This is a genomic window from Polaromonas jejuensis NBRC 106434 (assembly GCF_001598235.1).
GTDB lineage: Bacteria > Pseudomonadota > Gammaproteobacteria > Burkholderiales > Burkholderiaceae_C > Polaromonas > Polaromonas jejuensis.
Window position 1 is genome coordinate 1 of the sequence record NZ_BCYO01000028.1, and the last position, 47,833, is coordinate 47,833.

Genomic DNA, 47,833 nt, shown 5'->3' on the forward strand with positions numbered 1-47,833 from the left:
CCGGCGGGCAGCAGCAGCGCGTGGCGATTGCCCGGGCGCTGGCGATGCAGCCGCGCATCATGCTGTTTGACGAGCCGACCTCGGCGCTGGACCCGGAGATGGTCGGCGAGGTGCTGAATGTCATGCAGGCGCTGGCCGAGGAAGGCATGACCATGGTGGTGGTGACCCACGAGATGGGCTTTGCGCGCCAGGTCGCCGACCGCGTGCTGTTCATCGACGAGGGCCTGGTGGTCGAGGAAGGCTCGCCCGCCGACATCTTTGACCGGCCCCGGGAGGAGCGCACGCGCAGGTTCCTGAGCAAGGTGCTGTAACTCGGCCATGGGCACAAGCCGCCCGGGCCGTGCATTCACGGTTTCGGGCGCGCGGCCTGCTTCCTGGCGCCAAGTCCCGGCGCTGGTCTTCAGCCCTTATTTGAAATAAAAATGGCTGCAGCCCAGTCAGGATGGGCGCAACCAGCTATCGTTAGCATAGCAACCGCGTTGCCGCCAGCGACGCAGCCCCCACAAAATCAGACGTGCAAGGACTAGCGCTTGCGCAGCGGCTCCAGCAGCGACGTCAGGCCGTTGTGATCGATCTCGTGCATCAGCGCCAGCAGGCGGCCGATCTCGCCCTTGGGAAAACCTTCGCGGGCAAACCAGTTCAGGTAGTTGCCGGGCAAGTCGGCAATGGGCCGCCCCTTGTATTTGCCGTAAGGCATTTCGCGGGTCAGCAAGAGCTGCAGGTCTTCCGGGTTCAATTTATCCTCCGGCCCGTTTCACGGCATAGCCCTGCTGGCCCAGCAGCTGCATCACCCGCTCGCAATGATCGCCCTGGACCTCCATCACGCCGTCTTTTGCCGTACCGCCGGAGCCGCATGCCGTCCTGAGCTGCTTGCCCAACCGGGCCAGCGCCGCCTCGTCAAGCGCCAGCCCGCGCACCACGGTCACGGTCTTGCCGCCGCGGCCCTTGGTTTCCCTGGAGACGCGCGCCGGGCCATCCGCTTTGGGAGGGGCCTTGAGCAATTTGCAGATGCAGTCGGCCACAGGCTTGCGGCAGCCGGGGCACATCCTTCCGGCCTCGGTGGAATACACCAGGCCGCCGCTTGCAGAATTTCGTTTCATCATGGTTTGGAGGAGATGGTCAGGCGCATCATGACGTATGCCCTGAACCCCATCTGGAAAAACAGCAAATCCGCAGGCCAGCGCTCACCGGCCCTTGAGAAAAAACTTCATCTCGGTGCCCGCCAGATTGAGTACATCGTGGTGGGCCAGGAGGACCGCCTCCGCCCCAAGACGCTGGCCATTGAGCGTGGGCGAGGTGCTGCCATCCATGTGGGCCACATAGTAGCCATCGCGCCTGTGCGAGATGGACACGACGGCCACACCCGGCTGGCCAAAAGTCGTCACCGCCTTGACCAGCGGCACCTCCAGCCCGGCAGAGCTCCCCGACAGCATCTGCAGCCTGGCCTGCAGCGCGCCGCTGGTACCCGGCAAGCCCAGCGCATCCAGCGACATCAGATTCGTCGGCTCACGGGTGTCCGGCTGCTCATCCGTGGATGACGCGAGAAACTGGATCCCGAAATTCCCGATGGTGATGATGTCCTTGTCCTGCAGCAGGTAGCGGGACTTGATCATGTGGCCGTTGATATAAGTACCGTTGGTACTGCCAAGGTCTTCGATGGTCACATCCGCCAGACCGCGAAGTTCAAACACGCAGTGCTCGCCGCTGACGAGCATGCTGTCAAACACAATGTCGTTGTAAGGCCTGCGGCCTAGCGTCGTCCTGTCCTTGAGCGGATAAACATGTTTGGCTTCAGCGCCTTCGACCGATGCAATGAGTTGCGGCATAAAGCCTCCGGGAGATATCGCCACAGCCGCCCCATCCGGTGGCGGGCCGTGGTGAAAATTCAATTTTAATGATTGGCCGCGCTGGCAGTCCGGCAAGTCGCCCCGGTCATCGGCCCGGGCGGATTGGGCGCCATCAGCTGTTCAATGCCTGGCCGAGACGCGCTATCCCTTCTTCAATCTTTGCCACGTCCGCCGTGGCAAAGCTCAAACGCAGCGTCGCCAGATCCGGGTTTTCGGCATAAAACGGTGCGCCGGGCACAAAGGCCACGCCTTTTTCGATCGCGCGCCTGGCCAATTCGCCGGCGTCCTTGATGCCGCCCTTCGCGCCCGTCAGGCGCACCCAGAAGAACAGGCCGCCGCGAGGGCGCTCAAAGGCAACCGCATCCCCCAGTTCGCGCTTGAGCGCATCGCCCATCGCCTTGGCGCGCTCGGCATACACCTGGCGCACATGGACCAAGGTAGAGGGCATGCGGCCGCATTTGAGGTATTGCGAGGCGGTGGCCTGGGCAAAGGTGCTGGTGTGGGCGTCGCTGAACTGCTTGCACATGACGGCATTGGCCAGCAGCGCAGGCTGGGCGATCAGCCAGCCTATGCGCAGGCCGGGTGACAGCACCTTGCTGAGCGTGCCGCAATGCGCCAGCAGGTCGCGACTGCCGGGCACGGTGTCTGTCAGGGCCAGCAACGAGGGGGGCGGTGGCGCGTCGAAGTAGAGGTCACCGTAGGGATCATCCTCCACGATCAGCGTGTCGTACTTGACGGCCAGCTCCAGCACTTTTTTGCGGCGCTCCAGGCTCAGCATGGCGCCGCTGGGGTTGCCAAAGGTGGGAATGAGGTAGACGAACTTCGGTTTGTGCTGGGCGATCAGCGTCTCCAGCTCGTCGGTTTTGACGCCGTGGGCATCGATGGGCGCGCTGATGAGTTCCGCCCCATAGAGCCGGAAGCACTGTATGGTGGCCAGAAAGGTCGGTCCTTCCACAATCACCTTGTCGCCGGGCGAGATCATGGTTTTTCCGATCAGATCGAGCGCCTGCTGGCTGCCGGTGGTCACGATCAGTTCATGCGGCGCCACCGTGGACCCCTTGGTCGCCATGAAGGTGCTGAGCTGGTCGCGCAGCGGCTGGTAGCCTTCGGTGGCGCCATACTGCAAGGCCGGACCGGGCTCTTCGTTGAGCACATTTCCGCTGGCTTCCTTGAGGCCTTCCACATCAAACATGGCGGGATCGGGGAAGCCGCCGGCAAAGCTGATGATGCCGGGCTTGCCCAGCAGCTTGAAGAGTTCGCGAATGGCGGAGGTTTCGACCTTGTTGAGTCGCTCGGCGAATTGGAGTGGCATGGGAGAATCGATCCATGAAGAAGGAATACATCGAGCCGTTCTTTGCCACTTTGAGGGCGGCCAATCCACAGCCCGTTACTGAATTAGAGTATACGAGCGTGTTTGAGCTGCTGACGGCCGTGCTGCTTTCGGCTCAGGCCACGGACGTGGGCGTGAACAAGGCCACGCGCCGGCTCTTCCCGGTGGCCAATACGCCGCAAGCCATCCTGGAGCTGGGACTGGAAGGCCTGGAGGGCTACATCAAGACCATAGGGCTGTACCGCACCAAAGCCAAAAACCTGCTGGCCACCTGCCGGATACTGGTCGAACAGCACGGCGGACAGGTGCCGCGCACCCGTGAAGCGCTCGAAGCCCTGCCCGGCGTGGGCCGCAAAACCGCCAACGTGGTGCTCAACTCCGCATTTGGCGAGGCCACCATGGCGGTCGACACGCACATCTTCCGCGTGAGCAACCGTACCGGGCTGGCGCCCGGAAAAAACCCGCAGCAGGTCGAGATGGGCCTGCTCAAACGGATTCCTGCAGACTACCTGGTGGATGCCCATCACTGGCTGATACTGCACGGGCGCTATGTGTGCATTGCACGCAAGCCGCTGTGCTGGCAGTGCGGTGTGGAGCGATTCTGCGACTTCCAGCCCAAGACCCCGCCGCCCTGAGCCGGCTCACCCGTGGGCGGGCTCCAGCGCTGGAGCCCGGCATGGGCGTTTGCCACGCACGCCGCTGACGATGTAGATCGCCCCCCAGGCAGCGGGTTTGCACGTCAAGACGCCCCAGCAGCGCGGCAAGCTTGTCCCAGGGGCTGGCCCATTGGAGTCCCGCGGCAACCACACGCGCCACGGTTTTGAGATGCGCGAGGACATTGGCGATGGCCTCGGGCGAGCGCAGGATGTCATGGGTGAAATGAAACAGTGCCGCATCGGCCTTGACCTCAATTGCAGCCGTCTGCACCTGCGCGCACAGCAGGGTCACGTTGGTCCATGCCTGTTGCCCAACCCGGCGCTGCGCCAGCTGCAGCATCTCGGGACACTGCTCGATGCCGACGATCCGTCCCGCCGGGCCGATATCCTCTTGCAGGCGCGCAAAGCTCAGGCCTGTACCGCAACCTGCGTCCAGCACCGTGTCGCCGCGGCGCAGCGCCAGCCGCGAAATGGCTTCCTGGCGAATGGGCTCGAACAGGACCAGCTCAAGGTCGTAAAAGCTGGCACGACCGCGGTGTTACGCCAGCGCGGCCTCAGGGTCCGGCCCTGCACCAGGCCACATCGCTGCAGCTTTCGTCAATCAATGGATGATGACCACCAGCACGCTGCAGGGCGCGTGCTCGATCAGGGCACCCGAGATGGAACCGCGCCACCAGCGCGCCGCCCAGCTGTCCAGATGCTTGTGGCCGACCACGATCAGATTGGCGTCGATCTGCTTGGCGTAGCGGGTGATTTCATCGACGGTTTCACCGACCATCACTTCACCGCTGGCCTTGTGCCCGGACCGCGAGAGCCGGCGCAGTCCGTCGTCCAGCACGGCCTGGTACTTTTTCTTCTCGCTTTCCTCGACCTCGCGACTATAGACGCCACCTTCCAGACCGACCAGGCTCATCGACAAAGGCATGACGGCGACCAGGAACAGCTCGGACTGGCTCCACTGCGCGAGGTCCTGGCAGTCCAGCAAGGCTTTCTGCCCGGAATCGGAACCGTCGTAAGCCAGCAAAATGCGCTTGTACATAAGTTACCTCCTGACTGAAAGTCACGCGGCTCTGGCCGCACCTCCAGCATAGACCTAATCAAGCCGCATGGGAATAAGCTCGACAACAGCGGCTCGGCCGGCCGCGGTGGCACCCTGGTGTGGAGCCCCTCGAAGACACCGCCAGCGCCTGAGCGCCTCCCTGAGAGAAGCCGCCTAGCGGGCGAAAGAACCGTCGGCGCGAATCATGGTCAGGTTGACGAAACGCGATCCAAGATTGCTCTGCTTGCTGTAGGTCAGGGCAAACCCGCCAAGGTCTTCGCTGGTGAACGACTCCAGCGTGCTGATGATCTTGGCGCGCGTCACCGGCCCGGATATCTTCTGCAGGGCACGGGCCACCAGTTTGGCGTTCAGAAAACCCTCCATGCTGTTGTAGCTGAACTTTTTGTCGCTGGTCGCCGAGATCATTGTCTGGTACTCGCGCACCACGGCGTTGCCCAGCTCGGTAAACGGATAAGGCACCACCTGAATCGCGATCACACCGGCGGCCGGCTCCTTGAGTTCTGCATACAGGCCCGAGGACACGCTCAATACGAAAAACTGCGGGTTGACCCCTTTCAGGCGAAGGCCCTTGATAAACGCCGCATTGGGCTTGGCCTGGCCAATCAGCACCACGGCCTGCGGCTGCGCCGCGGCGATCACATCGACGGCCTTGGCCACGTCCACCGTGCCGCGCGGCACCGGTGCCACGGCAACAGGCGCCGCGCCCCGCTTCTGCATGGAGGCATTCAGCGCCTCCAGGCCCTCCTTGCCGAAGGCGTCGTCCTGGTAAAGCACTGCGATCTTCTTGATGCCAATGGTCCACGCATGGTTGACGGCCGCCTCGATCTCGTCGGTCGTGCTGGCGCGCACATGGAACAGGTTGGGCACATACGGGTCGCGCAATGATTTGGCGCCGCTGGTGTTGCCGATCTGGGCAATGCCGGCGGCCTGGACGATGGGCACGATCTTCAGCATGTTGGCCGTGCCGCGGAAACCCACCAGCGCAAGGGCGTTGTGCGTTTCTATCAGCGCCTTGGTGTTCTCGGCGGTCTTGTCGGGGTTGAAGCCATCATCCAGGCTGACGAGCTTGATCTTCTCGCCGCGGATGCCGCCTTTCCTGTTGATGTCGTCGAAGTACGCGTTCATGCCGCGAACATAGTCGGTGGTCAGGGCCGCGGAGGTCCCCGACAAATCCCCGGAGTGCCCGAGGACGATATCTGCCAGCGCGCCGGAACTGGCGAGGCACAACACCAGCGCTGCCAGCAAGCGGCCCGCCTTTGGAAAATTAACGGTATTCATGAATGTCTCCCCCGCTAGGTATCAAACTTGTTATAAAAATCACCGGCAGCTTCACGAGCCGCCGCGGATAAACCTCACCCTGGCCTGACCCGATGCGCTATACGCCCTTCCATGCCGGGCTTCTTTTGGCGACAAATGCCTGCACACCCTCACGAAAGTCGTCGCTGCCGTAGCAAAGGCGTATCAGGTCTTCGTCTGGCGGCAAGCTCCTGCTGACCAGGCGACGCAAGCCCTCCTTGCTGACGCGTTGGGTCACCGGCGCGAGCGCGGCCAGGCGTTCGCAGAGGCTGGCCCCTAGCGCGTCCATCTCGCCGGGCTCGCAGAGCTGCAGCAAAAAGCCGCACGCCAACGCCTCGTCGGCGCCGATGATGTCGGCCAGCATCAGCATGCGTTTGACCCGGGGAACACCCCACACCGCGCCCAACCGTGCCAGATTGGCCACCGACAGGCAGTTGCCCAGCGTTTTGGCAATGGGCACGCCAAAGCGCGAGCCCCGCGTGGCAATGCGAAAATCGCAGGCCGTGGCAATCGCCAGTCCGCCGCCTATGGTCCAGCCCTCGATCACGGCCACGGTGGGCATGGGCAGCGATTCGAGCTTGTGGATGCACTGGTCGATCTGCCGCTCATAGGCGACGCCATCGTCGCCGCTTTGAAACGCCGTGAACTGCTCGATGTCGGTGCCGGCCACAAACGCCTGGCCGCCGGCTCCACGAAACGTGACGAGCCGCACCGAGGCATCGGTCCGCAGCTGGTCGCAGATATCCCCCAGCCCTTGGTACATGGCCCAGGTCATGGCGTTGCGCGCCTGCGGGCGGTCGAACAGCACCGAGGCGATGCCGTCCTGGACGGTCAGATGAACCGTGCCTGCGCTCATGCTGTAAACGCCCCCTGCGCTTCAAGCTTGGCGCGTTCGTCGGCGCCAATGCCCAGCTCGGCCAGCAGTTCGCCGGTGTGCTCGCCCAGCAGCGGCGGGTGGCGCCGCACCTGCTGCGGTGTGCCCGAGAGCTTGACCGCAAAGCCGATGTTGGGCACCTTGCCTTCGATCGGGTGATCAATCTCCATGCGCATGGCCCGTGCCTTGCCGTGCTCGCTCTCGAAGGCCTCCGGGTAGGTGAGGATGGGCCCGGCCGGAATGCCGGCCGCCAGCAGCGTGTCCACCCAGTAGGCCTTGGGATGCTGGTGGAAGCTGCGCTCCAGCTCCTCGACCAGTGCCGGCCGGTTGGCCAGCCGCAGCGATATGGTGAGAAAGCGCGGGTCCTCGGCCAGCCCCGGCCGGTCTATCAGCCCGCACAGCTTGAGCCAAAGCTTCTGGTTGTTGGCGCCCATCACGAAATAGCCATCGGCACAGGCCATGGCCTGGTAAGGCGCGGTCATCTTGTTGGCCGTGCCCAGCGGCTCGGGCGGCTTGCCCGTGCCCCAGTAGTCGCAGATGTCCCAGACCGAGAAGGCCATCGCCGAGTCGAACAGCGAGGCGTCGATGTACTGGCCCTGGCCGGTGGCCTTGGCGCCAATATAGGCCGCCAGTGTGCCGTAGACCGCGAACAGGGCGCAGCCGATGTCGGCCACCGGCACACCGGCCTTGACCGGCAGGCCGTCCGGGTAGCCGGTCACGCTCATCACGCCCGACATGGCCTGGGCCATCAGGTCGAAGCCGGGCCGGTCGGCCCAGGGGCCGGTCTGGCCGAAGCCCGAAATACTGGTGTAGACCAGCCGCGGGTTGAGCTCCTTGAGCACCTCGTAGCCCAGGCCCAGGCGCTTCATCGCGCCGGGGCGGTAGTTCTCGATCAGGATGTCCGCGTCCTTCACCATGCGCAGCAGCAGCTCGCGCCCGGCCCCGGATTTCAGGTTCAGCGCGATGCTGCGCTTGTTGCGGTTCATGTTGAGAAAGCCCATGGAGTCGGGCCCCTTCATCTTGAAACCCATGGCACCGCGCGTCTGGTCGCCGCCGCCCGGCGGCTCGACCTTGATCACATCGGCGCCCAGGTCGGCCAGCAGCATGCAGGCGTAGGGCCCGGCCATGACCTGGCTGACGTCCAGCACCCGCACACCCTCCAACGGAAGACGCGTCATTTCATCTGCTCCAGCATGGCTCGCGTGACTTTGCCAGCGGCCACCGCGGAACCGGCTCCGCCGGGCCGCTGGTGGCGCCCCCTGGAGGGGGAGGCGGCCGCAGGCCGCTTCGGGGGGGATTTGTCCATCATGCGTCTGCCTTCACACCGGCGTCTTTCACCACCTTGGCCCATTTTTTCGCTTCAACCTTGATGAAGTCACCGAACTTCTCGGAGGAACCTCCGCCATCCTCGGCGCCGTACTGCTCGAACTTTTCCGCGACGTCGGGCATCAGCAGCACCTTGTTGATGTCCTCGTTCATGCGCCTGGCCATCGCCTTGGGCAGCTGGCCGGGACCGACCAGGCCGTACCAGGTGGTGGCCTCGAAGCCCGGGAAGCCCGACTCGGCCATGGTCGGCACGTTGGGGTGGCCCTTGGCGCGCTTCTGGCGCGTCTGCGCCACCGCAATCGCCTTGCCGCTTTTCACATGCGGCGTGGCCGCGGTCATGGTGTCAAAGCTGTAGTTGATCTGCCCGCCTATCAGGTCGGTCAGCATGGGGCCGGACCCCTTGTAAGGCACGTGAATGGCATCGACCTTGGCCGCCAGCTTGAACATCTCCAGCGCCAGATGCTGGGCCGAGCCGTTGCCGGCGGAGCCGAAGCTGATCCGGCCCGGGTTCTTTTTGCAGAGTTCGACCAGGTCCTTGACGGTGCGTGCGGACTGCTGCTCGTTGCAGATCAGCAGATTCGGCGTGACGCCCACCAGCACGATCGGCGAAAAATCACGCTCCACGTTGTAGTTCACGTGTGACATCAGCGCCGGCGCGATGGCGTGGCTGTTGATGTGCGCCATCAGCAGCGTGTTGCCATCGCCGGGCTGCCTGGCCGCATACTCGGCGGCGATCATGCCGGCGGCACCGGCCTTGTTTTCCACCAGCACCGGGATGTTCCACATGACCCCCAGCTTTTGCGCGATGACCCGTGCCAGGATGTCCGTGCCGCCGCCCGGCGCGAAGCCGACGATGATGCGGATAGGCCCGCCCGGAAGGGTCTGGGCCCTGAGCATGGGCGCCGCCAGTGTGGCGGCCGTGGCCGTCGTCGCGCGGATGAAAGTCCTGCGTTGCATGGTTTTGTCTCCTTAGGTGAAAAATCGGCCGGTAGCCCGCACTCTTTTGGCGCAGTTTGCTATTTAATTGATAGCAAGTCGAATCCCGCGTCAGGCCGCCTTGCGTTGCGGCACGGCGGCCGCATGGCTGGAAAAATGGTCCATGGCGGCTTGCACGCCCGAGCCGGCGAGCTTGACGCCGGCGAGTTTCAGGCCCATTTCGCAACCGGCCAGGGCCGCCATCAACGTCAGGTCGTTGCAGTCGCCCAGGTGGCCAATGCGGAACATCCGGCCCTTGACCTTGCCCAGACCCGTGCCCAGCGAGCAGTCGAAGCGCTCGTAAATGACCTTGCGCACCGCATCGGCGTCCACGCCTTCCGGCATCATCACGCCGGTGAGAACGGGCGAATACACGGCCGGATCGGCACACTGGATCTGCAAGCCCCAGGCTTTGACCGCCGCCCGCACGCCATGGCCCCAGCGCTGGTGGCGCGCAAACACGGCCTCCAGCCCATGCTCGAGCAGCATGTCGCAGGCCTCGCTGAGCGCATACAGCAAGTTGGTGTTGGGCGTGGACGGCCAGTAGCCGGTCTTGTTCATCTCGATGATCTCGTCCCAGGCCCAGAAGGCCTTGGGCAGCGTGGCTTTCCTGCTGGCTTCCAGGGCCTTGGCCGACACCGCGTTGAAGCTGATGCCGGGCGGCAGCATCAGGCCTTTTTGCGAGCCGCTGATGCTCACGTCCACGCCCCACTCGTCGTGGCGGTAGTCGGCCGATGCCAGGCCGGAAATGGTGTCCACCAGGAGCAGCGCCGGGTGTTTGGCCGCATCGATGGCCTTGCGCACCGCCGCGATGTTGCTGGTCACGCCGGTGGAGGTTTCGTTGTGCACCACGCAGACCGCCTTGATGCTGTGCTGCGCATCGGCCTTCAGGCGCTCTTCGATCAGGCTGGCCTGCACGCCGTGGCGCCAGATGTCGGCGCCGGGATGGGAAAGCACTTCGGTTTTCAGGCCCAGCCGCGCGGCGAGTTTTTGCCACAGCGAGGCAAAGTGGCCGGTTTCGTACATCAGCACATGGTCGCCCGGGCTCATGGTGTTGGCCAGCGCCGCCTCCCAGGCCCCCGTGCCGGAGGCCGGATAGATGAGGACGGGCTGCCGGGTCTGGAAGATTTTCCGGATGTCGGCCAGCACCTTCAGGCCCAGCGCCGCAAACTCGGGGCCGCGGTGGTCAATGGTGGGCAGGCTCATGGCCCGAAGAATGCGATCCGGCACCGGCGAAGGACCGGGAATCTGCAAAAAGTGGCGGCCGGTGGGGTGAAAGTCAAGCGTCAGCATGTCTGGCGTGCTCCTGGGTTAATTTCGCCATTTTTTGCATACAAAATTCATTTGTCAACGAAATACAGCGTTAACTAGGGTTAACGATGGATTTGACAGTCATACTTTTTGCATACAAAATTTAAGCTATGTCAGCAGAAGTCATCACTATCCCGCGCGCCGCCCTGCACGAACAGGTGGCCCACCACCTGCGCCAGATGCTGGTCGAAAACCGCATTCCGCCCGGCGCCAAGCTCAATGAACGCGAGCTCAGCGAGGTGCTCAATGTCTCGCGCACGCCACTTCGCGAAGCCATCAAAATGCTCGCCGCCGAAGGGCTGGTCGAGCTGCTGCCCAACCGCGGCGCCATTGCGGTGGAGCTGACCGAGGCCGATGTGCTGAACACCTTCGAGGTCATGGCCGGGCTGGAAGCACAATCCGGCGAGCTGGCGGCGCAGCGCATCACCGACGCGGAACTGGTCGAAATCAAGGCCATGCACTTTGAAATGCTGGCGGCCTACACCCGCCGTGACCTGCCGACCTACTACCGGCTGAACGCGGCGATACACAGCGCCATCAATGCGGCCGCCAAAAACCCCGTACTCATCGCCACCTACAACCAGGTCAACGCACGCTTGCAGGCCTTGCGCTTTCGCTCCAACCAGGACGAGGAAAAATGGAAGGACGCCGTCAATGAGCATGAGCAGATGGTGGCCGCGCTGAGTGCCCGCGACCCCGCCGCCATGCGCGCTGTCATGTCCACGCACCTGGCCCACAAGCTCGATACGGTGGTGCAGCAACTGCGCGCAGCAGGTGCGGCAAGCCGCGCGTCCGCCAAGGCCTGAGTTTCATCGCCCGCCCCGGCAACCCGACATCAAGACCCACCAATGAATGCCCCTCTCCCCCTGAAAATCAGCCAGGACGCCGCAGCCCAGGCCTACGACGACGTGGCGCGCGTCAGCAACGAGGTCGCCGGCCGGCTGGCCGCACGGCTGGCGGCAGAAACCCGGGGCGAGGTGCTGTTTTCAGGCGCCGACAAGGGCCGTTACGCCACCGATGCGTCCATCTACCAGGCCATGCCGGTCGGGGTGTTTGTGCCGCGCACCGCGGACGATGTCAAAACCGCGCTGGATATTTGCCGCGATCTGCAGGTGCCCATCGTTCCGCGCGGCGGCGGCACCAGCCAGTGCGGCCAGACGGTGGGCGCGGGCCTGGTCATCGACCACGCCAAGCATGTGCGCAACATCCTGAATGTGGATGCCGAAGCGCGCACCGCCGAGGTCGAACCCGGCATCGTGCTCGACCACCTGAACGCCGCGCTGAAACCCCACGGCCTCTGGTACCCGGTGGATGTCTCCACCAGCGCGCAGGCCACGCTGGGCGGCATGGCCGGCAACAACTCCTGCGGCAGTCGCAGCATCGCCTACGGCAACATGGTGCACAACGTGCTGGGCGCCACCGCCTGGCGCTCCGACGGCAGCCTGCTGACGCTGGGCCGCTACGACAGCGCCAGCGGTGCCGCACGTGAATTGGGCGACTACGTGAAGGCGCTGTCTGACCAGCTCAGGCCCGAGATGGAAGCGCACTGGCCCAAGGTATTGCGGCGCGTGGCGGGCTACAACCTGGACATCTTCAACAACCAGAACGAAAGGCCTTACACGACTGACGGCTCGGTCAACCTGGCCCACCTGCTGATCGGCAGCGAAGGCACGCTGGCATTGACCCAATCGCTGAAGCTGCGCCTCTCGGAACTGCCGCGCACCAAGGTCTTGGGCGTGGTGAACTTCCCGACCTTTTACAAGGCGATGGATTCGGCCCAGCATATCGTCAAGCTCGGCGACGGCACGCTGACAGCAGTCGAACTGGTCGACCGCACGATGATCGAGCTCTCGCTGCAAAACCCGGCCTTTGCGCCCACGGTGCGTACCGCGCTGATCGGCCAGCCCGACGCCATCCTGCTGGTGGAGTTTTCAGGCAACTCCAAGGCCGAACTCACGCCCAAGATCAAACAGCTGGTGGAGCTGATGGGCGAGCTGGGCCTGCCCGGCTCGGTGGTGGAGATGATTGACGACGCGCCGCAGAAAAATCTCTGGGAAGTGCGCAAGGCGGGCCTGAACATCATGATGAGCCTCAAGGGCGACGGCAAGCCGGTGAGCTTTATTGAAGACTGCGCCGTGCCGCTGCAGCACCTGGCCGAGTACACCGATGCGCTCACGCAGGTGTTCCGCAAATACGGCAGCAAGGGCACCTGGTATGCCCACGCGTCCGTGGGCACGCTGCATGTGCGGCCCATACTCGACATGCGGCGTGATGGTGCTTCCAAAATGCGCGCCATCGCCGAAGAAGCCTCCGCCCTGGTGCGCCACTACAAGGGCGCCTACAGCGGCGAGCACGGCGACGGCCTGTGCCGCGGCGAATGGGTTCAGTGGCAGTTTGGGCCCATGATCAACGAGGCGTTTTCGCAGATCAAGACCTACCTCGATCCGCTGAACCTGCTCAGTCCCAAGCGCATCGTCAATCCACCCAGGATGGACGACACCCGGCTGATGCGCTTTCCGCCCAGCTACAAGGTCATTCCTATCCAGACCGCGCTCGACTGGAGCGCGTGGAATGTGCAGAACGACCCGGTGACCGAGCAGACCAGCGCACCCGGCACCGGCGGCGATGCCGCCCAGGGCTTTGCCAAGGCCGTGGAGATGTGCAACAACAACGGCCACTGCAGAAAGTTCGACGCCGGCACCATGTGCCCCAGCTACCGCGTGACGCGCGATGAAAAGCATTTGACGCGCGGCCGCGCCAACACGCTGCGCCTGGCACTGAGCGGGCAGCTTGAAGGATTAAAGGCAGAAGACGCTTTCACCAGCGACGCGGTACAGGAGGCGATGGACCTGTGCGTCGGCTGCAAGGGATGCAAGCGCGACTGCCCCACCGGCGTGGACATGGCCAGGATGAAGGTCGAGTTTTTGCACCACTACAAGGCCAAGCATGGCTACACGCTGAAAGACAAGCTGGTGGCCCGCCTGCCCGACTACGCGCACTGGGCCAGCCGTCTGGCGCCGCTGCTGAATCTGCGCGACAAAATTCCGGGCCTGGCCGCCCTGAGCGAAAGGCTGACCGGCTTTTCTGCCAGGCGCACCTTGCCGCAGTGGAAGACCCAGACTTTCTTCAACTCGGCCCCCGGGAACAAGGCCTATGGGGCCAGCCGCGAAGAAGTCCTGGCCGCCAGCAAGCCCGTGGTGCTGTTTGTCGATACCTTCAACGGCTATTTCGAGTCCGACAACGCACATGCTGCATTAAAAGTGCTGCGGGCCGGCGGATACACGGTGCATATAGCTACCAAAACCATAGCGGATGGCAAGAGCCTGTGCTGTGGCCGCACCTATCTCGCCAGCGGCATGGTCGATGAAGCCAAGGCCAAGGCGCGCGAACTGGTGGACGCCCTGCTGCCCTTTGCCGAGCAAGGCATCGCCATCGTCGGCCTGGAGCCGTCCTGCCTCTTGACCCTGCGCGACGAGATGCTGGTGATGGGCCTGGATGGATTGAATCAGGCGGCGCAGACCATCAGCCGCCATGCCCTGCTGCTGGAAGAGTTTCTGGCGCGCGAGGCGGCGGCGGGCCAGCTCGAAGCGCTCAAGGCCAGGCTCCAGCCCGCCAGCCAAGCCATCCTGCTGCACGGTCACTGCCACCAGAAGGCCTTTGGCGCGGTCAGTCCCATCCTCGATGTGCTCAAGCTGATTCCGGGCGCCCGACCCGAGCTGATTGAATCGAGCTGCTGCGGCATGGCGGGCAGCTTTGGCTACGAAGCCAGCCACTACGAGGTGTCCATGCAGATGGCCGAGCTCAGCCTGCTGCCCGCCGTGCGCAGGCAGCCCCATGCCATCGTGGTGGCCGACGGCACCAGCTGCCGCCACCAGATCCGTGATGGCGCGCGGCGCGAAGCGATTCATGTGGCGGTACTGCTGGCGCGGCAGTTGCAGGGCTGAGGGACGCCGGGGCGGTCAGCACAGGCAGCGCCGCGCCCAAGCCAGGCCCTGCCCCCTATTCAAGGAGAAAATCTGGCTCTGGCCCAGACAGGACAAGCATCAGAAGCTATTCTTTTTATAGCTGGCAGCACACCTTGGCCGGCAGCGCCAGTCCGGCCCGCATGCCCGGGCTTGATGCCCATCTGGAAAAATGGCGCGCAGCGGCGCAGAATGATGCTTCACCCACCTTTGAGGCGAGACCCCATGTTCAAGCACATCCTGATCGCTACCGACGGCTCCCCGACGTCCGAACACGCTGCGCAGCTGGCGGTAAGCCTGGCGCGCATCCACGGGGCAAAACTGACTGTCGTTTATGTGGCGGACCCTTATCCCTTCCTGTCCATCGGCGAGTCCAACCCGCTGGGCTTTCAGTCCTACATGGCAGCGGCCCAGGGGCACGCCGCGCAGGCCCATGCCACGGTGGAAGCGCTGTGCAACCAGGATGGCCCGGCGGTGACCCTGCAGGCGCGCATGGTTGAAAACGTGACCGCATCGGCCGGCATTGTCCAGATGGCCAAAGACGAAGGCGCCGACCTCATCGTCGTGGGATCACATGGCCGCAGCGGCATCATCAGGCTCATGCTGGGCAGCGTGGCCAGCAAGGTGGTGGCGGAATCGCCGGTGCCGGTGCTGGTGGCGCGCTGAAGAAGAAGCGATAAATGCACTGATCGCCCTGCACCCACCGCGCAAGCTGTGGGTGCAGCCTGTCGTTGAAGATGGAAAAACCGGAAGGGGGCAGCGCCCCCTTCCGTCACTCCTCCCTACTTGATGCTCCCTCCCTGGAGCACACGCCATCAGCCCCACCTTCAAAGCGCCTCAGTGCTTCTTATTGATCTCTATGCTGCGGGGTTGATTGGCTTGAGCTCTACTGTCGTCATCGTCACGACCTTGCTGACCGTTCTGCGCAACAGGCCCAACCGGCCCTCCCACATCGTTTGTCATGCACGCCCCCTTGGGCAAACCCTTGGCGCCGACTGGCGGCACGACGATGACAGCGTCCACGGCCTTGACATCGTTCTTGCGGGCCACAACGGTCTGCTCATTGCCCACATGCCCGTTAAATACGCGCAATTCCGGGTGATCGAACGGTGCTTTCTCGCAGGCGACGCGGCGGTCCGTCAGCGCGTTGCGCAAGAAGGCCACCAGGTCAGCCTTTTCGGCAGCGGTCAAGCCCAAGGGGCGAATGGAGGGGTGCACATTGGCTGTGCCGCCATTGGTCGCGCTCGGATCGATAAAGCCCGTGGTGTCGTTGCCGTCAGGCCCGCGCCGGTCACCACCGCGGTTGTAGAACTCCACCACCTGCTCCAGCGTGAAGCGGCTGCCGTTGTGAAAGTACGGCTGCCTCAGTGCCACGTTGCGCAAGCTGGGGGTCTTGAACGCGCCGTCCACCGCCACACGCGTCATGTTGGGGTCGGGATGCGTCCAGCAGTCCATGGCATCGGTCTTGACGGCGAACATGCAGGGGTTGACCAGCACCGTGTCGGGAATCGAATTGCCGCGCAACCGGCTCAGGTATTGGCGCGAGAACGACAGCGAGTTGCCAAATGGATCCGTCGCACCGACCCCAAGGTCTTCCGCCGTCGGGCGGACGCCGATGTTGTAGAAAGCGCTGTCATACATGCCCAGCTGCCCCCCCTTGCCAACAAACATGTGCTCGACCAGATTGGTCTCACCCACATTGGGCTGCAAATTGGTGCCTGCAGAGGTGAACTCCGCCCCCCGGTGGCATTCCACGCAACTGGTCTTGCCGCTGCGGAACAGGGCCAGACCGCGCTTTTCCTGCACGGACAAGGCGTTCGGATCGGCGGGCGTTCCGGCCCAGCCGACAAACCTGTCAATCGGCGCATCGTCCGAGACCAGCGTCGATTCATACATCATGATGGCCAGGCCCCAGAACATCGAGAAATTGCTCTCCATTTGGGTGTAGCCGTCAAACTTGCCGGTCGCGCGCCACCAGTTCGGTTCAAACGCCTGCTGGATCATCTCTGAATAGGTCGCTTTCAGGCCATCGCGACGCCCGTCGCGATAGGGTGCCAGCACCGAGTCCTGGGGGTGAACGCCTTGCGTGGACAGCGCCCGCATCGGCAGCATTTTCCGGCCCAGCTGCTTGAAGGTCTTGTTCGCGCAAGTCATCTCGAAGTCGCTCAGCGCCGGACCTACCGCCTGCGAGGCCAGGCTGGCATTGCGCAGCGCCATAGACACCCAGGCCGTGGAACCATCTGGGAAGGCTTCGAGCACCTTGGCGCCGGTGTCGCGGTTGCCAAAAGGGTTGTTGCCGTTGAAGACGTTGTTGGCACGGCCATCCCAGAAGCTCCGGTAGTTGAACACAGCATTGATGATTGGTGGCGTCCGGCGTGGTGTCACCCGTCGTGTCAACAAGCCATGCACACTGAACTCATCAATGGGGCGGTTGGCACACTTTTCGTCGCCATTGGGTTGAAAGCCTAAAAAGTCACCGGAGAAGGTACCCTGTGATCCATACACATCATTCGTCTCAAAGACCACCGGAGAATTGCGATCCAGCGGGTCGAGCAGGCGAAGGAAGGGAAAGTCAGCAGGCTTGAGCGTGTAGTTGGGGCCGCCACCGCCGGTTGCGGTCTTGTTGAAGAGGTTGTCGCCGCCTCTTTGGCCTGGGTTCAACTGGTTTTTGAGGCGCGTGTCGGTACCCGCATGAAAGTGGCAGCTGGCGCAGGCCTGGCCGTCGCTGCCGACTTTCGCGTCCCAAAACAGCGCCTTGCCCAGCGCAATGACCGCAGTCTTGTCGCGCACAAAATTCTCCAGCCCCAGCACGGGTGGAATCGCCACGGTCTTGAGCGACAGCAGCGGTGGGATCAGATCAATGGAACCAATATGTGCGTCCACGGCCGGAATGGCCAGCTGGCCATTGACGGTGGCGTCGGGCGTCACGCCGACCAGCGGCACCACCAGATCGCCCGATGCGGATCTCATCGTCGCCCCAAAGGTCATGCCAGTTGGACCGCCGAGCACGGAGTCCAGCGAGATCGTGATGCTCTGCGGGCCCGCGACATCAAACAGCGCGCCAGGCAGCGTGGGGTTGCCCGGCAAGGCCAGCGTTGGGTCCAGGTTGAACAAAAAGTTGGCAGGCAGGTTGGCGCCTGTTGGCGGCAGAAAGTCTGGCGGGTCGACCAGTGCGTTAACGCCGGGCCGGCCCGGGCCTCGCGCGCCGACGGGTGCGTAAGTTATCACCGTGATGAGTGCCAGGGCGACGGCGCGCTGCCATGGCCGCACACGCGGCGGCAAATTTTGCGTGGTCATGATCTACTCCTTGATCTCGGCAATTTATGGCTTGCTTTGCTGGGTGGATCACAAGCACTGTTGTCGCAGGGTTGGCCTGGCGACCGGCACGCACGGCCGGGACGTGATGGTGTTGGTCGTCGCCGTGCCGCCAAGGCTGGAGCGCACCGAGATCGTGGTGGGTGGCACCAGCGTCGGTATGCCATTGCCGTTCTGGCCGGCCGGATCAATGATGAAGCCCGGGGCCAGCAGCTGCCAGCACTTTGCTGCGGTCGGGCAGACCGCCGGCGTGGCAGGCGAGTTGCCCACCTGCACCATTTCAGAGCTGATGGGCAGTGCAGAGCTACCCGGCACGGTAGGGGGCAGATTGGCATTCGACAAGGTCGCCACCATGAACATGCCTTTGGGTGCGGGAGAGGCCGAGGAAGTGACCACAAAGTTCACCTTGCCCTTGCCTGCGCGGTTGTCCCAAATCGCCGTGTTGATCGTCAACGTGTCCGGAGTGCCGACGACTGCCGGGAAGACCCGTGCGGCGCTGACGGCTTTTGCTGTCGGGCACAGCGTTGAGTGAAAGATCGGGTCGTCCATGGGCGGTGCCCAGGGCGCGGGATCCAGTTGCCCCACCACAGGAGAGGCAGTACCCGGCCCATCAAGCGGACCGGAGCCACAGAACAGGAAAGCCAGATCCTGGAAGTTATTGGGTATCAGCGGCGGGCCAAAGGTCAGGTTCTCACCGAAGATGAAGTTGAAGTTGGGCAACAGGTACTGCCCCGCAATCAAACCATTGGCCACCGGTGTTTGCGGTGCCCCGCCGTCCAGATGGCAGGGCGTGTTCTGGTTGCCACACATGGTTCGGCTGATGGCGCGGTAATTGCGCGTGGGCGGCAGGAAGGCACCGTTGTTGTTGACGGGTGTGCGGAAACGTCCGAGCAGCGCAGTCGACGTCGCGTTTTGCGTACCCAGCAGGCGCTCGGTGATGGCACCGGTCACAGGATGCTGGTCAAGCGCGTAGAGATCCACCAGAGTGGTGATGTCAGTGGTAAAGCCCACAAAATGCACCCGCCCGGTCACCTCCTGGTTCAGGCCGGCAACGGGGCGTCCATCCGTGCCTGCCAGCACCACCTCCACCTCTGTGTAAACCGGCGGCGTGTTGGGTTGGGTATACACACCAAGACTGGCCGTCATGGTGTGAGCCGAGAGGTAGGTCCCATTGGCGTCGGCCTTGAGCGTACCCAGGAAGACAACGTTGTCGCCAATCTCGAACGGCACCTGCTTGGTGGGGTCTGTGGGACACCCGGGGTCGGAGCCAGGGCAGGCCCCCACCACGCCGGCCGGTGCCGGGGTATTGGGCGGGTCCATCAAATACGTCATGCAATAGCCGGTGCTTTGCTGCGGAAATGCCGGAATGCCGGTGGCTGGCGCGTAGCTCTTGCAGTTGGGCGCCAATGGACGGTTGGACTGCGGGCATTCGGGATCCACCGCCCCGGCGACAAAGGGATTCACGCGCGGAACGCACATGGGGTAGCCGCTAAGAGCGTGGACGGTCGGGTTATCGGTATCAGGCGTAAAGCGCGGGTCAAAGCCGGCCTCTTCGACGCAATTGGGATTGCCTGCACACCCACCTATCGCTGCATGGCTCTTGCCGTATCGGCCTATGGTGTCGTTCAAGCGAACGCGTGTGACGCGTGGCGGTGTGGGGCTGGGGCAGGTCGTGATCACCGCGCCCGTTGCATCCTTAGCCGTTGGATCAACCGGCACACCGCCCACCTGCATTTCACCGGTAGCGTAATCGATGCAACTGATCACGCCCTGGCCTGCGTTCACCGACTGTTGCGAGATGAAGACCAGACCCGCGATATATTGGCCGCTGATGACGTTACCCACCACACGGATTTCATAGGACGGCAGCGATCCGTTGTAGCGGGTCGCCGGCGTCGGGGGCGTTCCGGGAAGCGGCATGGTGAGCAGGCCTGGCTGGGTAAGCGGCACGGTGGCGCCGCTGGCTGTGCCTATCAGATCCGTCAAGGCCAGGCCCGTTTGGCCGGTGGGCGTGATGTCTTCGGCCGTAAGGTGGCTTCCCGGTTTGAACAAGTCGGCCCAGGTCAACGTGAACGCGGGCATCTGCAAAATGGTGTTGCAGGGAATGGTGATCTTCTGGCCATTGAGCGTGACCGTGCCACCGGCCAAGCGGGGGTGAGTGGGAGCGCAGATGGTGTTGGTCGTGTCAAGAGTTGCCTCCTGGATGAAGCCGGTGATGTCGAACTGCGGTGGCGCGATGGGCACAGGCGCGATGGTTGGCGCAATAAACGGCAACGTGGTTTGAGCCAATGCTGGGCCCGCCCCCGTGATGACCATCTGAATGGCAAATAGTGCCGCCGCAGCGCGTCGCCCCATGCGGGCCGGCAGCAGGCAAAAATGACTCGTCACATCGTCGTTCATGCTGATCTCCTGGTTGCGTTGCGTGCTCTCCCACATTCCTGCGTTGTTCTCGCGTCGCGTGAGCTCACTCTTCCCGATAATTTGCTTGCCACTGAACCTGCTGGTCAGGTCTTGCGGTTTTGCAAGCCCAACATTGCAAACGTCGTAACAGAAACAAGAAAACCTCAAGGCTTTGCTTAAGACGCCAGGCCATTGACCTTGTCCGCGGGCGGTACTCAAAACGTGTGCTTGCTTCTCTTCCAGTAACGCCAGTAGCGAACTGAAAATTTCAGTGGTCTTGTACATATTGGTACCTCCCTGAAAAGCAGACTTATTCAGAAACACTTCAAAGTCCAATCGACTTTTTGTTACTTTAGGACGGCACTTGTGTCTTGAACAGATACCGATTGCCCGATTGGACGGGAATAGTGACCACCCTACGGGGTTACTAGTGGCACCCCTACCCTCGCTAAAAAATGAGGCGTCGAGAACAAAAAATAGCGGCTCGCCGCTTGAAAATTCATGGCCCAAAGTGCGGCAGACCTACGCTGCCAGCAACGTCCTGGACGCTGTAGCGGCCACGGCCATCGCTGCGGTCAAGGGGAGTGCGGAGCCGTAAAAATCGGCACCTCTGACGGGGCTCACATGGTATTGATGGCAGGGCCGCGTCAGGCCCGCTCGATAGACGGAGCAACCCTTCGCGAGTGATCCGCTGCTTGAGACCCATGGTTTACGTGGCCACGCCATGTACGCCACCACAAACAGATTGCTACAAAATTAGTAGCTGCCTGCGCCTGTTATTCGGACGCTATGGGACTATTTTTTGCTTACGACCTGATCCTTGCCCGGTTCAATCAGTACCTGCGCATCCATCGAGCCGTGGGCTTATGAGGGCACGATGTCGAAGCGAATCATCATGGCGTGGTCTTCGTGGGTCAGGTTGTGGCAGTGCATGACGTACTTGCCCTCAAAGTCCCTGAAGCGCAGGAACACCCGCAACTCATCGTTGGGGGCCAGCACAAAAATGTCTTTGCGACCCGCCTCGGGGCGCGCGGGCGGCTTGCCGTTGCGCGACAGGATGCGCCCTTCCTCAAAGTGAACATGGATGGGATGCGACCAGCCGCCCCCGCCTTTGAACACCCATATTTCGGCGGTATTGCGCTTGGGCTGCACGGTGGGCGTCAGCACGTCAAACAGTTCGCCGTTCACCGTCCAGGCGCCGCCGCGGCGAACGAACTCGAATTTTCTGGTTTTGACAACTTCGGCCAGGTTGATGGGAGGCAACTCCCGCAGCTTGGTGGGCACTTGGCTCTTGTCGGGGCTGGCCGGCAAATCGCCCACATCGAAACGCAGGATTCGCGTGCCCGGGTTCAGTATCTTGCCGGTCGGCCCCCTGCCGTTGACCTGCTCCAGCTTGTTCACGATGAAGAGCTGGGCACCCTTGGGATAGTTGAGGAAATCGATCACGATATCGGCGCGTTCGGCCACCCCCATCCGGAATTTGGTCAGGGTCAGCGTTTCCGGCAGCAGATTGCCGTCGCTGGCGATGTACTGAAAGGGCTGGTCAACGCCCTTGTAGCTGAGGTAGAACTCATAAAAGCGCGACGGCCCGCCATCGAGAAAACGGAAGCGGTACTTGCGGCGCTCAACCTGGAAGAAGGGCTGAATCTTGCCATTGACGCAAAACTTGTCGCCCAGGATGCCGTCGACCTCGAACTGGTCGAAGAACAGCAAGCCATTGCGATCGAACTGCTTGTCTGTAAACGCCAGCGGGATGTCATATTTACCGCTGGGCAGGTGCAGCGCGGTGGAGCTGGGGTCAGTTTCATTACCCGAATCGAGTTCATCGAACAGCAGGTAAAAGCCCATCAGACCCTTGTACACATTGGGACTGGTGAACTCGACGCGGTGGTCGTGGTAGAAAAGAGTGCCCAGCGCTTCGCGCGGATCACCACCCGTTGCGTGAAACGCATCGAAGCCCGCATAGATATTGGGATAGAGGTGATCCCTGTACGCGCCCGCGTGGGCAATGGTGGGGCCAAACTTGGTGCGGCTGTAGTAGTCGCCGGGAAAGCCATCGCTCTCCGAGCCGGTATGCGCGTTGTGCAGGTGGGTGCTGATCTCTGGCGAGCCAAAACCTATCGTGTTGGCGGGCAGGTCGTTGTAGATGCGCACAATGGCGGACTCGCCGTAGCGGGCCTCGAAAGTAGGACCGGGGAAGACGCCGTCATAGCCCCAGATCGTTGAATCAGGCAGTTGCGGATGAAAGGAAAACTTGGCTTCTTTCACATGTATTTCATAGAACTTGCGGGTGCTAGGCCCAAATTCCGCCCAACGCTGGTGCTTGTCACGTCCAGCCTCGCCGGGGCCTGGGCCTTCCTGTGGCGCGGGATCAAGCGCTGCCACGGACTGCTTGAGCGCGGGCACCGGCAGCGGGACGATAAAAGGCGTGGTCGCTGGTGAAGGCGGCAGATCACCACTGCCCCCGGATCTGCTGCCGCCACCTGTGCCGCCGTCCTTGGCTGCGGCGTCACTCAGTTGGCCAAGCAGAAGGCCGGCGCCTGCCGCAGCCGCACCGTACTTGAGTATTTCACGCCTTCCCGCGGCAGGAACACGTAAATCCTTGGGCTTGAGCATTTCGACACCCCTTAAGAAGCGGCTTGAAACCAACTCGCATTCGCTTTGATGCGAGCTTGTTGTCACTTTAGGCGTCGAGATTTTTTTAAACAGCGACCTGTTGCCGTTTTTTTCAAACGTAGGATTCACCCTATCGCAAAAAAATGGCCTCCCCTACCGTGCCAGGCCTGCGGTAATTGCACAGGCTCCGTGCGTTGATGCCAGGCGCATCAGCTGAAAAGACGTAGCCAACATGTATCAATAAATCCTCAGGTTCACGGAGGCACGATGTCCCAGCGAACCATCATGGCGTGGTCTTCGTGGGTCAGGTTATGGCAGTGCATGATGTACTTGCCCTCAAAGTCCCTGAAGCGCAGGAACACCCGCACCTCATCGTTGGGAGCCAGTACATACACGTCCTTGCGACCCGCCTCGTGCGGCGCGGGCGGCTTGCCGTTGCGCGACAGGATGCGCCCCTCCTCAAAGTGAATGTGAATGGGATGCGACCAGCCGCCACTGCCCTTCAACACCCATATTTCGGCCGTGTTGCGCTTGGGCTTTGCCGTGGCGGTCAGCACGTCAAACAGCTTGCCGTTCACCGTCCAGCCGCCGTTGCTGCGATCAAACTCAAAGCGTCTGGTGGTGACGACTTCCGCCAGATTGATGGGGGGCAACTCGCGCAGCCTGGCGGGCACGCGGCTGTTGTCGGGGCTGGCCGGCAGATCCCCCACGTCGAAACGCAGGATTGGCGTGCCCGGGTTCAGTATCTTGCCGGTCGGGCCTCGGCCGTTGACCTGCTCCAGCCTGTTCACGATGAACAGCTGGGCGCCCTTGGGGTACCTGGCGAAGTCGATCACGATGTCGGCACGTTCGGCCACCCCCAGGCGGACCTTGCTCATGGTCAGCGGTGCCGGCAGCAGGTTGCCGTCGTTGGCAATGTACTGGAAGGGCTGGTCAACGCCGTTGTAGCTGAGGTAGAACTCATAAAAGCGCGACGGGCCACCATCGAGCAGACGGAAGCGGTACTTGCGGCGCTCCACCTGGAAGAAAGGCTGAATCTTGCCGTTGACGCAGAACTTGTCGCCCAGAATGCCATCAACCTCAAACTGGTTGAAGAACAGGAAGCCGTTGAGATCGAACTGCTTGTCCTGGAACACCAGCGGAATGTCATATTTGCCGACACCGCTGGGCAGGCGCAGCGCCTTGGGGTTGGGGTCGTTTTCATTGCCCGAGTCAATTTCATCGAACAGCAAATAAAACCCCGTCAGGCCCTTGTACACATTGGGTCCGGTGAAGTCGATGCGGTGGTCGTGGTACCACAAGGTGCCCAGCGCTTCGCGTGGATCGCCTTCAGTGCCATGGAAGCCGTCATAGCCCGCGTAGCAATTGACATAGTGGTGGTCCTTGTACGCACCCGGCTCGGTCATGGTGGGGCCAAACTTGGTGCGGCTGTAGTAGTCGCCGGTGAAGCCATCGCTCGCAGAACCGACATGCAGGTTGTGCAGATGGGTGCTGATTTCGGGCGAGCCAAAACCTATGCTGTTGGCGGGCAGGTCGTTGTAGATGCGCACCATGATGGGCTCGCCGTAGCGGGCCTCGAAAGTGGGCCCAGGCAATATCCCGTCATAGCCCCAGATGTTCTGCGTGGGCAGCTGAGGGTGGAAGGAATGCTTGTCCTGCCTGACATGCATCTCGTAGAACTTTTTGGTGTTGGGCCAAAAATCATCCCAGCGCGGATGGTTGGGACGTCCGCACTCGCCAGGGGCTGTGGTCTCCTGCGGCGCGGGATCAAGCGCAGCCACCGGCTGCTTGGGCAGATACACGGGCAGCGGGACCATGAAAGGCGTGGTCGCTGGCGAGGGCGGCAGAGTGCCACCGCCCCCACCGCCGCTACTTGTTCCACCATCCTTGGCCGTGACGTCACTCAGTTGGGTCAACAGCAAACCAGCACCTGCCGCAGCCGCACCGTACTTGAATACTTGACGCCTTCCCGACACAGGAACACGCGAATCATTGGACTTGGACATTTCCTCCACCCTCTTAAACATCAAATTGAAACCAACACATCACGTTGTTGCACGATTGTTAATTTACGTGTCGACGTGTTTTTTTGAAAGCTATTTGAAAGCTATCAACCTAAAGATAGGAATGACCCTATCGAACAAAGGGGGGAACTCCTATGGTTCAGGGTGAACGGAGCATCAGCGGCATGACGCTGCCAAGTCATTATTCCGGGCGGACCAGGCGCACGCTGTATGCGCCCTCCTTGACGTCATAGCTGCCACGACCGTCACTGAAGTCAACGCCCCATGCGAAGTTGCTGTCATCGGAAAACGATCTGAAGCGGTGTTCTACGCACTTGATTCAAGGCGACAGTTTCAAAAAAAAAGTGCCGACAGAATATCTGCCGGCACCTTGGGCGCTCCCCTTTTTAATTCCGGATCGTCACCGGGAAACTCTGCGTGGCTCCCCCCGTCGAAACGACGCTGATGGTGCTACCAGCCGTGGGAACTATCGGCGATCCGGCCGCCCGAACCGACCAGGCCCCCGCCACCACCGCCGCACTGCCTATGACCGGGCCCGTCGCGCTGCCCAGGCGCACAGTCACGGTGGCACCTTCGGCAGAGCTGGTGCCATTGATGCGCCATTCAGCTTTAGTGGTACGGAACTGCGCCGCGGCGACGGCAAGACTTTCAGCCGCCGTTACGGTGACATTAACGGTGCCGGTTGCAGCGCCACCGTGGCCATCGGAAATGGCGTAGGTGAAAGTGTCGGTTCCGGCGGGTCCGGCGTTGGGGGTGTAGCGCACGCTGCTTCCAACAATCGTCACTGTGCCGCGGCTGCCTTGAGTGACGCCGGTGATCGTTAGCGCATCCCCGTTGGCGTCAGTATCGTTTGCCAGCACGGCAATGGTCACCGAGCTGCCAACAGCGACGCTGGCGGAGTCGGCGTTGGCCACAGGCGCGAAGTTCTGCTGCGCGTTCACTGTCACGCTGACACTCGCAGAAGCGCTGCCGCCCCGACCATCGCTGATGGTGTAGGTGAAGCTGTCGGGGCCCGCATAGCCTGCTGCGGGCGTGTACCTGACCGTGATGCCATTGGTACTGACCGTCCCATGGGCCCCCTGGCTAACACCCGACACGCTCAGGACATCGTGGTCAGGGTCGGTATCGTTGGCCAGGACTGAAATCACCACCGCAGTCTGGAAAGCCGTCGTCGCAGCATCGTTGACCGCAACCGGGTTATGGTTGGTCCCTCCTTGGGCGACCGTAAAGACCAGCTCCACATTGGGCGTTGGCACGATGGTGATGGGTGCCGGATCAACAGGAGGCCATGCCAGCAGGGATGAATTTCCGTTGAAATTTCCGGCGGCGGGCGCAACGAATCCGTTGCTGGTTCGGCTGACGCTGGCATCCACAAAAGACAGCATCCGGTTGCGCGTATCTGACAACTGATTCGCCGTAAAGTTGCTGTCGCCATAAGTGCCGGCGGGAAAGCCGAGGAACGGTGGATTGGCAGGGGCCTGCAAGCGGGGGTCAAAGCCCTCGAACGGGAACGGGTCAAGCGGCTGGGGCGTGCTCTCGCAGCTGCCATTGCAGCCGCCGGGACTCAGGCGGCGATCCAGGTTCCAGGGAATGCCCGAGAAACTGAAGGCCGTATTCGTCCGGGCAATGTTGATCTCAAAGAAATTGGGAATGTCAATGCCACCCAGACCGATGCCGAAGGGGAACAAATACTGGCCGTTGGTCGCCACGGCGCCGCTCACATCCAGCGTTGTCAGTGTGGGGTCTGCCAACTTGCGCCCGGTGCGCGCCTGTATCTCATGCGGCAGAGGACTCAGTATGCCCACCATTTCGGTGATGTTGCCCTCAGCACTGCCGCCCGCCGGGCAGATGTTAAGACCCGCCAGGCGGGGATCTGCGCGCAAGTGGGCACAGGGGTTCAGGCGAGCCTTGGCACCGACGCCAAAATCCACGTCATGACGGATGCGAAAGATGTCGCCTCCACCCGCAACAATGCCCTGCCCGGTACAGGTGCTCGCGCCCGCCGCAATATCACAGCCAACCGTGCTGGCCAATGGAAATTCATGCTTGGCGTTGGCAACCGGGTCGTAGTGGATGGACCAGATCACCACGTCAGCAGGTGCGACCGTCGAAAAACCGATGAACAGGCTGCGAACGCGCTGGTTCTGAAAGCCGGGGGCGTCAATAAATACTTCATCGGGGAAGATGTAGTCGGGCTGACCCGCAACCAGTTTGGTGGTCAGCGCCATGGCGTTTTTGGTCGTGTGGGATGACAGGAAGTGCACGCCGTTCACCGTCTCGAAGTTGCCCTCGGCGGTGATGCTGTCACCCAGCATGATGGGCGCCATGCGGCGGGAGTCATCCACGGGCTGCCCGCCGCTGATGGTTCGGTTGGTGACCGGGCATAAGAGATCGCCAGTGCCGTCAGCCGCAGCCTGCGTACTGGGTTGCGCCGCCATCACGGGTGCGGAAGCCAGGCCAGGGAAGGGACGCGCCACCGTGCTGGGAATGCACAGTGGATAACCCGTGACAAAAACACTGGTGTAATTGTCTGGGTCCAGGGTAAAGCGCGGATCAGCGCTGCAGTTGCTGGAGCCGGTGGCGCATCCGGTCCCCGACTGAATGGTGTGGCGTGCGCTGGGATCATTCAAGCGCACCATGATGCCGGCGGACGCGTCACCCACATTGCCATTGAGCCGGAAATACCCTTCGTCGTAGTTGATGTAAGTCACGGCACCGCTGACCGACTCAACCCCCTTTTCGATGAACACATCACCCGCAATGACATTGCCACCGTTGGTACGGTTGGCGGCAACGGTCACCATGGCGCCAACGCCGCTGGTGTTACAGCTGTCGCCTTTGGCCAGCCCACTCTGGCCAAGACTGACACAGGCTGCCGGGGCCTGCTCAAAAAGCTGTTTCAGCGTCAGACGATTAGCCGGCAAATCCATCAGCAAATTGCGCGGGAGAATGATGTTTTGACCACCCACCACCATGGTGCCGCCAGACCAGTGATCTGTCGGATTGTTCAGGGTCAGGCTTTGAATCTCACCATCGATAGGTGCGGTCACCGCCGCCTGAACACCCGTGCCAGACAGACCCAACAGACCGAGCAAGCCCAGCGTGGAAACAAGCCTGGCACACGCGGTATAGAGCCTCCTCGATACAGCTACCTTGAAAATTGGCGCTCCTCGCGTCCTGCCTGTGCGCCTGCTCGATTGGCTTGCAGCGCCTGTGATTAGGTTATCAGACATGGCTCCCTCCCAAATAAACTCGTTAATGAAATTCACACACTCATGCTCAAGATCACGTCCTTGATCATCTTGGGCGTTGAAAGCGCTGGCAGATCCCCACCGCCCCCAGACCCGCTGCCACCACTTTTGCCGTCGTCACCTTTGGCTGCGAAATCGCTCAGTTGGATCAGCAGCGAACCGGCACCTGCCGCCGCGGCGCCGTGCTTGAATGCTTCACGCCTTCCCGCGACAGGAACACGTAAATCCTTGGGCTTGAGCATTTCGACACCCCTTTTAAAACCGGCTTGAAACCAACTCACATCCGAATGGATGCCAGTGAGTTGTTACTCTAGGTGTCGACGTGTTTTTTTGAAAGCTATTTGAAAGCTATTGACCTAAAGATAGGAATGACCCTATCGAACAAAGAGGGGAACCCCCATGCTTCAGGGTGAACGGAGCATCAGCGGCATGACGCCGCACAAGCATTATTCCGGGCGGACCAGGCGCACGCTGTAAGCGCCGTCCTTGACGTCATAGCTGCCACGACCGTCGCTGAAGTCAACGCCCCATGCGAAGTTGCTGTCATCGGAAAACGTGGAGGCCGACCAATAAAAATTGGCGCGCGTTCCAGGAAACCACACGGTGTTGATGGCTGGGTTGCGGCAGGCCTGCTCCGTCAGGTTAAACAGCTCTTTGTGCGTGGGTAAGCGCCATGCCTGGGCGGAGGCTACGGTGGAGGAAGCAGAAGACGATGTAGCGGCTGCGGAGGCGGAGGCCAACGCGGCATCGCTTGGGTTGATGCCGGTTTCCGCGGCGCTTGCCAGCGCCTGCGCCTTGACCCATGTATAGGTGGCAGCACTGCCCAGGCAGGTTTTTCCGTTCCAGCGTTGGCCCATGCTGCAACGCTGCCAGATCAGCATGGTCACGTTGTCCTTGACCTCAGCGCCACCATTGACGGCGCTGTAGCGGCTGTCCGGCGCTGTGAGTGCCGCATTCGGGTTGCAAGTCTGGGTCTGGGACCATCCAGAAACATGCGCAGTCGTCAGCAGTGCAAGCAGAAAGACGGTGAGGCTGCCTGAATTTTTGAAACATCCATTTGTCACAAAACAATCCTTTGCCATCCATAGACATCTGAAGCGGTGTTCAACGCACGTGATTCAAGGCGACAGTTTCAAAAAAAGTGCCGACAGAACATCTGTCGGCACCTTGGGCGCTCCCCTTTAATTCCGGATCATCACCGGGAAACTCTGCGTGGCTCCCCCCGTCGAAACGACGCAGATGGGACTGCCCGCCGTGGGGTTATGCGATCAGACATGCTCACCCCTCCCCATAAACTCATTATTGGAATTTACACACTCATGCTCAAGATCGCGTCCTTGATCATCTTGGGTGTGGAAAGCGCTGGCATCATGCACCAGCGGTCGTAAGCGTCGTTACCAATGCGCAGCATCCCGGTATGCGTTGATTTATCGGCGTCTTTTTTCTCGTCCAGGTCATAAAACCCCAACCTGCGCCGAATAATCTCGGTGTCTTTGGGTGTGCCCGTCAAGAACGTCCAGCCAGGCTTCACACCAAACGCTTTGGCATATGCGTTCAAAGTTTTGGGGGTATCGTGCTCGGGCAGCAGCGTGATCGAATACATGAATATGTCTTTGCCCACGCGTTTTCCCAAGGCCTCTTGCACCCGCAGCAAATTGGCGGTCATGTTGGGGCAGATGCCGTCGGAGCAAACTTCCAGCATCATGTTGATGACGACCAGCTTCCCTCTTATCAGATCGTCATAAAACTTGACCTTTTTACCCTCATGCGTCTGAAAAATGGCGTTGGAAAAATAGCCTGCCCGTTGCCCGGTGCCAGAGGAAGTTTGCATTCCGGTGGCTGCAAAGACCGGGCTCAAGGCGACTCCGCCAAAGCCTGTGAGCAATGTACGTCTGCTGGTCATGATGATGTTCTCCGGTTGTGAATATGAGAGATCGGCTCAAAGTCATGCATCGACAAGGCAGTGCTCTCACGGAGGCACAATGTCCCAGCGAATCATCATGGCGTGGTCTTCGTGGACCAGGTTATGGCAGTGCATCATGTACTTGCCCTCGAAGTCCCTGAAGCGCAGGAACACATGCACTTCGTGGCCTGGGCCCAGCACATACACGTCCTTGCGACCCGCCTCGTGGGGCTCGGGCGGCTTGCCGTTGCGCGACAGGATGCGGCCCTCCTCAAAGTGAATGTGGACCGGGTGCGACCAGCCGCCCCCGCCCTTCAACACCCATATTTCGGCCGTGTTGCGCTTGGGCTTTGCCGTGGCGGTCAGCACGTCAAACAGCTTGCCGTTCACTGTCCAGCCGCCGTTGGCGTTAGCGAACTCAAAGCGCCGGGTGGTGACGACTTCCGCCAGGTTGATGGGGGGCAGCTCGCGCAGCCTGGCGGGCACGCGGCTGTTGTCGGGGCTGGCCGGCAGGTCACCCACATCGAAACGCAGGATTGGCGTGCCCTGGCCCAGTATCTTGCCGCTCGGGCCTCGGCCGTTGACCTGCTCCAGCTTGTTCACGATGAACAGCTGGGCGCCCTTGGGGTACCTGGCGAAGTCGATCACGATGTCGGCGCGCTCGGCCACCCCCAGGCGGACCTTGCTCATGGTCAGCGGGGCCGGCAGCAGGTTGCCGTCGTTGGCAATGTACTGGAAGGGCTGGTCAACGCCGTTGTAGCTGAGGTAGAACTCATAAAAGCGCGACGGACCACCATCGAGCAGACGGAAGCGGTACTTGCGACGCTCGACCTGGAAGAAAGGCTGAATCTTGCCGTTGACGCAGAACTTGTCGCCCAGAATGCCATCAACCTCAAACTGGTTGAAGAACAGGAAGCCGTTGAGATCGAACTGCTTGTCCTGGAACACCAGCGGAATGTCATATTTGCCGACGCCGCTGGGCAGGCGCAGCGCCTTGGGGTTGGGGTCGTTTTCATTGCCCGAGTCGAGTTCATCGAACAGCAAATAAAACCCCGTCAGGCCCTTGTACACATTGGGTCCGGTGAAGTCGATGCGGTGGTCGTGGTACCACAAGGTGCCCAGCGCTTCGCGTGGATCGCCTTCAGTTTCGTGATACGCGTCATATCCCGCGTAGCAATTGATGTAATGGTGGTCCTTGTACGCGCCTGGTCCGGTCATGGTGGGGCCAAACTTGGTGCGGCTGTAGTAGTCGCCGGTGAAGCCATCGCTCTCCGAACCGTCATGCAGGTTGTGCAGATGGGTGCTGATCTCGGGCGAGCCAAAACCTATGCTGTTGGCGGGCAGGTCGTTGTAGATGCGCACCATGATGGGCTCGCCGTAGCGGGCCTCGAAAGTGGGCCCAGGCAATATCCCGTCATAGCCCCAGATGTTCTGCGTGGGCAGTTGAGGGTGGAAGGAATGCTTGTCCTGCCTGACATGCATCTCGTAGAACTTCCTGGTTTCGGGAAAAAAATCTCCCCAGCGCTGATGCTTGGGACGTCCGCACTCACCGGGAGCAAGAGTCTCCTGCGGCGCGGGATCAAGCGCTGCCACGGGCTGCTTGGGCAGATACACCGGCAGCGGCACCATGAAAGGCGTGGTCGCTGGCGAGGGCGGCAGAGTGCCACCGCCCCCACCGCCGCTACTTGTTCCACCATCCTTGGCCGTGACGTCACTCAGTTGGGTCAACAGCAAACCAGCACCTGCCGCAGCCGCACCGTACTTGAATACTTGACGCCTTCCCGACACAGGAACACGCAAATCCTCGGACTTGGACATTCGACACCCCCGTAAGAAACTGTTTTGAACTCACATCCGCCTTGATGCGAGCAGGCTGTTACTCTAGGTGTCGATTTGTATTTTTAAAAGTGAATTGCAGCCCGTTTGGCCAAAGATAGGAATCACCCTATCGAAAAAAGGTGAGCGCCCCTACCGTGTCTGGGCAAAGGTTCTCGCACGAGGCGGCCAGGAGGGATACGCCAATGCCAAGGGCAGAGGTGTGGCGATGTGGAGGTTGGCGGGCGCAGCCGCTCAAAACATCTCTACGCGAAAGCGGTAGCCGCGAAAACTGAAAAGCAGGTGATCTTGCGCGATCTGCTCAAGCTTCATCCCGGCAATCAACTCATCCCCCTCGCGCAGGCTGCGCTCGTTGATGCTGACCACGCGCCCTCCCGCCTCAGCCGAGTCGACGTAGCCGCTTGTACTTATTTTTGGAATCTCACGACGCACTTCAGGTGGCAGCTCGTCCAGGCGCAACACGCGCGCACTCAGCAAGGGCTTCAGGACAGGAGCTTCCCCGGGCACGGCCGCCGCAGGTTTACTGGTACGGCCGGCGGCTGCTTTTTTATCGGGTGCCGGGCTTGCCGGAGCAGAGGCACTGGCCGCATTATTTTGCTCAAGCGAACCGTCCTTGCCCACTACTTTGTCAGCCTTGCCAGACACGCCGCGCAGCCTGCTGCCTGCGTCCATCTGAGCTGGCGCCGCAGGTCGCGCATTTGCCGGCGGTGCGACCAGTGAGGCGCCTGAAGACACAGCGCTGGGGGACGACTTGGCGTTGCCATTGTGTGCCTCCCCGTCCATCACTGAAAGGTCCATGGCGCGGTTGAATGGCTTTGCCAGTGGCGCGCGCGCTACCTCACGGCCGGTAGCGGGCAAGATGGCGGCCGGCTTTTCATGCATGGCATTTTCGTTCGGCTTGCCGGACCACCACCACCCCAGGCCGGTTGCACCTGCAATGACAGCGACCAGCGTGGCGCCATATAGCCAGGCCGAGGGCTCACGGACCGGTTCTTCGGCAGACAGCGTGATGCTCTTTATATCGGGGAGCTTTGTGGCAAGCCGCGCCTGCTCGGCCTTTTTAAGCGCTTCGAGGATGTAGGACATGCTAGTTGCCTTTCTTCGAAGAGGCGAGCTGCGGAATCTGGCTGTCCGCTGCCGCCGCCAGGCGGATAGCGGTGTGCGGCCCCACTCTGCCATCGGCCCGCATACCCAGCTCTTTCTGAAATCTCTGCACCTGCTGCATGAGGTTGTTATCAAACACCTGTTTGGATTGGGTCGCTGGCGGCAGGCGGCCAAGCTGCACGAGTTGGCGCCGCAGCCACAACACTGAGGCGCCACGGTCACCACGCTCCATCACGCCCGAGTAGTCAGGCGGCACCCGCCACAACACGGTATAGTCGCCCGTCCACCCGTCAACGACCTCGCCAATCCCACGCGTAGCGACACCGTCTTCGGACACCCATGTTGCCGTGGTGCTGCTCAGGCCGGAAAGCATGGCATATCGATTGGCCTTTGCAGGTTTTAGCCGGAGCAGCGCGGGCTGGTTGAGTTCCTGCAAATCCTGAAGCGTCCCGTTGGCACTCAAGCAGCGCAGGCCTGCAGTGATCGCCTGTTCGCAGGGTGCAAGCGGGCTTTCGGCACGATAGCTGATCCCCCAGCGGCCGAACAACGCTCGCCAGGCGACGGTCTCGCTGCGCACTGGCTCAGCCCCAACCGGGTCAGATACAGTTGCACCGAGAGCCGCGTTCCTGGCGCCGTCGGTCCCAGGCTGAGAGCCGGCGCCTGCGACAACGTTTGTCGCAATAGCAATAGGTTTTCCAACTGCAGACACTGCGAGCGGCGGCGTAACGATTGGAGCGATTTCATTGGCATCGGCAGCACCGGCAAACGGCGCGGCAACGGTCGGTGTGGTTTCGCCGACAGCCCCCGCGGCAGACGCACTTGGCGTTTTTGCTGCCACCACAGGCATACGCGCTTCGGCCGGACGCACCACATTGAGCCTGAAAGACGCCGGCACAAATCGATTGACGTAGTCAAGAAACCTCATTGGCATGAGCGCGAAACCCGCCATCAGGCCAACGCAGGCCAGCCCTGCGGCGGTGAACGCCCAACGCGGCGCTGCCCTTGGGGAGCGCGAATCATCTTCGCCACGCACCTCCCGTATCGCCTTGTGCAGAACCTTGCGATCCACTTTGTCTTTGCCCTCGACATACGCACCTAACAACGCGCGGTCACAGATCAGGTTCACGAGACGGGGAACGCCTCGGCTGGCACGGTAGATAGCCGGGACAAGACGCGATGGGATGATCTGGCGCTGACTGCCCGCTGTCGCCATGCGATGCGAGATATAGCCCGCAAGGTCACTCCTGGCCAGCGGCCCCAGATGAAACCGCGCGATGATGCGCTGCGCCAGTTGTGCAAGCTCGGGTTGCGCAAGTTTTTTCCTGAGTTCGGGCTGTCCCAGCAAAATGATTTGCAGCAGCTTGCGCTCGGTGGTTTCCAGATTGGTCAGCAAACGCATCTGCTCGAGCACATCCGCCGAGAGGTTTTGCGCCTCATCAATGATAAGAAGCGTATTGCGCCCAGTGGCATGTGCGTTCAACAAGTGGACATTGATACGGTCGACCAGCGTCTTTGTGCTCGCTACCCCCGCAGGTACCTCGATATGCAGTTCATCGCAGATGGTGGATAGCAACTCCAGCGCGGTGAGCTTGGGGTTGAAGATGAAAGCGACGTCGCAATTTTCAGGCAGCTGCCCGAGAAGACAACGGCACAGCGTGGTTTTGCCGGTGCCGATTTCACCAGTGAGCAACACGAAGCCACCGCCTGCAGTGGCCCCGAACAGCAAATGTGCAAGAGCCTCGCGGTGCTGCAGACTCAAATACAGGTTATGCGGGTCGGGTGCAATCGAAAACGGTGACCTGTTGAAACCGAAATATTGGTGATACATGGTTGTATTCGCCCCCTGTTTGGCCTACCCCCAAAGTAGCTCAACCCCCATGGCAGAAAACCCATGGATGCCGGCGCCATTACTTTGACACAAAAAAACAGCTTGGTGCTGGCATCCGTGAAAACGATAGAACATGACGCCAGCTTTCAGCCGCGATTGGGCGCCGCTACAAGGTCAAGGCGCCCTGCGGCAAGGCAAACAGGCCTGGCCCTGCACGAAACAGCCAGGGTTCTCCTGGAATTCAGGAGACTTTTTTTTGCTTTTTTCCTGCCGCCAGGCCTAGGCCAAACCACTGATCCTGCCTTTGGCTCGGACTCCGCCCCCTCCTGTTCAGCGCCCCAGATCGTCCAAATATCTGTCCACGCTGACATGTAACCGAGTGCGGAAGATCGCCGCCACCCCACCCAACCCTACTAAGGCATGGTTGACCCTATCTACAACGTAGGGTCGTCACCCGTGACTTCGCGTCTCGGTGGTTGCAAGATATTTCAAAACGTCAACCAACACAGGGTGCCCATCGTGAACGCTGCCGCCACTGCCCCAACAACCAGACAGGCACACGCCGTCGCCGGCCACCCACGGGCAGGCGGATTCACCCTGCTGGAGCTGCTGGTGGTGGTAGTCATCATCGGCTTGCTGGCCGGTTTTGTGGCCCCTCGCTATTTTGACCAGGTGGGCAAGTCAAAAACCAAAGTAGCCAAGGCACAGATTGACTCGCTCGAAAAGGCACTCGACCAATACCGGCTTGACTTGGGCCACTACCCCACCACCGAACTGGGTCTGGCCGCGCTGGTGGTCAGGCCCAGCACCGAGAGTGAAACCAAATGGCAAGGGCCGTACTTGAAAAAGGCTCTGCCCAACGACCCGTGGGATCGTCCGTATATATACCGCTCTCCCGGCGAAAGCGGGCGCGAGTATGAGCTGCTTTCTCTGGGTGCCGATGGCCAGCCGGGCGGCACTGGCGAAAACGCCGATGTGACCTCCTGGTAGCTTATGGAGCCATCCATCATGAAATTCCAGATTCTTGTCAGCAGCTCTCACGGTGCCATGCGCATGCTGGATATGGCTGCGACCAGTGAAACGGAGGCCCGCCACCACGCCCAGGCGCAAGGCTTTCGGGTGCTTTCAGTCAAGACCACGGAGTCGTCAAGCGCGCAAGGAGCCATGTCGCAAAAGCGCTGGACGACGGGCCGCTCGCAGTTTGACCCGGGACTTTTCGCACAGGAACTGGGGGCCTTGCTGGAAGCCGGTTTGAGCGTGATGGAGTCGCTGCAAACATTGGGCAGCCGTGAACCCGCGGCGGTTCGCGAGCAAATGTACAACCCCATGCAGCGCACCCTGGAAGAGGGACAGCCCCTGTCGGCAGCCATGACGCGCATCAAGGACAAGTTTCCGCATCTGCTGATCGCCAGCGTCAAAGCCAGCGAGTACACCGGTGACATGAGCGCATCGCTGCGCCGTTATGCCCTCACCCACAAACGTATGCAGGGGTTGCGTGAAAAGGTGGTCAGTGCCTCCATTTACCCCGCCCTGCTGACGGCGGTGGCCATCGTCGTGCTGATTTTCCTGCTCGGCGTCGTGGTGCCCAAGTTTGCCGGCTTGATTGACAGCAACTCGCAGCAAATTCCGGCCGCCTCCCGACTTCTGATGCGCTGGGGCACCCTGGTCAACCAGCACTTTAACGCGATTGTGCTTGTGTTGGGCGCACTGGCGGCCGGGGGCATTTTTACGCTGTCGCGCACTTCGGTGCGCGACTGGATAGGCGCGCATGCGACGAAGCTTCCGCTCGTGGGCGGCTATGTGCGCCTGTATCGGCAAACGCAGTTTTGGCAGACAAGCGCCATGTTGATTGAGGGTGGCGTTCCCGCACCCCAGGCATTTGGCATGTCGGTGAATTTGCTGGGAGCCGACGATGCACAGAGGTTGCAGAGCACCCTGCTAAAAATCAACTCCGGTCATGAACTGGCAGAGGCCTTCAATGCCGCGGGCATGGTGGACAGCGTGTCGTACCGCATGTTGAAAGTGGCGCAAAAAACCGGACAGCTGGGGCGCGTTTTGGGACAGTTGGCAGGCTTTCAAAGCGACGTTCTGGAGCGCGGCATTGACCGTTTGACCCGCTTGCTCGAGCCAATTTTGATGATTGTGATCGGTTTGGCGATAGGCGGCGTTGTCGTGCTGATGTACATGCCTATTTTTGATCTGGCCTCCAGTATTCAGTGAGGATGCCGTGGATAAATTACCTTCAATAGAACTCAGTGCAGCGGCGGTGCGTGATGCCCAAAGCAAGGCCACGGCCTCCAACCGCGCGATTGATATCCTCGCGGCACAGTTTGGCGGCGCAAGCGAGCTGTTTACGGAGGTGGCCGCCAACTACTTTTGCATGCAGGCCATGGGCGCTTTGCAACTGCACGAGCTGACACCCGACTTTGACATCATTCCGTTCATTGAATCGACCCGACGCACCTGCGCTGCGTTTCACACGGACTCGCAAACCCTGATTGTCGTCACCGACCCGCTGAACTTGCGTGACCGGCAATGGATCGAGGCCCGTTTGCGTCAACGCCGAAATTACCAGGCGCAGTGGGCACTGGCAAGCGCGGGTGACCTGAAAGCGGTTTTGGCGACACATGAAAAGAATGTACGCGCCATCGACAGCCTGGTGGTGCGCGACGAAACGGTGGCGGGTAGCAACGAAAAAGGCATCGCCATCTCGCTGCAGGACATTGACAGCGATGACAGCATGGTGGTCAAACTGGTCAATTCAACGATTTATGACGCATTGAAGGCGCAGGCCAGCGACATCCACCTTGAAACCCAACCCAACGGCTTGATCATCAAATACCGCGTGGATGGAGTGCTGACCGAGGTCAGCAAATTGGACGGGCTGGAGACCGCCAACCAGGTGATCTCGCGCATCAAAGTCATCTCGGAACTGGACATTGCCGAGAGGCGGATTCCGCAAGACGGCCGGTTCAAAGTGATTGCGCAGGCGCGTGCGATTGACTTTCGCGTCTCCATCATGCCCAGTATCTTTGGCGAAGACGGCGTGCTGCGCGTTCTGGATCGCTACCAGCTGTCTGACCAGCAATCGGGCCTGACCCTCAACGGGCTGGGCTTCAGTGCCGACGACATCGGCTTTATACGCACCATGGCGGCCAAACCCTATGGCTTGTTGCTGGTCACCGGCCCGACCGGCAGCGGCAAGACGACCACGCTGTATGCCGTGCTGAGTGAAATCCACACCGGGCTGGACAAGATCATCACCATCGAAGACCCGGTTGAATACCAGGTGCCCGGGGTGTTGCAAATCCCGGTGAATGAAGCCAAGGGCTTGACCTTTGCCCGGGGCTTGCGATCAATCCTGCGGCATGACCCGGACAAGATCATGGTGGGTGAAATTCGTGACCCGGAGACCGCGCAAATCGCTGTACAGGCAGCCCTGACAGGCCACCAGGTGTTCACCACCGTACACGCCAACAATGTTTTTGACGTGCTGGGCCGATTTTCCAACATGGGGGTAGACGCCTACAGCTTTGTTTCTGCGCTGAACGGCATCGTGGCGCAACGCCTGCTGCGTGTGAACTGCGCCCATTGTTCGATTGACGAAGCACCTGCGGCCGAAGCAGTAAGAGAGTCCGGCCTGCTCGCCGAGCAACTGCATAGCTGGAAATTCCGCCGGGGTATGGGCTGTGCGCAATGCCGCGGCACCGGTTTCAAGGGCCGCAAAGCGATTGCCGAAACACTGCCATTGACGGACGATCTGCGCGACCTGATTGCCGAGCACGCCCCCATGACCCGCATCAAGGCCGTGGCGCAAAAGGCGGGGGTTCAAACATTGAGAAAAGCCGCGCTCACACTGGTGCGCAATGGTGAAACCACGCTGGGAGAAATCAATCGTGTCACCATGGTGGAATAAATTCTTCCCGCCTTCCCACGACGTGCTGATCACGTCCGGCGAAGTCGTGTTGGCGCTGGGCAACATTCGCATTGCCGCCCCGGTGCCGAACCCGTCTTTGGAAGGCGGCTCATTTGAGGCGCGCCTGGCTCAGCCGCTGAAAGCCGTGATGGACCGGGCACCCCGGTCGAATGGTCGCAAGGCCAATATTTGGCTCTGCCACAGCCTGGTTTCGCAGAGCGTGGTTGAGATTGACGCGCGTGCCATGCGCGCCAACGAGATCTCGGCGACGCTAAAGGCTTATTGGGAAGACGCACTGGATTTGCCCGCCGCGACGCTGGCGCTCACCTACCAGGTGCAACCTTCGGGGCGTTCAATTTTTTCAAGCTGCTGCAGTTTGGCGCTGATTGACAGCATTCAATCGAACTTGCGGCTCTCGGGCTGGACGGCCAAACATATCGCACCGCATCTCGCCAAAACCTGGAACGAAAGCCGCCAGCAGATCCATAGCAAGGATTGCTGCCTGCTGATTTTTGAGGACAAGGTGCTGTCAATTGGCGTCTATCGGCACGGAAACTGGATCGCGTGGACCAGCGAAGGCTGTGACACCGCTGAATGGGCGGAGCTGTCCAGCAGAACCACCCGCTTTTGCCGCAGCACGGGTTTATGCGATCCCAACGCCCTGCCCGTCTGGATCTATGCGCCACAGGCAGCCAGCAAACCAAGCTCCGTCGGCCTGAACAATTGGTCATTATTGAGCGCTCCATCCCATGCGGGATTGCTCGCTTGAAGGATTCAACATGAATCAAGCATTTCATCTTGATTTTCTGGGTGGGCAGCAACGCTTCTCCATACCAGGGGGGGTTTTTCTGGCGGCAGGCATCGCCTTGGCCGGCTGGCAACTGCTGGAGTACAGCCAGTTTCTGCAAGCCAATGCTGAACTGCACTCCGAACTTCAGGGCACGCTGGAGCGCCTGAAGATCAACAAACAGGACGTAAAACGCCAACCAGCACAGACGCCGCAGGAGCGCTCGGCGATTGCGCTGGCACGCGCGGCAACCGATCAACTCAACTATCCATGGGACTCCCTGCTGAACCTGGTGGAAACAGCACAACACCCCGACGTTGCACTGCTGGCGCTCGAGCCGAAAAGCCGAAACGGTCAAATCCGCCTGACAGCCGAAGCAAAGGACGCTACGGCCATGATGGGTTATGTCGCCGGCCTTCAGCAAAATCCGTTGCTGCAAAACGCCTTTCTCACCACCCATCAAGTCCAGCTTCAGCAACCCGGAACACCCTTCAAGTTTCAAGTTCTTGGTCAATGGAAAGGCATCCAGACAGCCACGCCATCCGACAGCGCTGTTGACGCCACGACGACTGCGGACATCAACGACAAGGTGGCGCCATGAAAGACTTCATGCTCAGCGTCAGATTCCAGACTTTGCGCTTTCTGGGAGTCTGGGGTCTGCTTGGCCTGCTGCTTCTGGCCGCCGCAGCGCTGATCGGCTACCTGTTGATTCCGCAAATCAACGCGCAAAGCACGGCGATGCACCAGGAGATCATTGCCGCCAAAGACAGTGCGATTCAGGCCAGCGAGCAGCGCCGCAATGCACCGAATACCGTCTCCCAGCTTCAGAATTTCTTGAACTGGCTGCCGCCACTGGCGACCAATGCGAAAGACGTGAAAACGCTCTTTGTGCTGGCAAAGGAAGGGGGGATTGACCTGACCAAGGCCGACTACCAGCTCACCGCCGAGCCAGGCGCGCAGTTTTTGCGCTACCAGGTGACCGTGCCGATCAAGGACCGCTACATCGTCATACGCCGGTTTGCCGTGGGTGCCTTGAATGACCTGCCCCACCTGGCACTGGACGAGTTGCAGTTTTCACGCCTCCAGGCCTCCTCCGACGTGGTGGATGCCCAGCTCCGTTTCACCTTTTTTTACAGGCCGCAATAGCCATGTCTCCCCTGCTCAACACAAAAAGTCTGGTGCTGGGGATTGCCGGTGCCGCGGCATTTACGGCTGCGTATTGGGTTAACAAGCCCGCAGATCCCGAGGTCGCCGTCGTTCAACCCATCAACCGAAGCGCCGGAACCGGCAACCCGTCCAGCCCCGCCCCCCGCCCTTCGATATCGGCGCAGACAACGCTGCTGGCGCCTGAGCGGGGCATGATTTCATCGAGCAACGAGAAAGACGTTTTCGCCACACATTCCTGGTTGCCGCCCCCGCCCCCCCCGCCACCCCCGCCGCCGCCAGCACCACCCGTCAAACCGGTAGCGCCGCCACTTCCTTTTGCCTTTGTTGGAATGCTGGATGAAAGGGGCGTGGCCCGACGCGTCTTTATGACGAAGGGCGAGCAATTGATCATTGTGAAAGCCAGCGATGTCGTGGAAGGCCAATACCGCATCGACCAGATCACCGAGAGTTCGGTCGAATTGACCTATCTCCCGTTGAACGAAAAACAAACTCTCTCCATTTTGCAGGGGGGCATATGAAACTCAATTTTGGTTTTTACCAATTGCGTCAGGGTTCGGGCGACTTCAACAAGGCCTCCTTGAGCCCAAAGCGTGCCCGTGTCATCACATGCATATCCATTGTCCTGCTGTTGGCGGGATGCGCGGCACCCCGTCATTTCAACGAAGGCCAGCGGCTGATTAAGGCGGGCGAGCAAGAAAAAGGGCTGCAGGAATTGCGCGAAGCACTCAAACTGGAGCCGAACAATGCGCAGTACCGGCTGGAGTTTCGCAACCAGCAGGCCAGGTACATTGAAACTTTCGTGACTCGCGGTGATGAGCAGCGAGCGGCCGGCCAGCTGGACGCCGCCATTGAGACGTACAGCTCGGTGCTGCGCATGGACCCGCAAAACGAAATGGCGCGCCGAAAGCTGGTGCAGAGCCTGGCAACGAGGTCTGCAACCGACCTGACGACTCAGGCTCAAAACTTGTTCAATGCAAAAAATTCGGACGCAGCCAGGGAAAAAGTCAAACTCGCGCTGGCCGAAGATGCCGCTTACGCGCCGGCACTGGCGCTGCTCAAAAAAATTGACGCCCAGGCTGATGAGGCCAAGAGCGTGAAGCAGGCTCAATTCAGCGCTCAATCGGTGATGAAGCGCCCCATCTCCCTGCAGTTTCGTGACGCGAATTTACGCATGGTGTTTGAAGCCATGTCGCGATCGGTGGGCTTGAACGTCATTCTGGATCGCGATGTGCGCAGTGATCTCAAAACCACGATCTATGTGAAGGATGCCTCGGTGGAAGACGCCATGGACCTGATTCTCCTGCAGAACCAGCTCGACAAACGCGTTTTGAACGGAAACACGCTATTCGTTTATCCAGCAACTGCGGTCAAACAAAAGGAATATCAGGAGTTGAAGGTTCGCGTGTTTCAGCTTTCCAATGTGGACTCAAAGTATATGCAAAATGTGCTGAAGACCATACTCAAGATCAAGGACGTGGTCATCGACGAGAAGAGCAACACCATTGTCATTCGCGACACACCGGACGCCATTGCCGTGGCGGAAAAATTGGTGACAGCGCACGACGTGGCCGATGCAGAAGTGATGCTCGAGGTCGAGGTTCTGGAAGTTTCGCGTGACCGCGTGAGCAATATTGGCATCAAGTGGCCTGACAACGTTTCCTTGAATTTGCCTAATGGGACCGGACCCAATGGTGTGCTCACTTTGGGAGAACTGAGAGCCTTGGGCAGGGATCAGGTCTTGTTTGGTCCCGCTCAACTCGGTATCGGTTTCAACGCCAAGCTCATCGACTCGGATGCCAATCTGCTCGCCAGCCCCCGTATTCGCGTGCGCCACAAGGAGAAGGCCAACATCCTGATTGGTGACCGTGTCCCCTTTGTCTCGGGCAGCAACACGATTACAGCCGGGGCCAACCCCATCGTTTCAAATTCCGTGCAGTATCTTGATGTGGGTATCAAGCTCGAAGTTGAGCCCTATGTGTACTCCGAAAATGATGTTGGCATCAAAATAAAAATGGAAGTCAGCAACATCGCCAAGGAAATTCCCAACAAAAATACGGGTGACATTCTTTACCAGATTGGTACGCGAAGCGCCTCCACGTCATTGCGCCTGAAAGACGGTGAAACCCAGGTGCTCGCCGGATTGCTCAGCGACCAGGAGCGCTCATCCGCCGACAAAGTGCCCGGGCTTGGCCAAACACCCTTGCTGGGACGCTTGTTTTCCAATAACAACGGCAACACCACAAAAACAGAAATCGTGTTGTCGATCACGCCGCGCATCATCCGCGGCCAAAACCCGATGGCGTCGGCAGCAAGGGAAATCTGGTCAGGCACTGACACGCAAATCCGTGAGCTCCCGCTGCGCCTGGATCCCATTGGCATTGTGCGTTCAAGTTCTACTGCCGGTGCCGCTCCCGTGGGCCCCCGTACTGCGCCAGCCGTGCCGGACAGGGCCCCCGTACCGGCCTTTACGCCGCCCCCGCCACCCGACATATCGACGCAGCCGGCAAGCCCGGAAGGCGCCACAGGGTCTGGCGTCGACGGAAGAATCGTGATACCCACGTCACCGGTGCCTCCGGGCACAACGCCCGCGGCCCCCGCGGGGCCTGCCGCACCACCCGATTCAAGCAGCCCGGGGAGCATCTTCTCGCCGCCGCTCCCGCAGGCCACACCGGCAAGCCCGCCAGCGCCGCCAACCGGGGCGCCCACTGGTGCGGAGCAAAGCAGGAACACGCCTCAAGATAGCGGCCCTCCGGGATTCGGGGCCACCCTCACAGCGACGCTCGTGGACATGAAGCGGTCGGACGAGGCCATCAAAGGCCTTGAGTTTCCGGCGCGGCACTTGATACGAGTCACACCATGAAAACCTGGGCACGTCATTCCAAACGCAGCGGCTTCACCTTGGTGGAGTTGCTGGTGACGCTCACGCTCCTGAGCGTCATTGCCTTGACGGCGATGCCGCTGGCCGAGATTGCCAGCATCCGCTGGAAGGAGCAGGAACTGCGCCAGAGTTTGCGTCAAATCCGTGTCGCATTGGACCAATACAAAAAGGCTTCCGATACGGGTCTGATTCCCAAAGCGGTCGGCGAATCCGGCTATCCACCATCACTCGAAGTGCTGACGGCCCCCATCGCCAGCAGCAAGGAAGTGGTGCAAGTGCCGCTTATCCTCATGCGCAGCCTGCCTAGAGACCCGTTCAACACCGACCCCACACTTCCCGCCGCCAGCACCTGGGCTCTGCGCAGTTATGCCAGCCCGGTCAACGACCCACGGCCTGGCAGCGACGTGTTCGACGTCCACTCGCAGTCCCAAAAAAAGGGACTGAATGGCATCCAGTATGACCAATGGTGACGCCATGTTGAACCCCAAACGGCGACCGCATAACGGCTTTACGCTGATTGAACTCGTTGTAGTCATCAGCATCATTGGCCTGCTGTTGAGCTTGGCGGCGCCCCGCTATTTCGCCAGTATCGAGCGCGGGAAAGAGGCCGTACAGCAGCAAAACCTTTACTCCTTGCGCGATGCGATTGACAAGTTTTTCGGCGACACCGGCCGCTACCCCGAGAACCTGGAGGAGTTGGTCGTCAAACGCTACTTGCGTTCAGTGCCAGTGGATCCAATGACCGAACACCGTGACTGGATCGCGCTGCCACCGCCAGATCAAAATCTGGCTGGCGTCTACGACATCAAGAGTGCCATGAATAAAGAGGCAAACAGCGATGCGAGTAAAACATTGCCGTAACGCCGGCTGGCCAAGCAATTTGCCGGGACAGCACGGCGTCATGCTCCTGGCGCTGCTGATTTTTCTGGCCATTTTGGGGCTGGTTGTGACGAAAACCGCGGAAGTGTGGTCCACAACCCTGACACGCGAACGCGAGCAGGAGCTGTTATTTGCAGGAGAACAATACAGGGCTGCCATTGAGCGGTATTACTACGCCACGCCGGGGGCGAACAAAATGTTGCCCACCACCCTCGAGGAGCTGGTAAAAGATGATCGGTTCCCGGAGCCTCAGCATCACTTGCGGCAGCTCTACCCGGACCCCCTTCGGGAGGGCGAACCTTGGGGGGTGTTGCGGCAAGGCTCAAGAATCGTTGGCGTGTACAGTTTGTCGGATCAAAAACCCATGAAAAAATCCGGTTTCGATGCCAAATACAGCGCATTCTCGGCAGCGCAAAGCTACCGGGGATGGCGATTCATGTTTGTCCCGTCCGCCGGTGGCGGTGGCTCGCTTCGCGCACCGAACGCGTCACAACCCGGGGCGACAGCACCAAACAAGCTGGTTACGCCATCGACACTTACAAAGCCATAGTGAGGGAACACCACAATGAAACATCGCATCATGATCGTTGAAGATCACAACCTTTTGCGCGAAGGATTACGCTCGATGATCTCCGCCGTGGCTGACTTTGAAGTGGTTGCCGAGGCACGAGATGGCAAGGAGGCCGTACGTACAGCGATCGCCGTCGCCCCGGATGTCATCATGATGGATCTGTCAATGCCCAGCATGAACGGCATCGAGGCGACCATGCAGATCAAACGGCGCAACCCCGGGATTCGCATCATTGCGCTGACAGTTTACAAATCCCAGGAATATGTACGGGAAGCCCTGAAGGCTGGCGTCGATGGCTACGTTTTGAAGGACGCAACCTATGACGAGCTGATTGTTGCGATACGCAGCGTCGTGAACGGGAAAAAATTCCTGAGTCCTGACGTCTCAGGCCAGGTGGTGAACAGCTATTTGAACGGAGACACGACCGACAAGCCCCAAACGCCCTGGGACAAACTTACATCGCGGGAGCGGTCGATCGTGAAGCTGGTGGCCGAAGGACGCACCAACCGTTCAGCCGCAGAGTTCCTGAACGTCAGCCCGAAAACCATTGAAAAGCATCGGGCCAGCCTGATGCACAAGCTGGGGCTTAAAAACGCCACGGACCTGGTGCTCTTGGCCCTGGAACAGGGCTGGGTGGAGCGCGAACACATGCGGGGAGGTATCGATTCGAAGTTCCCGGACAGCAGTTTCAGCGAAAGTGGCTTTGACGATACGGTGCCGTTCGACTTTGGCGACAACTCCCCTAATGCGTAAGGTTCAGGTCAAGTGGCCGTGTTTCCTTGTGGAATCGACTGTAACTCTCCAAAAAGTCCGAATCCGTCAACTGAAAATCATCGTGGCTGGAGCCCCACGCCGCGCTGATGGCCGTTCCGAATCCAGCATGCGACCGGATACGGAATACGCCGCGCGACGCCTCCACGCGTTCGCGCATGCTGTTGATGCCGACACCCAAAAGGCAGGCCGTCCCCGAGGTTAACCGCTCGGCATCAAAGCCGATTCCGTTGTCCACCACACCCACGACAAACCCGTCGTGATGATCCTGCAGATAAATGAAAACGCTGGTGGCCCGGGCATGCTTGGCGACGTTGTTCATCGCCTCCTGAATCATTCGGAACATCGGAGTTTTCACCGGTATCGGAATATTCTCTTCCGCGATTTTCTCCTCCAGGGTGACACTGATGCCAGTGTGTGCAGCCTCAAACTGCCGGCACAACCATTGCAAGGTGGGCAGCAGGCCAAGGTCATCCAGCATGCTGGGGCGCAATTCCGTTGAAATGCGTCTGACCTCACCCACCGCGCCGCGCAGTTGGCCGACGACCTCTTTCAAAATACCCTTGGACTCATCGACTTTATCGGCATCAAGCCGGATCAGGGCATCTTCCACCCGAAACTTCAGCATCGTCAGCACCTGGCCCAAACCATCGTGCAAATCAGAGGCAATCCTCTTGCGCTCGCGTTCCTGGGCCAGCAGCAGGAAATTCGAAAGGTAGTCGTAAGCGGAGCCGGATCGGGTGAGGGCTTGGTACAAGGCAGCGCGCTTGTTCTCCGGCGCCAGGATGATCATGGCATGTCCCGCACCCGAGTCGGCCACATCAAGAGGGTGCACCAACATGGAAACCCGGTGTTTGACGCCTCCGGTATCGATGAGAAAACCATCTATGGGTCGCCTGCCGAGGGCGCGGGGCTGGAGCCTCATGCGATCCACCAGATTCAGCCCCATGTGCACAAGAACATCTGCCAACGTGAGGTGCGGAAATTCGGCTTCATTCGCATGCAACATTCTCAGCCCCTGTCGATTGAGAACGGTGATTTTTCCTTCCTTGTCGCAGATAAGGGCGGCAACGTTCAGCGAGTCAGTCAGTGCCGCAAAACGGCCGCTGGCAAGCTCCGCATGCGTCTGGATATTCTTGATGGCACAGACAATCAGGTCTAGTTCGGTCATATGACTCCTCCTATACGACCCATAGGGTCTCACCCATAGTTCTTACATCAATTTACCAAACTGATACTGTAGCGCATTGATACTGTAGAGCACCTGAATCTTGGGATGCAGACCGCCCTGTCAGGCAATGCCTGAGGCTTGTCGGTAGTGCTGCAGCACCTTGGGTACGTACTTCTGCGTTTCCGGGAATGCTGGAATCTTGTGACCGGCCTTGACCACGGCGTTTTCGCCCGCGTTGTAGGCAGCAACCGCCAGCTCGATGTTCTGGTTGAAGTAGTCCATCAGCCAGCGCAGGTAGCGGCAGCCTGTCAAAATATTATCGCGAGGGTCAAACGAATTGGTGCTGCCGAAACGCTTGGCGGTAGCGGGCATGAGCTGCATCAGGCCCCGTGCGCCCTTGCTGGACAAGGCGCGCGGGTTATAGTTGGACTCGACCTTGATGACGGCGTGAATCAGCTCGGCCGGCAACCCGGATGCCGCGCTGGCTTCGAGAATAAAAGGCTGAAACGCCTCGGGCGGCGCAATGTCCTGGCTGGCGAGAGCGTGTTTCGCGGCCTTGATCGAGGTGCCGGACCCCGCATGAGAAGGCGACGCGGCAACGACCACGGTGCGGGCCTCGTCAGAGGCGGTATTTGAAAGAACAACGGCGCCGCTGTCAGAGATTCCGCCGAAAATTTGCGCGTCCGCATATTGCGCAGCCCCCAGCAGGCCCGCCACTGCGACGAAAAACAGCGCAAGTTTCGTCATTTTCAGCCCGATTTTTTTGTGATTTCTTCCCT

At 60.6% G+C, this 47,833-nt stretch carries 40 protein-coding genes and 1 pseudogene; 17 read left to right on the forward strand and 24 right to left on the reverse strand.

Annotated features, from left to right (window positions below; translation table 11 throughout):
- A partial coding sequence (locus PJE01S_RS20610) for an ATP-binding cassette domain-containing protein (RefSeq protein ID WP_157090420.1) occupies positions 1-311 on the forward strand: 311 nt, incomplete at its 5' end.
- 212 nt (positions 312-523) lie between these two features.
- On the opposite strand, the gene PJE01S_RS20615 is transcribed toward PJE01S_RS20610, so the two are convergent.
- The 4 genes from PJE01S_RS20615 to PJE01S_RS20630 form a co-directional block, all read right to left on the reverse strand.
- Positions 524-736, reverse strand: coding sequence for a DUF3820 family protein (locus PJE01S_RS20615; RefSeq protein WP_068835535.1), 213 nt, complete (start codon positions 734-736; stop codon positions 524-526).
- Between the two features lies 1 nt (position 737).
- Entirely contained in the window at positions 738-1,100 is a 363-nt protein-coding gene (locus PJE01S_RS20620) for a translation initiation factor Sui1 (RefSeq protein WP_068835567.1), read from the reverse strand.
- 84 nt (positions 1,101-1,184) lie between these two features.
- Positions 1,185-1,826 carry an FHA domain-containing protein gene (locus tag PJE01S_RS20625; protein ID WP_068835536.1) on the reverse strand — a complete coding sequence of 214 codons (642 nt, stop codon included), beginning with the start codon at positions 1,824-1,826 and terminating at the stop codon, positions 1,185-1,187.
- A gap of 133 nt (positions 1,827-1,959) precedes the next feature.
- Positions 1,960-3,159 carry an aminotransferase-like domain-containing protein gene (locus PJE01S_RS20630; RefSeq protein WP_068835537.1) on the reverse strand — a complete coding sequence of 400 codons (1,200 nt, stop codon included), beginning with the start codon at positions 3,157-3,159 and terminating at the stop codon, positions 1,960-1,962.
- Positions 3,160-3,173: 14 nt separating this feature from the next.
- Here PJE01S_RS20630 and nth point away from each other — a divergent pair, with 14 nt between their 5' ends.
- Positions 3,174-3,812, forward strand: a complete 639-nt coding sequence (nth, locus tag PJE01S_RS20635) for an endonuclease III (RefSeq protein ID WP_068835538.1) — start codon at positions 3,174-3,176, stop codon at positions 3,810-3,812.
- A 229-nt stretch (positions 3,813-4,041) separates the two neighbouring features.
- Here nth and PJE01S_RS26335 read toward each other — a convergent pair.
- From PJE01S_RS26335 to PJE01S_RS20665, 7 genes and pseudogenes are all read right to left on the reverse strand, one after another.
- A pseudogene (locus PJE01S_RS26335) lies at positions 4,042-4,272 on the reverse strand (class I SAM-dependent methyltransferase); the annotation flags it as partial.
- A 162-nt stretch (positions 4,273-4,434) separates the two neighbouring features.
- The gene (locus tag PJE01S_RS20640) at positions 4,435-4,872 is read right to left on the reverse strand and encodes a universal stress protein (protein WP_068835539.1); all 438 of its coding nucleotides are present in this window, start codon (positions 4,870-4,872) and stop codon (positions 4,435-4,437) included.
- Between the two features lie 174 nt (positions 4,873-5,046).
- Positions 5,047-6,171, reverse strand: coding sequence for an ABC transporter substrate-binding protein (locus PJE01S_RS20645; protein WP_084389668.1), 1,125 nt, complete (start codon positions 6,169-6,171; stop codon positions 5,047-5,049).
- A gap of 97 nt (positions 6,172-6,268) precedes the next feature.
- A complete protein-coding gene (locus PJE01S_RS20650; RefSeq protein WP_068835541.1) occupies positions 6,269-7,045 on the reverse strand; it encodes an enoyl-CoA hydratase/isomerase family protein in 777 nt (258 codons plus the stop codon).
- The gene (locus PJE01S_RS20655; RefSeq protein ID WP_068835542.1) at positions 7,042-8,241 is read right to left on the reverse strand and encodes a CaiB/BaiF CoA transferase family protein; all 1,200 of its coding nucleotides are present in this window, start codon (positions 8,239-8,241) and stop codon (positions 7,042-7,044) included. The genes PJE01S_RS20650 and PJE01S_RS20655 overlap by 4 nt, the downstream gene beginning before the upstream one ends.
- 127 nt (positions 8,242-8,368) lie before the next feature.
- The gene (locus PJE01S_RS20660; RefSeq protein WP_068835543.1) at positions 8,369-9,346 is read right to left on the reverse strand and encodes a Bug family tripartite tricarboxylate transporter substrate binding protein; all 978 of its coding nucleotides are present in this window, start codon (positions 9,344-9,346) and stop codon (positions 8,369-8,371) included.
- A gap of 90 nt (positions 9,347-9,436) precedes the next feature.
- Positions 9,437-10,657: a pyridoxal-phosphate-dependent aminotransferase family protein gene (locus tag PJE01S_RS20665; RefSeq protein WP_068835544.1), complete on the reverse strand. Its 1,221-nt coding sequence runs from the start codon at positions 10,655-10,657 to the stop codon at positions 9,437-9,439.
- A 128-nt stretch (positions 10,658-10,785) separates the two neighbouring features.
- On the opposite strand from PJE01S_RS20665, the gene PJE01S_RS20670 reads away from it, so the two are divergent.
- The 3 genes from PJE01S_RS20670 to PJE01S_RS20680 all read left to right on the forward strand — a co-directional run bounded on the left by PJE01S_RS20670 (position 10,786) and on the right by PJE01S_RS20680 (position 15,303).
- A complete protein-coding gene (locus PJE01S_RS20670; RefSeq protein ID WP_068835545.1) occupies positions 10,786-11,481 on the forward strand; it encodes a GntR family transcriptional regulator in 696 nt (231 codons plus the stop codon).
- A gap of 42 nt (positions 11,482-11,523) precedes the next feature.
- Positions 11,524-14,619 carry an FAD-binding and (Fe-S)-binding domain-containing protein gene (locus tag PJE01S_RS20675; protein WP_157090421.1) on the forward strand — a complete coding sequence of 1,032 codons (3,096 nt, stop codon included), beginning with the start codon at positions 11,524-11,526 and terminating at the stop codon, positions 14,617-14,619.
- A gap of 243 nt (positions 14,620-14,862) precedes the next feature.
- Entirely contained in the window at positions 14,863-15,303 is a 441-nt protein-coding gene (locus PJE01S_RS20680) for a universal stress protein (RefSeq protein ID WP_068835546.1), read from the forward strand.
- 171 nt (positions 15,304-15,474) lie between these two features.
- On the opposite strand, the gene PJE01S_RS20685 is transcribed toward PJE01S_RS20680, so the two are convergent.
- The 11 genes from PJE01S_RS20685 to PJE01S_RS20735 form a co-directional block, all read right to left on the reverse strand.
- Entirely contained in the window at positions 15,475-17,934 is a 2,460-nt protein-coding gene (locus tag PJE01S_RS20685; protein WP_068835547.1) for a cytochrome-c peroxidase, read from the reverse strand.
- Between the two features lie 48 nt (positions 17,935-17,982).
- The gene (locus tag PJE01S_RS20690) at positions 17,983-20,352 is read right to left on the reverse strand and encodes a hypothetical protein (protein ID WP_068835548.1); all 2,370 of its coding nucleotides are present in this window, start codon (positions 20,350-20,352) and stop codon (positions 17,983-17,985) included.
- An 864-nt stretch (positions 20,353-21,216) separates the two neighbouring features.
- Positions 21,217-22,968, reverse strand: a complete 1,752-nt coding sequence (locus PJE01S_RS20695) for a multicopper oxidase family protein (RefSeq protein WP_084389669.1) — start codon at positions 22,966-22,968, stop codon at positions 21,217-21,219.
- A gap of 254 nt (positions 22,969-23,222) precedes the next feature.
- A complete protein-coding gene (locus PJE01S_RS20700) occupies positions 23,223-24,785 on the reverse strand; it encodes a multicopper oxidase family protein (protein ID WP_245660897.1) in 1,563 nt (520 codons plus the stop codon).
- A 593-nt stretch (positions 24,786-25,378) separates the two neighbouring features.
- Complete coding sequence (locus PJE01S_RS20705) at positions 25,379-28,042, reverse strand: Ig-like domain-containing protein (protein ID WP_169804408.1); 2,664 nt, start codon at positions 28,040-28,042, stop codon at positions 25,379-25,381.
- 215 nt (positions 28,043-28,257) lie between these two features.
- Positions 28,258-28,485 carry a hypothetical protein gene (locus PJE01S_RS20710; RefSeq protein WP_068835550.1) on the reverse strand — a complete coding sequence of 76 codons (228 nt, stop codon included), beginning with the start codon at positions 28,483-28,485 and terminating at the stop codon, positions 28,258-28,260.
- Between the two features lie 204 nt (positions 28,486-28,689).
- Positions 28,690-29,307, reverse strand: a complete 618-nt coding sequence (locus PJE01S_RS20715) for an Lcl C-terminal domain-containing protein (protein ID WP_169804409.1) — start codon at positions 29,305-29,307, stop codon at positions 28,690-28,692.
- A 245-nt stretch (positions 29,308-29,552) separates the two neighbouring features.
- Positions 29,553-30,146 carry an SCO family protein gene (locus tag PJE01S_RS20720; protein WP_068835552.1) on the reverse strand — a complete coding sequence of 198 codons (594 nt, stop codon included), beginning with the start codon at positions 30,144-30,146 and terminating at the stop codon, positions 29,553-29,555.
- 66 nt (positions 30,147-30,212) lie between these two features.
- Positions 30,213-31,874 (reverse strand): multicopper oxidase family protein, encoded by a 1,662-nt coding sequence (locus PJE01S_RS20725; protein ID WP_245660899.1) that lies wholly within the window; start codon positions 31,872-31,874, stop codon positions 30,213-30,215.
- A 342-nt stretch (positions 31,875-32,216) separates the two neighbouring features.
- Entirely contained in the window at positions 32,217-33,161 is a 945-nt protein-coding gene (locus tag PJE01S_RS20730) for a general secretion pathway protein GspB (RefSeq protein WP_084389673.1), read from the reverse strand.
- The gene (locus PJE01S_RS20735; RefSeq protein WP_068835555.1) at positions 33,070-34,914 is read right to left on the reverse strand and encodes an ExeA family protein; all 1,845 of its coding nucleotides are present in this window, start codon (positions 34,912-34,914) and stop codon (positions 33,070-33,072) included. The genes PJE01S_RS20730 and PJE01S_RS20735 overlap by 92 nt, the downstream gene beginning before the upstream one ends.
- Before the next feature lie 519 nt (positions 34,915-35,433).
- Here PJE01S_RS20735 and gspG point away from each other — a divergent pair.
- The 12 genes from gspG to PJE01S_RS20800 all read left to right on the forward strand — a co-directional run bounded on the left by gspG (position 35,434) and on the right by PJE01S_RS20800 (position 45,865).
- Positions 35,434-35,904, forward strand: coding sequence for a type II secretion system major pseudopilin GspG (gene gspG, locus PJE01S_RS20740; protein WP_068835571.1), 471 nt, complete (start codon positions 35,434-35,436; stop codon positions 35,902-35,904).
- A gap of 18 nt (positions 35,905-35,922) precedes the next feature.
- Entirely contained in the window at positions 35,923-37,134 is a 1,212-nt protein-coding gene (locus PJE01S_RS20745) for a type II secretion system F family protein (protein WP_068835556.1), read from the forward strand.
- A gap of 160 nt (positions 37,135-37,294) precedes the next feature.
- Positions 37,295-38,830: a GspE/PulE family protein gene (locus PJE01S_RS20750; RefSeq protein WP_157090425.1), complete on the forward strand. Its 1,536-nt coding sequence runs from the start codon at positions 37,295-37,297 to the stop codon at positions 38,828-38,830.
- On the forward strand, positions 38,781-39,599 hold the full coding sequence (locus tag PJE01S_RS20755) for a hypothetical protein (protein WP_157090423.1): 819 nt from the start codon (positions 38,781-38,783) through the stop codon (positions 39,597-39,599). The genes PJE01S_RS20750 and PJE01S_RS20755 overlap by 50 nt, the downstream gene beginning before the upstream one ends.
- Positions 39,600-39,609: 10 nt before the next feature.
- On the forward strand, positions 39,610-40,218 hold the full coding sequence (locus tag PJE01S_RS20760; protein ID WP_068835559.1) for a hypothetical protein: 609 nt from the start codon (positions 39,610-39,612) through the stop codon (positions 40,216-40,218).
- The gene (locus PJE01S_RS20765; protein ID WP_068835560.1) at positions 40,215-40,763 is read left to right on the forward strand and encodes a hypothetical protein; all 549 of its coding nucleotides are present in this window, start codon (positions 40,215-40,217) and stop codon (positions 40,761-40,763) included. Before PJE01S_RS20760 ends, PJE01S_RS20765 begins: the two co-directional genes overlap by 4 nt.
- Before the next feature lie 2 nt (positions 40,764-40,765).
- Positions 40,766-41,302 (forward strand): hypothetical protein, encoded by a 537-nt coding sequence (locus PJE01S_RS25350; RefSeq protein ID WP_157090424.1) that lies wholly within the window; start codon positions 40,766-40,768, stop codon positions 41,300-41,302.
- Positions 41,299-43,644 (forward strand): secretin GspD/PilQ domain-containing protein, encoded by a 2,346-nt coding sequence (locus tag PJE01S_RS20780; protein ID WP_068835563.1) that lies wholly within the window; start codon positions 41,299-41,301, stop codon positions 43,642-43,644. Before PJE01S_RS25350 ends, PJE01S_RS20780 begins: the two co-directional genes overlap by 4 nt.
- Positions 43,641-44,132, forward strand: coding sequence for a prepilin-type N-terminal cleavage/methylation domain-containing protein (locus PJE01S_RS20785; RefSeq protein ID WP_068835564.1), 492 nt, complete (start codon positions 43,641-43,643; stop codon positions 44,130-44,132). The genes PJE01S_RS20780 and PJE01S_RS20785 overlap by 4 nt, the downstream gene beginning before the upstream one ends.
- Before the next feature lie 4 nt (positions 44,133-44,136).
- Positions 44,137-44,523, forward strand: coding sequence for a type II secretion system protein (locus PJE01S_RS20790; protein ID WP_068835572.1), 387 nt, complete (start codon positions 44,137-44,139; stop codon positions 44,521-44,523).
- Between the two features lie 40 nt (positions 44,524-44,563).
- Complete coding sequence (locus PJE01S_RS20795) at positions 44,564-45,091, forward strand: type II secretion system protein (RefSeq protein WP_068835565.1); 528 nt, start codon at positions 44,564-44,566, stop codon at positions 45,089-45,091.
- 15 nt (positions 45,092-45,106) lie between these two features.
- Positions 45,107-45,865, forward strand: coding sequence for a response regulator (locus tag PJE01S_RS20800; RefSeq protein WP_084389677.1), 759 nt, complete (start codon positions 45,107-45,109; stop codon positions 45,863-45,865).
- On the opposite strand, the gene PJE01S_RS20805 is transcribed toward PJE01S_RS20800, so the two are convergent.
- Positions 45,855-47,054: a sensor histidine kinase gene (locus PJE01S_RS20805; RefSeq protein ID WP_068835566.1), complete on the reverse strand. Its 1,200-nt coding sequence runs from the start codon at positions 47,052-47,054 to the stop codon at positions 45,855-45,857. The two genes, PJE01S_RS20800 and PJE01S_RS20805, sit on opposite strands and share 11 nt — an antisense overlap.
- A gap of 120 nt (positions 47,055-47,174) precedes the next feature.
- Entirely contained in the window at positions 47,175-47,801 is a 627-nt protein-coding gene (locus tag PJE01S_RS20810) for a lytic transglycosylase domain-containing protein (RefSeq protein ID WP_084389678.1), read from the reverse strand.
- Positions 47,802-47,833: the final 32 nt, after the last annotated feature.

Excerpts from the sequence above, each read along its gene's own strand:
- PJE01S_RS20805 (WP_068835566.1), bottom strand. The coding sequence starts at position 47,054 with ATGACCGAACTAGACCTGATTGTCTGTGCCATCAAGAATATCCAGACG.
- PJE01S_RS20750 (WP_157090425.1), top strand. The coding sequence starts at position 37,295 with ATGCAGGCCATGGGCGCTTTGCAACTGCACGAGCTGACACCCGACTTT.
- PJE01S_RS20710 (WP_068835550.1), bottom strand. The coding sequence starts at position 28,485 with ATGCTCAAGCCCAAGGATTTACGTGTTCCTGTCGCGGGAAGGCGTGAA.
- nth (WP_068835538.1), top strand. The coding sequence starts at position 3,174 with ATGAAGAAGGAATACATCGAGCCGTTCTTTGCCACTTTGAGGGCGGCC.
- PJE01S_RS20685 (WP_068835547.1), bottom strand. The coding sequence starts at position 17,934 with ATGACCACGCAAAATTTGCCGCCGCGTGTGCGGCCATGGCAGCGCGCC.
- PJE01S_RS20645 (WP_084389668.1), bottom strand. The coding sequence starts at position 6,171 with ATGAATACCGTTAATTTTCCAAAGGCGGGCCGCTTGCTGGCAGCGCTG.
- PJE01S_RS20765 (WP_068835560.1), top strand. The coding sequence starts at position 40,215 with ATGAAAGACTTCATGCTCAGCGTCAGATTCCAGACTTTGCGCTTTCTG.
- PJE01S_RS20620 (WP_068835567.1), bottom strand. The coding sequence starts at position 1,100 with ATGAAACGAAATTCTGCAAGCGGCGGCCTGGTGTATTCCACCGAGGCC.
- PJE01S_RS20785 (WP_068835564.1), top strand. The coding sequence starts at position 43,641 with ATGAAAACCTGGGCACGTCATTCCAAACGCAGCGGCTTCACCTTGGTG.
- PJE01S_RS20745 (WP_068835556.1), top strand. The coding sequence starts at position 35,923 with ATGAAATTCCAGATTCTTGTCAGCAGCTCTCACGGTGCCATGCGCATG.
- PJE01S_RS20665 (WP_068835544.1), bottom strand. The coding sequence starts at position 10,657 with ATGCTGACGCTTGACTTTCACCCCACCGGCCGCCACTTTTTGCAGATT.
- PJE01S_RS20625 (WP_068835536.1), bottom strand. The coding sequence starts at position 1,826 with ATGCCGCAACTCATTGCATCGGTCGAAGGCGCTGAAGCCAAACATGTT.
- PJE01S_RS20755 (WP_157090423.1), top strand. The coding sequence starts at position 38,781 with ATGGTGAAACCACGCTGGGAGAAATCAATCGTGTCACCATGGTGGAAT.
- PJE01S_RS20810 (WP_084389678.1), bottom strand. The coding sequence starts at position 47,801 with ATGACGAAACTTGCGCTGTTTTTCGTCGCAGTGGCGGGCCTGCTGGGG.
- PJE01S_RS20720 (WP_068835552.1), bottom strand. The coding sequence starts at position 30,146 with ATGACCAGCAGACGTACATTGCTCACAGGCTTTGGCGGAGTCGCCTTG.
- PJE01S_RS25350 (WP_157090424.1), top strand. The coding sequence starts at position 40,766 with ATGTCTCCCCTGCTCAACACAAAAAGTCTGGTGCTGGGGATTGCCGGT.
- PJE01S_RS20680 (WP_068835546.1), top strand. The coding sequence starts at position 14,863 with ATGTTCAAGCACATCCTGATCGCTACCGACGGCTCCCCGACGTCCGAA.
- PJE01S_RS20700 (WP_245660897.1), bottom strand. The coding sequence starts at position 24,785 with ATGGTCCCGCTGCCCGTGTATCTGCCCAAGCAGCCGGTGGCTGCGCTT.
- PJE01S_RS20795 (WP_068835565.1), top strand. The coding sequence starts at position 44,564 with ATGCTCCTGGCGCTGCTGATTTTTCTGGCCATTTTGGGGCTGGTTGTG.
- PJE01S_RS20690 (WP_068835548.1), bottom strand. The coding sequence starts at position 20,352 with ATGAACGACGATGTGACGAGTCATTTTTGCCTGCTGCCGGCCCGCATG.
- PJE01S_RS20670 (WP_068835545.1), top strand. The coding sequence starts at position 10,786 with ATGTCAGCAGAAGTCATCACTATCCCGCGCGCCGCCCTGCACGAACAG.
- PJE01S_RS20675 (WP_157090421.1), top strand. The coding sequence starts at position 11,524 with ATGAATGCCCCTCTCCCCCTGAAAATCAGCCAGGACGCCGCAGCCCAG.
- PJE01S_RS20790 (WP_068835572.1), top strand. The coding sequence starts at position 44,137 with ATGTTGAACCCCAAACGGCGACCGCATAACGGCTTTACGCTGATTGAA.
- PJE01S_RS20780 (WP_068835563.1), top strand. The coding sequence starts at position 41,299 with ATGAAACTCAATTTTGGTTTTTACCAATTGCGTCAGGGTTCGGGCGAC.
- PJE01S_RS20730 (WP_084389673.1), bottom strand. The coding sequence starts at position 33,161 with ATGGCAGAGTGGGGCCGCACACCGCTATCCGCCTGGCGGCGGCAGCGG.
- PJE01S_RS20650 (WP_068835541.1), bottom strand. The coding sequence starts at position 7,045 with ATGAGCGCAGGCACGGTTCATCTGACCGTCCAGGACGGCATCGCCTCG.
- PJE01S_RS20760 (WP_068835559.1), top strand. The coding sequence starts at position 39,610 with ATGAATCAAGCATTTCATCTTGATTTTCTGGGTGGGCAGCAACGCTTC.
- PJE01S_RS20735 (WP_068835555.1), bottom strand. The coding sequence starts at position 34,914 with ATGTATCACCAATATTTCGGTTTCAACAGGTCACCGTTTTCGATTGCA.
- PJE01S_RS20660 (WP_068835543.1), bottom strand. The coding sequence starts at position 9,346 with ATGCAACGCAGGACTTTCATCCGCGCGACGACGGCCACGGCCGCCACA.
- PJE01S_RS20630 (WP_068835537.1), bottom strand. The coding sequence starts at position 3,159 with ATGCCACTCCAATTCGCCGAGCGACTCAACAAGGTCGAAACCTCCGCC.
- PJE01S_RS20640 (WP_068835539.1), bottom strand. The coding sequence starts at position 4,872 with ATGTACAAGCGCATTTTGCTGGCTTACGACGGTTCCGATTCCGGGCAG.
- PJE01S_RS20655 (WP_068835542.1), bottom strand. The coding sequence starts at position 8,241 with ATGACGCGTCTTCCGTTGGAGGGTGTGCGGGTGCTGGACGTCAGCCAG.
- PJE01S_RS20800 (WP_084389677.1), top strand. The coding sequence starts at position 45,107 with ATGAAACATCGCATCATGATCGTTGAAGATCACAACCTTTTGCGCGAA.
- PJE01S_RS20695 (WP_084389669.1), bottom strand. The coding sequence starts at position 22,968 with ATGCTCAAGCCCAAGGATTTACGTGTTCCTGCCGCGGGAAGGCGTGAA.